Origin of the sequence: Poseidonocella sedimentorum, assembly GCF_900116005.1 — a bacterium.
GTDB classification, from domain to species: domain Bacteria; phylum Pseudomonadota; class Alphaproteobacteria; order Rhodobacterales; family Rhodobacteraceae; genus Poseidonocella; species Poseidonocella sedimentorum.
This window is the reverse complement of record NZ_FOYI01000007.1, coordinates 1-56,312: the sequence shown is the minus strand read 5'-3', so window position 1 is coordinate 56,312 and position 56,312 is coordinate 1. Positions and strand designations below refer to the sequence as shown.

55 protein-coding genes (1 of these 55 running past the window's edge) are annotated in these 56,312 nt (G+C 68.3%); 35 read left to right on the top strand and 20 right to left on the bottom strand.

The window, feature by feature from the left end; all coding sequences use genetic code 11:
• Nucleotides 1–128: the beginning of an ATP-binding protein gene (locus BM353_RS11085; protein WP_177220541.1), read on the bottom strand. It extends 2,383 nt beyond the left edge of the window; the window shows 128 of its 2,511 coding nt (coding positions 1–128); its start codon is at nt 126–128; the stop codon falls past the left edge of the window.
• Nucleotides 129–484: 356 nt separating this feature from the next.
• Here BM353_RS11085 and BM353_RS11075 point away from each other — a divergent pair, with 356 nt between their 5' ends.
• From BM353_RS11075 to BM353_RS11040, 8 genes are all read left to right on the top strand, one after another.
• On the top strand, nt 485–1,252 hold the full coding sequence (locus BM353_RS11075; protein WP_092080816.1) for an SDR family NAD(P)-dependent oxidoreductase: 768 nt from the start codon (nt 485–487) through the stop codon (nt 1,250–1,252).
• Between the two features lie 168 nt (nt 1,253–1,420).
• Entirely contained in the window at nt 1,421–2,341 is a 921-nt protein-coding gene (locus BM353_RS11070; RefSeq protein WP_218155480.1) for an AAA family ATPase, read from the top strand.
• Nucleotides 2,342–2,343: 2 nt separating this feature from the next.
• The gene (locus BM353_RS11065; RefSeq protein ID WP_092080810.1) at nt 2,344–3,222 is read left to right on the top strand and encodes a DUF58 domain-containing protein; all 879 of its coding nucleotides are present in this window, start codon (nt 2,344–2,346) and stop codon (nt 3,220–3,222) included.
• The gene (locus tag BM353_RS11060) at nt 3,219–3,605 is read left to right on the top strand and encodes a hypothetical protein (protein WP_092080807.1); all 387 of its coding nucleotides are present in this window, start codon (nt 3,219–3,221) and stop codon (nt 3,603–3,605) included. Before BM353_RS11065 ends, BM353_RS11060 begins: the two co-directional genes overlap by 4 nt.
• Nucleotides 3,602–4,558 (top strand): VWA domain-containing protein, encoded by a 957-nt coding sequence (locus BM353_RS11055; RefSeq protein ID WP_092080804.1) that lies wholly within the window; start codon nt 3,602–3,604, stop codon nt 4,556–4,558. The genes BM353_RS11060 and BM353_RS11055 overlap by 4 nt, the downstream gene beginning before the upstream one ends.
• Nucleotides 4,555–5,487: a vWA domain-containing protein gene (locus BM353_RS11050; RefSeq protein WP_092080802.1), complete on the top strand. Its 933-nt coding sequence runs from the start codon at nt 4,555–4,557 to the stop codon at nt 5,485–5,487. Before BM353_RS11055 ends, BM353_RS11050 begins: the two co-directional genes overlap by 4 nt.
• Nucleotides 5,484–6,122 (top strand): hypothetical protein, encoded by a 639-nt coding sequence (locus BM353_RS11045; protein ID WP_092080799.1) that lies wholly within the window; start codon nt 5,484–5,486, stop codon nt 6,120–6,122. The genes BM353_RS11050 and BM353_RS11045 overlap by 4 nt, the downstream gene beginning before the upstream one ends.
• Nucleotides 6,116–7,309, top strand: coding sequence for a BatD family protein (locus BM353_RS11040; protein ID WP_092080796.1), 1,194 nt, complete (start codon nt 6,116–6,118; stop codon nt 7,307–7,309). Before BM353_RS11045 ends, BM353_RS11040 begins: the two co-directional genes overlap by 7 nt.
• A 23-nt stretch (nt 7,310–7,332) precedes the next feature.
• Here BM353_RS11040 and rutA (BM353_RS11035) read toward each other — a convergent pair whose 3' ends face one another.
• The 9 genes from rutA (BM353_RS11035) to BM353_RS10995 form a co-directional block, all read right to left on the bottom strand.
• A complete protein-coding gene (gene rutA, locus BM353_RS11035; protein WP_092080793.1) occupies nt 7,333–8,415 on the bottom strand; it encodes a pyrimidine utilization protein A in 1,083 nt (360 codons plus the stop codon).
• 22 nt (nt 8,416–8,437) lie between these two features.
• Nucleotides 8,438–9,190 carry an SDR family NAD(P)-dependent oxidoreductase gene (locus tag BM353_RS11030; protein ID WP_092080790.1) on the bottom strand — a complete coding sequence of 251 codons (753 nt, stop codon included), beginning with the start codon at nt 9,188–9,190 and terminating at the stop codon, nt 8,438–8,440.
• 48 nt (nt 9,191–9,238) lie between these two features.
• Nucleotides 9,239–9,988 carry an SDR family NAD(P)-dependent oxidoreductase gene (locus tag BM353_RS11025; protein ID WP_092080787.1) on the bottom strand — a complete coding sequence of 250 codons (750 nt, stop codon included), beginning with the start codon at nt 9,986–9,988 and terminating at the stop codon, nt 9,239–9,241.
• Nucleotides 9,985–11,049, bottom strand: coding sequence for an ABC transporter ATP-binding protein (locus tag BM353_RS11020; RefSeq protein ID WP_092080784.1), 1,065 nt, complete (start codon nt 11,047–11,049; stop codon nt 9,985–9,987). The genes BM353_RS11025 and BM353_RS11020 overlap by 4 nt, the downstream gene beginning before the upstream one ends.
• 3 nt (nt 11,050–11,052) lie before the next feature.
• Nucleotides 11,053–12,054 carry an ABC transporter ATP-binding protein gene (locus BM353_RS11015; RefSeq protein WP_177220540.1) on the bottom strand — a complete coding sequence of 334 codons (1,002 nt, stop codon included), beginning with the start codon at nt 12,052–12,054 and terminating at the stop codon, nt 11,053–11,055.
• Between the two features lie 14 nt (nt 12,055–12,068).
• Nucleotides 12,069–13,079: an ABC transporter permease gene (locus tag BM353_RS11010; RefSeq protein ID WP_092080779.1), complete on the bottom strand. Its 1,011-nt coding sequence runs from the start codon at nt 13,077–13,079 to the stop codon at nt 12,069–12,071.
• Between the two features lies 1 nt (nt 13,080).
• On the bottom strand, nt 13,081–14,052 hold the full coding sequence (locus BM353_RS11005; protein ID WP_092080776.1) for an ABC transporter permease: 972 nt from the start codon (nt 14,050–14,052) through the stop codon (nt 13,081–13,083).
• 88 nt (nt 14,053–14,140) lie between these two features.
• The gene (locus BM353_RS11000) at nt 14,141–15,799 is read right to left on the bottom strand and encodes an ABC transporter substrate-binding protein (protein ID WP_092080773.1); all 1,659 of its coding nucleotides are present in this window, start codon (nt 15,797–15,799) and stop codon (nt 14,141–14,143) included.
• A 402-nt stretch (nt 15,800–16,201) separates the two neighbouring features.
• On the bottom strand, nt 16,202–17,431 hold the full coding sequence (locus BM353_RS10995; protein ID WP_177220539.1) for an MFS transporter: 1,230 nt from the start codon (nt 17,429–17,431) through the stop codon (nt 16,202–16,204).
• Nucleotides 17,432–17,734: 303 nt separating this feature from the next.
• Between BM353_RS10995 and BM353_RS10990 the strand changes: the two genes are divergently transcribed.
• The 5 genes from BM353_RS10990 to BM353_RS10970 are packed head-to-tail and all read left to right on the top strand — an operon-like array spanning nt 17,735 to nt 23,105.
• Entirely contained in the window at nt 17,735–18,856 is a 1,122-nt protein-coding gene (locus BM353_RS10990) for a sugar ABC transporter substrate-binding protein (RefSeq protein ID WP_177220538.1), read from the top strand.
• Nucleotides 18,853–20,472, top strand: coding sequence for a sugar ABC transporter ATP-binding protein (locus BM353_RS10985; protein WP_092080764.1), 1,620 nt, complete (start codon nt 18,853–18,855; stop codon nt 20,470–20,472). The genes BM353_RS10990 and BM353_RS10985 overlap by 4 nt, the downstream gene beginning before the upstream one ends.
• Entirely contained in the window at nt 20,469–21,476 is a 1,008-nt protein-coding gene (locus tag BM353_RS10980; RefSeq protein WP_092080761.1) for an ABC transporter permease, read from the top strand. Before BM353_RS10985 ends, BM353_RS10980 begins: the two co-directional genes overlap by 4 nt.
• Nucleotides 21,477–21,479: 3 nt before the next feature.
• The gene (rutA, locus tag BM353_RS10975) at nt 21,480–22,565 is read left to right on the top strand and encodes a pyrimidine utilization protein A (protein ID WP_092080758.1); all 1,086 of its coding nucleotides are present in this window, start codon (nt 21,480–21,482) and stop codon (nt 22,563–22,565) included.
• 27 nt (nt 22,566–22,592) lie between these two features.
• The gene (locus BM353_RS10970; protein WP_092080755.1) at nt 22,593–23,105 is read left to right on the top strand and encodes a flavin reductase family protein; all 513 of its coding nucleotides are present in this window, start codon (nt 22,593–22,595) and stop codon (nt 23,103–23,105) included.
• Between the two features lie 17 nt (nt 23,106–23,122).
• Here BM353_RS10970 and BM353_RS10965 read toward each other — a convergent pair whose 3' ends face one another.
• From BM353_RS10965 to BM353_RS10955, 3 genes are all read right to left on the bottom strand, one after another.
• A complete protein-coding gene (locus BM353_RS10965; protein WP_092080752.1) occupies nt 23,123–24,385 on the bottom strand; it encodes an amidase in 1,263 nt (420 codons plus the stop codon).
• A 75-nt stretch (nt 24,386–24,460) separates the two neighbouring features.
• Nucleotides 24,461–25,543, bottom strand: a complete 1,083-nt coding sequence (gene rutA, locus BM353_RS10960) for a pyrimidine utilization protein A (RefSeq protein WP_092080750.1) — start codon at nt 25,541–25,543, stop codon at nt 24,461–24,463.
• A 175-nt stretch (nt 25,544–25,718) separates the two neighbouring features.
• Nucleotides 25,719–26,477: a GntR family transcriptional regulator gene (locus BM353_RS10955; protein WP_092080747.1), complete on the bottom strand. Its 759-nt coding sequence runs from the start codon at nt 26,475–26,477 to the stop codon at nt 25,719–25,721.
• A gap of 99 nt (nt 26,478–26,576) precedes the next feature.
• Here BM353_RS10955 and BM353_RS16945 point away from each other — a divergent pair, with 99 nt between their 5' ends.
• From BM353_RS16945 to BM353_RS10900, 12 genes are all read left to right on the top strand, one after another.
• Nucleotides 26,577–26,750 (top strand): hypothetical protein, encoded by a 174-nt coding sequence (locus BM353_RS16945; RefSeq protein ID WP_177220536.1) that lies wholly within the window; start codon nt 26,577–26,579, stop codon nt 26,748–26,750.
• The gene (locus BM353_RS10950) at nt 26,747–28,105 is read left to right on the top strand and encodes an amidase (RefSeq protein WP_177220535.1); all 1,359 of its coding nucleotides are present in this window, start codon (nt 26,747–26,749) and stop codon (nt 28,103–28,105) included. Before BM353_RS16945 ends, BM353_RS10950 begins: the two co-directional genes overlap by 4 nt.
• A 69-nt stretch (nt 28,106–28,174) precedes the next feature.
• Complete coding sequence (locus tag BM353_RS10945) at nt 28,175–28,906, top strand: cysteine hydrolase family protein (RefSeq protein WP_092080741.1); 732 nt, start codon at nt 28,175–28,177, stop codon at nt 28,904–28,906.
• Between the two features lie 174 nt (nt 28,907–29,080).
• Complete coding sequence (locus tag BM353_RS10940) at nt 29,081–30,007, top strand: LysR substrate-binding domain-containing protein (protein ID WP_092080738.1); 927 nt, start codon at nt 29,081–29,083, stop codon at nt 30,005–30,007.
• Between the two features lie 113 nt (nt 30,008–30,120).
• Entirely contained in the window at nt 30,121–31,458 is a 1,338-nt protein-coding gene (locus BM353_RS10935; protein ID WP_092080735.1) for an amidase, read from the top strand.
• A 103-nt stretch (nt 31,459–31,561) separates the two neighbouring features.
• Entirely contained in the window at nt 31,562–32,095 is a 534-nt protein-coding gene (locus BM353_RS10930) for a flavin reductase (RefSeq protein ID WP_092080732.1), read from the top strand.
• 3 nt (nt 32,096–32,098) lie between these two features.
• Nucleotides 32,099–32,734 (top strand): 3,4-dihydroxy-2-butanone-4-phosphate synthase, encoded by a 636-nt coding sequence (locus BM353_RS10925; protein ID WP_092080729.1) that lies wholly within the window; start codon nt 32,099–32,101, stop codon nt 32,732–32,734.
• Nucleotides 32,735–32,869: 135 nt separating this feature from the next.
• Nucleotides 32,870–33,268, top strand: a complete 399-nt coding sequence (locus BM353_RS10920) for a DUF1428 domain-containing protein (protein ID WP_092080726.1) — start codon at nt 32,870–32,872, stop codon at nt 33,266–33,268.
• A 177-nt stretch (nt 33,269–33,445) separates the two neighbouring features.
• Nucleotides 33,446–33,967 (top strand): ATP-dependent zinc protease family protein, encoded by a 522-nt coding sequence (locus BM353_RS10915; protein ID WP_245759628.1) that lies wholly within the window; start codon nt 33,446–33,448, stop codon nt 33,965–33,967.
• Nucleotides 33,968–33,972: 5 nt separating this feature from the next.
• Entirely contained in the window at nt 33,973–34,878 is a 906-nt protein-coding gene (gene rimK, locus BM353_RS10910; protein WP_092081118.1) for a 30S ribosomal protein S6--L-glutamate ligase, read from the top strand.
• The gene (locus BM353_RS10905) at nt 34,875–35,921 is read left to right on the top strand and encodes a succinylglutamate desuccinylase/aspartoacylase family protein (protein WP_092080719.1); all 1,047 of its coding nucleotides are present in this window, start codon (nt 34,875–34,877) and stop codon (nt 35,919–35,921) included. Before rimK ends, BM353_RS10905 begins: the two co-directional genes overlap by 4 nt.
• Before the next feature lie 30 nt (nt 35,922–35,951).
• A complete protein-coding gene (locus BM353_RS10900; RefSeq protein WP_092080716.1) occupies nt 35,952–37,799 on the top strand; it encodes a cation:proton antiporter in 1,848 nt (615 codons plus the stop codon).
• On the opposite strand, the gene BM353_RS10895 is transcribed toward BM353_RS10900, so the two are convergent.
• Nucleotides 37,769–38,791: a siderophore-interacting protein gene (locus BM353_RS10895; RefSeq protein WP_177220534.1), complete on the bottom strand. Its 1,023-nt coding sequence runs from the start codon at nt 38,789–38,791 to the stop codon at nt 37,769–37,771. The genes BM353_RS10900 and BM353_RS10895 overlap by 31 nt on opposite strands.
• A gap of 251 nt (nt 38,792–39,042) precedes the next feature.
• Between BM353_RS10895 and BM353_RS10890 the strand changes: the two genes are divergently transcribed.
• Nucleotides 39,043–39,810, top strand: coding sequence for a FadR/GntR family transcriptional regulator (locus BM353_RS10890; protein WP_177220533.1), 768 nt, complete (start codon nt 39,043–39,045; stop codon nt 39,808–39,810).
• On the opposite strand, the gene BM353_RS10885 is transcribed toward BM353_RS10890, so the two are convergent.
• The gene (locus BM353_RS10885) at nt 39,811–40,482 is read right to left on the bottom strand and encodes a DUF1028 domain-containing protein (protein WP_092080710.1); all 672 of its coding nucleotides are present in this window, start codon (nt 40,480–40,482) and stop codon (nt 39,811–39,813) included.
• A 103-nt stretch (nt 40,483–40,585) separates the two neighbouring features.
• Between BM353_RS10885 and BM353_RS10880 the strand changes: the two genes are divergently transcribed.
• The 4 genes from BM353_RS10880 (at nt 40,586) to BM353_RS10865 (ending at nt 46,022) form a co-directional block, all read left to right on the top strand.
• On the top strand, nt 40,586–42,163 hold the full coding sequence (locus BM353_RS10880; protein ID WP_092080707.1) for an ABC transporter substrate-binding protein: 1,578 nt from the start codon (nt 40,586–40,588) through the stop codon (nt 42,161–42,163).
• A gap of 69 nt (nt 42,164–42,232) precedes the next feature.
• Nucleotides 42,233–43,180, top strand: a complete 948-nt coding sequence (locus tag BM353_RS10875) for an ABC transporter permease (RefSeq protein WP_092080704.1) — start codon at nt 42,233–42,235, stop codon at nt 43,178–43,180.
• Nucleotides 43,177–45,066, top strand: coding sequence for a dipeptide/oligopeptide/nickel ABC transporter permease/ATP-binding protein (locus tag BM353_RS10870; RefSeq protein WP_092080700.1), 1,890 nt, complete (start codon nt 43,177–43,179; stop codon nt 45,064–45,066). Before BM353_RS10875 ends, BM353_RS10870 begins: the two co-directional genes overlap by 4 nt.
• Nucleotides 45,063–46,022, top strand: coding sequence for an ABC transporter ATP-binding protein (locus tag BM353_RS10865; RefSeq protein WP_092080697.1), 960 nt, complete (start codon nt 45,063–45,065; stop codon nt 46,020–46,022). The genes BM353_RS10870 and BM353_RS10865 overlap by 4 nt, the downstream gene beginning before the upstream one ends.
• Before the next feature lie 4 nt (nt 46,023–46,026).
• On the opposite strand, the gene BM353_RS10860 is transcribed toward BM353_RS10865, so the two are convergent.
• Nucleotides 46,027–47,061: a LacI family DNA-binding transcriptional regulator gene (locus tag BM353_RS10860; protein WP_092081114.1), complete on the bottom strand. Its 1,035-nt coding sequence runs from the start codon at nt 47,059–47,061 to the stop codon at nt 46,027–46,029.
• A gap of 332 nt (nt 47,062–47,393) precedes the next feature.
• Here BM353_RS10860 and BM353_RS10855 point away from each other — a divergent pair, with 332 nt between their 5' ends.
• From BM353_RS10855 to BM353_RS10835, 5 genes are all read left to right on the top strand, one after another.
• Nucleotides 47,394–48,662 (top strand): ABC transporter substrate-binding protein, encoded by a 1,269-nt coding sequence (locus BM353_RS10855; protein WP_092080694.1) that lies wholly within the window; start codon nt 47,394–47,396, stop codon nt 48,660–48,662.
• A 99-nt stretch (nt 48,663–48,761) separates the two neighbouring features.
• A complete protein-coding gene (locus BM353_RS10850; protein ID WP_092080691.1) occupies nt 48,762–49,607 on the top strand; it encodes a carbohydrate ABC transporter permease in 846 nt (281 codons plus the stop codon).
• Nucleotides 49,604–50,443: a carbohydrate ABC transporter permease gene (locus BM353_RS10845; RefSeq protein WP_092080688.1), complete on the top strand. Its 840-nt coding sequence runs from the start codon at nt 49,604–49,606 to the stop codon at nt 50,441–50,443. The genes BM353_RS10850 and BM353_RS10845 overlap by 4 nt, the downstream gene beginning before the upstream one ends.
• Before the next feature lie 31 nt (nt 50,444–50,474).
• Nucleotides 50,475–51,515, top strand: coding sequence for an ABC transporter ATP-binding protein (locus BM353_RS10840; RefSeq protein ID WP_092080685.1), 1,041 nt, complete (start codon nt 50,475–50,477; stop codon nt 51,513–51,515).
• 10 nt (nt 51,516–51,525) lie between these two features.
• Nucleotides 51,526–52,806 carry an amylo-alpha-1,6-glucosidase gene (locus BM353_RS10835; RefSeq protein ID WP_092080682.1) on the top strand — a complete coding sequence of 427 codons (1,281 nt, stop codon included), beginning with the start codon at nt 51,526–51,528 and terminating at the stop codon, nt 52,804–52,806.
• Between the two features lie 45 nt (nt 52,807–52,851).
• Here the strand turns inward: BM353_RS10835 and purU are convergent, their stop codons facing one another.
• The 4 genes from purU to BM353_RS10815 all read right to left on the bottom strand — a co-directional run.
• Nucleotides 52,852–53,736, bottom strand: a complete 885-nt coding sequence (gene purU, locus BM353_RS10830; RefSeq protein WP_092080679.1) for a formyltetrahydrofolate deformylase — start codon at nt 53,734–53,736, stop codon at nt 52,852–52,854.
• Nucleotides 53,733–54,647 carry a bifunctional methylenetetrahydrofolate dehydrogenase/methenyltetrahydrofolate cyclohydrolase FolD gene (gene folD / locus BM353_RS10825; protein WP_092080676.1) on the bottom strand — a complete coding sequence of 305 codons (915 nt, stop codon included), beginning with the start codon at nt 54,645–54,647 and terminating at the stop codon, nt 53,733–53,735. Before folD ends, purU begins: the two co-directional genes overlap by 4 nt.
• Nucleotides 54,644–55,573, bottom strand: a complete 930-nt coding sequence (locus BM353_RS10820) for an electron transfer flavoprotein subunit alpha/FixB family protein (protein ID WP_092080673.1) — start codon at nt 55,571–55,573, stop codon at nt 54,644–54,646. The genes folD and BM353_RS10820 overlap by 4 nt, the downstream gene beginning before the upstream one ends.
• Nucleotides 55,573–56,312, bottom strand: a 740-nt coding sequence (locus tag BM353_RS10815; protein ID WP_143104150.1) for an electron transfer flavoprotein subunit beta/FixA family protein, incomplete at its 5' end; no start/stop codon positions are given. The genes BM353_RS10815 and BM353_RS10820, both read right to left, overlap by 1 nt.

Genomic DNA, 56,312 nt, shown 5'->3' with positions numbered 1-56,312 from the left:
GAAATCGCCGCGTGGGTGATGCTGAAGACAAGGCCGATGACCAGCCCGGTCAGGGGCGGGTTGCCCGCGAAGGTCATTTTGCTGAACACCGGGTAGAGCATCGCCCCGGCGAGCAACAGAGCGATCATGCTCTGCATGACAGACAGAAAAGTCGAACTGATCACGCCCCAACCTCACACATACTGGGAGCCGGGTCGACGACGGGTCATCTTTCGGGCGTGGCTCCGGTCAAGAAATCCCGTGGCTCGTCTTGCAGCAAACAGATGCGAGCTTTGCATGTCGAAGCGTAAAGGGAAAGCGCTTTGGGCAAGAGGACCGTACGCTGGGTAGGGCGCGGGGTGCGGCGGCGGTCGGCGCGGCGGTCGGCGCGGAGGGCGGGCAGGGGGCGGGCGGCGTGCCGGAGCGCATACGCCCGGAGGTTGACTTCGCGCCCGCGCTGTACACCCTATGCGGGATGTAACGAGTGACAAGTTGGGAGGTAGACGTGAGCAAGACCATCCTCATCACCGGCGCCACGGACGGCATCGGTCTGCGCACGGCCGAAAAGCTGGTGGCAGCGGGGCATCGCGTGCTATTGCATGGGCGGAGCGACGAGAAGCTTAGCGTGGCGGCGGAGCGGATCGGCGGCGCGACCGAGCGCTACCGCGCCGATCTTGCGCAGCCCGACGACGTCGCGGCCCTTGCCAGTGCGGTGCGCGCGGCGCATCGCCGGATCGATGCGCTGATCAACAATGCCGGCGTGCTCAAGGCCCCCGAGCCCCGCGCCGCGACCGGCCGGGATATCCGCTTCGAGGTCAACACGATCGCGCCCTACGCACTCACGCTGGCGCTTCTTCCGATCCTTCCGGCGCGCGCGCGCGTGGTCAATCTCTCCTCGGCGGCGCAAACGCCCGTCGATCCGCGCGCGCTGCGCGGCGAGATCGCTTTGGGCGACATGGCCGCCTATTCGCAGAGCAAACGCGCCCTGACCCTCTGGACCGTGGCACTCGCCCGCGCCCGTCCCGGCGGGCCGGTGTTCGTCGCCGTCAACCCCGGCTCGCTGCTTGCCACCAAGATGGTCAAGCAGGGCTTCGGCATTCCCGGCAACGATCTCGATATCGGCGCCGATATCCTCTGCCGCGCTGCCCTTTCGGAGGATTTCGACACCGCCTCGGGCCGCTACTATGACAACGACAGCGGCGGGTTCTCCGATCCAGGCGCCACCGATGCGGAAATCGCGGCGCTGATGACCGAAATGCGCGCGCTGGTCTGACGCCGCGTCCCCCGCCCGCGGGCCGGACCACCGCCTAAAGGACGACTTCGCCCGCCGCGCGATCCGTGCGACCCTGCTGCGGCCAAAAGGAGCCGGGGGCACATGGAGGACACCGCAATCGAGAGGATCGGACCGGAGGCCGCCGCCCTGAGCGCGCGGGCTCAAGAGATGCTGCGAGAGATGGAGGCCGGGCTCATCGGCCGCGCCGATCTTGTCGAGCGGCTGCTCATCGCGCGGCTTGCCGGCGGGCACGTGTTGATCGAAGGCGCGCCGGGGCTGGCCAAGACACGCGCGGTCCACCGGCTGGCCGAGGCGCTGCCGGGGCGGTTCGCGCGGATCCAGTGCACGCCGGATCTCATGCCGACCGACATCACCGGAACCGAGGTCTTCAAACCCGCCGAGGCGACGATGGATTTCCTCCCCGGCCCGGTCTTCAGCAGCCTGGTGCTCGTCGATGAGATCAACCGCGCGCCGCCCAAGGTGCAATCCGCGCTGCTCGAAGCCATGGCCGAGGAGCAGGTCACAGCCGGCGGCCAAAGCCGCGCGCTGCCGCCGGGCTTCATGGTCGTCGCGACGCAGAACTCGCTGGAACACGAAGGCACCTTTCCGCTGCCCGAGGCCCAGCTGGACCGGTTCCTGTTCCATGTGGACGTGGCCATGCCCGACGCGGAGACCGAGCGCGCGATCCTCGATCTGGTCGAGGGCGAGCGGACCGGCCAGCCCGCCCCGCACATCGGGCCGCTCAGCGCCGAGGCGCTGGAGCAGATGCGCGCGGCGGTCGGGGCGGTGCACCTGTCGCGCGCGCTCAAGCATTTCATCGTGAGCCTCGTGATGAGCACGCGGGAGGGCGGGGCGCTGGAGGGCCGGATCGAGCATCCCGTCTCCCCGCGCGGGACGCTCTCGCTCGCCGCCGCCGCGCGGGCCCGCGCCTTTCTCTCCGGGCGCGGCTTTGCCCTGCCCGAAGACGTGACCGCCCTTGCGCCCGACGTGCTGGCGCACCGGCTCGTGCCGACCTGGCGCGCCCGCGCCGAGGGCGACAGCGCCCGCCGCATCATCGCCGATGCGCTCGCTGCCGTCGCGCCGCTCTGAACATGGCCGCGCGGCAGGGGATCGATCTGACGGCCGAGGCGCTGATCGCGCTGCGCGGGGCGAGCGCGTCGCCCCTCGGCGCTCCCAACCCGGGCCGGAGCGGCGCGCGCTCTGGGCGCCGGCGCGGGCCCGGCTTTGACATCCACGACTTGCGCCCCTTCGTTTCGGGCGACGATCCGCGCCATATCGACCCCGGCGCCTCGGCCCGCAGCGGCCGGCTCCAACTGCGCACCTTTCTCGAAGAGGTGGACCACTCCGCGCTGCTCATCGCCGATTTCCGCGCGTCGATGCTCTGGGGCAGCCGCGCGCGCCTGCGCTCGGTGGCGGCGGCCGAAGCGCTCGCCGTTGTGGGCTGGCAGGTTGTGGGCGCGGGCGGGGCCGTGGGGCTCATGATCCTCCGGGATGGCGGCCCGGAGTTTCACCCGCCCAGAGCGCGCGACGCGGCCATGCTGCGGGTCGCCGCCGCGCTGGACGCCGCCCATCGCGCGGCGCTGAACGACGCGCCGCCACAAGAGCCGCTCACCCTCGACCGTGCCATGCACGGCGCCGCGCGCCTTATCCGTCCGGGCACGACCGTGATCCTCGCCACGGGGCTGGACGATCCGGGACGGGGGCTGGAGCCCGCGCTCGGCCGGCTGGCGCGCCGCGCCGATCTGATGCTTCTGGCGGTTACCGATCCGCTTCAAGCCGACCCGCCGGCGCTGGATCTGCCCTTCGCCGATCCCGGCGGCCGCGTGCTCTGGGGCCGTCTGCCCGCCGCGCGGCCCGGCGGCGCGGACCTCTTCGACCGAATCGGCGCCCAGGTCGTTGACGTCCGGACCGACCAGCCGTTTCACCTCCCCAAGGGGGGCACGATGCGGGCGCCGGAGCCGGCCCGATGACCCCGGAGGAGCTCGTCGAGGCCCTCGCGCCGATCCGACTGCCGCCGGAGGTCGCGCGGTTCGGCCCGATGGATGCGCTGATCGCCTTTGCGCTCGGCCTGCTGCTGGCTCTCCTGCTGCGTGCGGTTCTGCCGTCCCTGACCGCGCGCAAGGCCTCGCCGGAGGCGCAGGCCCGCCGCGCGCTCGCCGCGGCCTCGCAGCTCCCCGCTGACGAGCGCCTGTTCCGCCTCGCACACCTCCTCCGCCAACTGGACCCCGACGACCAAATCCCGCGCCCCGCCGGCCTCTCGGCCCAGCTCTACGACCCGGCACACGCCCCGGACACCGCCCCGTTGGAAGCGGCCATCCTCGCCGCCGCCCGCCGCAAGGAGCGCGGCGCATGAGCCTTGAGCACCCGCTGATCCTCGGCCTTCTGCTGCTTCCGCTGTTCGCCCGCCGCCTCCTGCCGCCGGTCGCGGCACCCACCGGCGCGCTGCACGTGCCGCCCGCCATCGCGGCTGGGCTCCGTCCCGGGCGCGCCGCGCGCCACCGCTCGCGCCTGCTCCAGCTCCTCGGCTGGCTGGTCTGGGCCTGCCTGCTGCTCGCGCTCGCCGGCCCGCGCGCGATGGAAACCCACGATCTGCGCCTCGCCTCGGGCCGCGACATCATCCTCGCGCTTGACCTCTCGGGCTCGATGGAGACCGAGGATTTCGACCTCGACGGCCAGCGCGTCTCGCGGCTCGACGCGGTGAAACAGGTCGCCGCGGGCTTCATCGAAGGCCGCGAGGGCGACCGCGTCGGGCTCGTCGTTTTCGGCGATCGCGCTTTCGTCGCGGCCCCGCTCACCCACGATACCGCCTCGGTCGCGCGCGCCGTCCTCGGGGCGACGATCGGGATTTCGGGCAAGTCCACCGCGATCAGCGATGGACTCGGCCTTGCGCTCCGGCGGCTGCGCGGCTCCGAGGCGACCAGCCGGGTTGTCATCCTGCTCTCCGACGGGGTCGACACCACCGGGACCGTCGCGCCGCGCGATGTGGCCACGATGGCGCAGGAGCTCGGCATCCGCGTCCACACCATCGCCCTCGGGCCCGACGATCTGGAGAGCCGACCAGCGGCGCGCGACGCGGTCGACGCGGCCACCCTGCGCGAGGTCGCCGAGCTCAGCGGCGGCGAGATGTTTCGCGTGCGCGGTATGGACGCCTTGCGGCAGGTCACGCGCGCGATCGACGCGCTGGAGCCGAGCCCGGCCTCCGCCCCGCCGCTTCAGGTCTGGCGCGACTACTGGACCTGGCCCGCGGGCGCCGCGCTGGCGCTCTCGCTGCTGGCGCTTGGGCTGACGCGGCGGGGGGCGCAATGACCGGGCTGGAGGGTCTGGTGCTGCTGCGGCCCGAATGGCTCGCCGCGCTGCCGCTCGTCGCGCTTCTGGCGTGGCTGGCCATGCGCGGGCGGCGGGCGCTCTCGGGTTGGGGCGCGGTGATCGCGCCGGAGTTCCTGCGGTTTCTGGAGGGGCGTGGGCAGGTCCTGCGGCCGCGCGGCCTTGGGATCGCTTTGCCCTTCGCGGCGGTCGCGGGGCTTGCCGCGCTGGCGCTCACCGGCCCCGCCACGCGACAGCACGACGCCCCCGCGCTGCGCAATCTCGACGTGGTCTTCCTGCTCGTCGATCTGTCGCGTTCGATGACCGAAGGCGGAAGTCTGGACGACGTCAAGGCCGCGGCGGCGCAGCTACTGGGCGAGGTCGGAACGCGGCCCGTCGCCCTCGGGCTCTATGGCTCCGAGGCCTACCTCGTGAGCCCGCCCACAAGCGATCCGGCCCTGCTCGCGCCAACCCTGGCGGTTCTGGACGGCGAGACGCTGCCGGGCGCGGGCAGCCGGACGGACCGGGCGCTTGCGCTCGCGCAAGAGGTGCTCGGCGCGGCGAACGCACAGGCGGGGGATGTGATCGTCCTCACCGACGGGGCGGGGCTCGGCCCGGAGGCCACGCATCTGGCGCGCGCCCTCGACGCCGGGGGCACGCGGGTCTCCGCGGTTTACATCGCGCCCAGAGCCGCGCCCTACGGAATGCCCGGGCCGGATCGCGCGGCGCTGCTGGCGCTCACCGAGGCGGGGGGCGGACGGCTCGCCGATGCCGAGGACAGCGCGGCGCTCTCGCGGCTCATCCGGGGCGGCGGGCGGCCGGCGGCGAGCGGGGCTGCGGCCTCGCTCCTCTTTGCCGATCATGGCCGCTGGCTTCTCTGGCCCGCGCTCCTGCCCGCCTTGATGCTCTTCCGCCGGAGGGCGCGCGGATGAGCCGCCGGGTCTCCCTTGTCCTCGCCGCCCTCGCGCTGGCCGTCATCACGCTCTTCGGCAGCCCGACGCTGGCGCGTCTCGCCTGGCTCGCGGGGATGCCCCGCGCTGTGCTGCTGCTGAGCGACGACGCGGGCCTGCGCGGCGCGGCGCTCTACCGGCTCGGCCGCTATGCCGAGGCCGACGCGCTCTTTGCCAGCGTGCCGCGCGGGGCGACCTACAACCGCGCCGCGAGCCTCGCCGCCACCGGCGCCCATGCGCTTTCGGTCGCCTATTACGACGCGGTGCTCTTCGCGGATCGCTGGGATGGCGAGGCGCGGGCCAACCGTGCGGTCGTGCAGCGGCTTGTCCCGCCGGTGATCGGCGAGGCGAGGGGCCATGGGCGGATCGGGGTGATCGTCGCCGAAGCGGGGACCGAGGTCGCCGCCTTCGACACCGAGGACCCGGACGCGCCGACCGTCATCTCCGGCGTCAACCACCGCCGCCCGGTCGATGCCCAGGCCGTGCGCGCCGATGCGGGCTGGCTCGACGCGCTCGAAGACGCGCCGGGCACCTATCTCCAACGCCGGATCGCGGCCGAATATGACGCGCGCGTTGAGGCGGGCGTCTCGCACCCGCCGGAGCCGGTGCCATGGTGAGAGTGCTCGCCCTGTGGCTCGCCCTTCTGGCCGCCCCCGCGCTGGCCCAGACGCCCTTGCCCGCAGAGGCGGCGCGGCTGGAGCTGATCCTCGATCCGGTAGAGGGCCCGCTGCGCGAGGGGCAGATGCTGCTTGCGACCCTGCGCGGCGAGTATCGGGTGCGCATCGCGCTCGAAGATCTGCCGATCCCCCACAGCGCCGATTTCGACTGGATTCAGCTAGCCCGCGACGACTGGACGCTTGAACAGGTGGACGGCCTGCCGACGCAGGTCATGCGCCGCCGCCTCGCGCTCTTTCCGCAATCGGCCGGGGCGCTGTCCTTCCCCGCGCTCACCCATCAGCTGACGATATTCACACCGGACGGCGGGCGGAGCACGCACCCGGTCACCTCCGCCCCTGTCACGATCCAGGTGAGCCCGGCGCTTGGCGAGCCGTGGTGGCCGGTCCGCGCGGTGGAGTTTTCCGAAAGCTGGAGCCGCGATCCGGCGGGCCTGCCGCTGGGGGAGACGGTCCGGCGGCGCGTCATCCTGCGCGCGCTCGGCGCGACCGACCAGATGATGCCGCCGCAGCCCGCGCTCCGGGCGCCTTGGCTCATTTCCTTCTCACGCCCGCCCGAGCGCAGCACCGAGCTTACGCCCGCGGGCCCGGTCACGACGGTGGTCTGGGAATGGTCACTGCGGCCCAAGACCGGGGAGCGCGGCGTGCTGCCGGCGATCCGCATCCCCTACTACGACACGGGCGCGCAGCGCGCGGGTGAGGTCGTCCTGCCCGCCGTGCCGCTGGCCTATGCCGCCGCAGCGGGGGAGGGGGCGCAAGAGCCGTGGCGCGCGGCGTTTACCGGCTGGGCCTACCCGCTGGCGGGCGGGGCCGCGGGGCTGGTTGCGGGGGCTGTCCTGCCGATGCTGCTCTTTGGCCGAAACCGGCGGCTCAAGTCCCGGGCGGAGCTTCGAGCCCAGCTCGCGCGCCTCCTGCCGGACCCGGCCAAACGGCGACTGTCCCGGGCCGCGCGGCGCGGGGACGGGCACGCCCTCCGCTGGGCCGCGCGGTCCCTGGCGCAGGAGATGCCGCCGGGCCGCCGTGACCGGGTCCTGGCTGAAATCGACGCGCTGGACCGGGCACTTTTCGCCGAAGAGCCCGGCCCGAAACCCGACCTCCGCCGCCTTGCCCGCAAGCTCAGAAAGCTCTGAGCCTGAGGGTCGCGCGATGCCGGTCAGGCCACGACCGCGAGGTGGTCTTGGCGGCAGCGCATGAGCGGCTGGATCTTCTCGGCGAAGATGTCGATCCCGGTGTCGTAGTCGTCAAACGACAGCATGATCCCGCGCGTGCCGGGCACCGCGGCCATTTCGTCGAGCATCCGCGCCACGGTCTCATAGCTGCCGATCAACGCGCCGGTGTTCATGTTCACCGCCCCCTCGGGCAAATTGATGCGCTTGGCCGAGGCAGTCTCATCGGCGCCCGCATCCCGCCCCGACTGGTCGGCCATCCATTCCACCGCCGCGACATCCACGTTGTCGGCATAGTACTGCCACTTCTTCTCGGCGAGCGCGTCGGTCTCGTCGGCGATCACCATCACCAGCACATAGGCCCCCACGTCCCGCCCCGATGCGGCCTTGGCCTCGGCGAGCCGCTGGTTGGAGGCGGCGAAGGCGGTGGGCGTGTTGAGGCCGGTGCAGAAGGTGAAGGCATAATCGGCGTGTTCGGCGGCAAAGCGCAGCCCGCGCGGGCTCTGGCCCGCGGCGACGATGTCGATCTTGCCCTCGGGCCGGGGCGAGAGCTTGCAGTTTTCAAGCTGGTAGTGGTCGCCCTTAAAATTGGACAGGCCGGTCGACCAGAGTTCGCGCATCACATCGACGTATTCGCTGGCCATGTCATAGCGGTAGCCGAAATACTCATCGCCCGGCCACATGCCCATCTGGTGGTATTCCGCCGGTTGCCAGCCGGTCACGATATTGACCCCGAACCGCCCCGGCGCGACGCTGTCGCAGGTGGCGGCCATGCGCGCGACGAGCGGCGGCGGCATCAAGATCGTGGCGGCCGAGCCGAAGAGCTTGATCCGATCGGTGGCGCCGAGAAGTGCCGAGCATAGCGTGAAGCCTTCGAGGCACCCCTCCCAGAATTGGGTTTCGCCACCGAAGCCGGAAAACTTGATCATGGCGAGCCCGAAATCCATGCCGCAGGCTTCCATTTTCTTTACGATCTCAAGATGATGGCGATAGCTTGGGTCGAACTGCGGGCCGGCCTTGGAGATCAGATACCCGTTGCGCCCGTTGGGCAGGAAAACACCGATGTCCATGAGGGAGATCCTTGCTGGGGGGTCAGGCGAAGAAGACGCCGCCGTTGACGTGGATTGTCTGACCGTTGACGAAGCTGGAAGCGCTTGAGAGCAGCGCCACGGCGACGTCGGCGACCTCCGAGGGCGCGCCCAAGCGGCCCGCGAGCGAGCCGGCGACGAGGGTCTGGAGCTGCTCTTCGGTGTAGCCGCCGCGCGGCTGGGCGGTGTCGATCACGCCCGGCGCGATGGCGTTGACGCGGATGCCCAAGGGGGCGAGCTCGATCGCCATGTTCTTGGTCAGGGAATTGATCCCGCCCTTGGAGGCGGCGTAATGCGCGGAGTTCTCCCAGCCCTGACACGCCAGCGAGGACATGCTGACGATGGCGGCGTTTTTCGCGCCGGTGGCTTTGACGTGCCGCGCGAAGGCCTGCGACATGAAGGCCGTGCCCTTGAGGTTGATCCCGAGCGTGGTGTCCCAGGTCTCTTCGGTGAGTTCGAGGAAGGGCTGGCGCGGGTAGACCCCGGCGTTGTTGCACAGCGTGTCGAGCCCGCCGAGCGCCTCGGCGGCAGTGGAGACGATATCGCTTATGCTGTCGATGACGGAGACGTCGCCCTGAACGAGCACGGCGGTGCGGCCGAGTGCTTCGATCTTGTCCGCGAGGACGCGGGTGGCGGCTTCGTCGTCGAGATAGTTGAGCGCCACATCGGCGCCGGCGTTGGCGCCGGCAAGCGCCACCGCGGCGCCGATACCCTGCTGGGCGCCGGTCACGAGGAGTTTGTGTCCGCTGAGATCCATGGTCTTTTTCCTTGTCGTGCTTGAAGAATGAGATCCGGGCGCGCCGGGTCAGAGCATCACGTGCCCGCCGTTCATGTTGAGCGAGGCGCCGGTGTAGAAAGCGCCCTCGGGCGAGGCCAGAAGCAGTGCCGAGCCGGCGACCTCCGCCACCGTGCCGAGCCGCCCGAGCGGCAGTTCAGAGACGATCGCGCCGACCACCTCTTGCGGGAGGGAGGCCACGAGCGGCGTGTCGATCGGGCCGGGGTTGAGGGTGTTGGCGGTGATCCCGTCGGGGGCGACCTCGTAGGCGAGCGCCTTGGTGAAGCCCATGACCCCCGCCTTGGCCGCGCAATAGGGCACCATGCCCGGCGCGCCGCGGTGGCCGAGCTGGGACGAGAGGTTGATCACCCGGCCCCAGCCCATGTCCCGCATCGCGGGCAGGCAAGCTTGCGTGACGAGGAAAGTCCCGGTGAGGTGGACCGCGAGCATCCGGTTCCAGAGCGCGAGATCGACCTCTTCGAGCGGCGCGATCACGTCGATCCCGGCGCAGTTGACCACGATCCCGGCTGGCCCGAGCGCGCCGGCGAGGGTTGTGGTGGCCTCTGTCACCGCCTCGGCGTCACTCACGTCACAGGACGCGTAGGCCCAGTGCCCGCCGGTGGCGTTGAGCTCGGATGCGGCCGTGTCCGGCATATTCGGGGCGAGATCGAGTACGCCGACCTTGGCGCCTTCGCGGGCGAAGAGCGTGGCGATGGCCAGCCCGATCCCGCTTGCGCCGCCGGTGATGAGGGCGGTGCGCCCATCGAGTTTGCGCGTCATGTTGTGGCTCCATTGTAGATGGGATCGGTGGGCAGGCCCCGGGCCAGCATCGCGTCCGAGAGGGCGCGAAACTCGGCGAACTGGTCGGCGCCGGTGGTGACGTTGGCGGCGACGGTCTCGTGGCGGATGCAATGCACCAGATGGCCCGGCGCGGGATACTCCGACATCGGTTTCGCCGCCCGGCAGGCGGGCTCCACGAAAGGACAGCGCGAGGCGAGGGGGCACCCGGGCGGCAGATCGACCGGCGAGGGGATTTCGCCCTCCAGCTTGAGCCGCTCGGGCGCCTTGAGGCCGGGATGCGGCAGCAGCACCGAGGCCATGAGCCCGACCGAGTAGGGGTGGCGCGGATTGGCGAAGACATCGCGCGCCGGGCCGTTTTCCATCACCGAGCCGAGGTAGAGCACGGCGATGCGGTCCGAGAGGGCGCGCACGGTCGAGAGGTCATGCGAGATGAAGAGATAGGCGGTTTCCATCTCGCGCTGGAGCCGCATCAGCAGGTCGACGATCTCGGCCCGTGAGGTCGGATCGAGCGCAGAGGTCGGCTCGTCGAGGACGACCAGATCGGGCCGGGACATGATCGCCCGCCCGACGGCGGCGCGTTGCAGCATTCCCGGCGAGAGGTCCGACGGCAAGGCGCGGGCCGCGCTCTCGGGCATCCCGATCAGCTGCAGCACCTCGCCCAGGCGGCGGGCGCGGTCATGGGCATTCACGCGCAGGTATTTGAGCGGCTCCATCATCGCAAGGCCCACCGCCTCGCGCGGGTTGAAGCTTTCGGCCGGTTCCTGAAACACGAACTGGATGCGCCCGCGCACGTCGCGCGAGCGGATGTCGCGTTTGCCGCCCATCCGCATCCCGTCGAAGACGATCGCGCCGGATGTGACGTCGAGAAGGCCCACCACGGCGCGGCCCACCGTGGTCTTGCCCGAGCCGCTTTCGCCCACCAGCGAAACGGTCTCGCCCCGTTCGATTTCCAGTGTCACGCCGTTGAGCGCCTGCACCACCTTGGACGAGCCGGAGATGGGGAAATGCTTGACCACGTCCTGAACCGAGAGCAGCGCCATGTTTCAGCCCTCCACCGGAAAGTGGCAGCGCACGCGGCGGCCAGCGCCGGTCGGGCGCAGGGCGGGCGCCTCGGCGAAGCAGCGCGGCTGGCGGCGCACGCAGCGGCCCGCGAAGCGGCAGGCGGGGCGCGCACCGGCGTCAAGCGGCGGGGCGGACCATCCGTCGCGCAGGGCGGCGGAATGGGCAAAGGCGGCCATGAGCAGGATGGAGTAGGGATGCTGCGGGCGATCGAAGAAGGCGGCGGTCGGCGCCTCTTCCACCACCTCGCCCTTGTAGAGGATCACGAGCCGGTCGCAGTAGTGCGCGGTGAGTGCAATGTCGCGGGTGATGAAGAGCGCGGCGACGCCCTTGTCCTCGACCAGCGCTTTGAGCAACTCCAGCACCTGAAGTTGCACCGTCACGTCGAGCGCGGAGGTCGCGTCGTCGGAGATCACCAGACCGGGATCGCAGGCCAGCGCGATGGCGATCACCACCCGCTGCGCCATCCCGCCCGAGAGCTCATGCGGCCAGGCGTCCATGCGCCGCTCCGGGTCCGGGATCGACACCGCGCGCAGCATCTCAAGCGCCCGGGCGCGCGCAGCCTCTCGGCCCAGCCCGAGATGATGGCGGATCACGTTGGTGATCTGTTGGCCCACGGTCAGGACCGGGTTGAGCTCCTTGCGCGGGTTGGAGACGATCATCGCGATGTCGCGGCCGGGGCGCACGGGGCTCTGATCCTCGCCGATGTCCGCGATGGGCTGGCCGTTGTAGCGCATCTCGCCCGCCGCGAGTGCGCCGCCGCCTGGGATCGCCCCCATGACCGCGCGGGCCAGCAGGGTCTTGCCCGCCCCGGTCTCCCCCACGAGCCCAACCATTTCGCCCGGCGCAATGGAGAGGTCGACGCCCGTGAGGACGGCCTCCGGTGCGCCGTCGCGGCGCGGGTAGGTGACGGTCATGCCGCGCAGGTCGATCACCGGGGCGGCGGCCTCGCTTTGTGCGGTGAGGGGGGAGGGGCTGAGTTTCATGCTGGCTCCGGGTGTCATCCGCGCGTCCGCGGATCGAGGGCGAAGTAGAGCAGGTCGACGATCAGGTAGACGACGAGCGAGAGGATCGCGGCGAAGATCACGAAGCCGAGCACCGGGTTGATGTCGGCATTGAGCACCCCCGCGACCGCGTATTGCCCCGCGCCGCCCCAGCCGAAGACGATCTCGACCAGCACGGCGCCGCCGATGAGGAAGCTGAAGAGGATCGAGACGATGGTGATGATGTTGGGCAGCGAGGCGCGGATCGCTTGCCGCCGCACGGTCCGGCGCGGCAGGCCCGACATCCGGGCATAGGCCATGTAATCGGAGGCCAGCGCGCGATCCATGGTCGACTGGGTGATCTTGAGGATCGGCCCGGCGTTGACGAGGCCGAGCGTCGCCACGGGCAGGATGAGCTGCGCGAGGGCGGATGTGAACACGTCGAACCGGCGTTGGAGCAGGCTGTCGATCAGGATCGAGCCGGTGATCGGCTGGGGCGGGATCAGCATGATCGAATAGCGCCCGAGCGGGGCGGGCACCCATTGCAGGATCGAGTAGAAGACGAAGATCAGCACCAGCGCCAACCAGAAGTCTGGGATCGCCCCGGCCAGAAGCCCGTAGTAATCGGCGATTTTTCGGATCGGGCCGGACTTGCGCATCGAGGAGGCGACCCCAAGCGGGATGCCGATGGCGAGCGCCAGCAGCAGCGACAGGATCACCAGCTCCAGCGTCGCCGGGAAGCGTTCCAGCAGGTCCGACAGCACGGGTTTGGCCGTCTGCCAGGACATGCCGAGATCGCCCTGCACCACGTTGCCGAGATAGATCAGGAACTGGGTCATCACCGGCTTGTCGAGCCCCATCTCGGCGCGCAGGCGCAGGACGGCCTCCTCGGTGGCGTTGGGGCCGAGCATCAGCACCGCCGGGTCACCGGGGATGAGCTTGATCATGAAAAAGCTGATGAAGAGGATGCCCAGAAGCTGGGGGATCACGAAAAGCAGGCGTTTGCCGATGTAGCGGGCGATCTGCATGTCAGGCTCCTTTCCGGCCGCGCTGGCCTGCGTCCTTGAGGAGCCGTCCGCGTTCGACCGGATCGGCCAGAACTTCGATCGACGCGCCGATGAGGGCGAAGCCGAAGACCGTGAGCCCGAGCGCGATGCCGGGGAAGACCGAGGGCCACCACTGGCCGGTCATGACCGACTGGAACCCCGAGGCGATCATCGAGCCCCATTCCGGGGTCGGGGCCTCGACGCCCGCGCCGACGAAGGAGAGCGCGGCGGTGATGAGGATGGCCATGCCGACGTTGATCGACAGCTGGCTCAGCGCCGGGGCCATGGCGTTGGGGATCACGTGGCGGCGCAGGATGGTGATGTCTGACGCGCCGGCCACATAGGCCGCCTCGACAAAGCGCATACCGCGCAGGGTCAGCACCTGGGTCCGCATCAGGCGCAGGTAGATGGGGATGTTGACGAAGGCGATGGCGGCGACGATGGAGCCGATCGACTGGCCGAAGACGGCAACGAGGCAGATGGCGAAGACGAAGACGGGGAAGGCCTGGAGTACGTCGGCGATGCGCATCACACCCGTGGCGATGGCGGCCTGCGCTGGGCGGCGGCCGTCGTAGTAGCCCACGAGCGCCCCGAGCGGCGCGCCGATGGCGGCGGAGACGAAGGTCCCCAAGAGCGCGATGACGAGGTCGATCCGGGGGGCGTAGATGATGCGGGTGGCCACATCCATGCCGGTGTTGTCGGTGCCCAGCCAATGCTGCGGCGAGGGCGGTAGGAGGTATTGCGTCGGGTCCGCGCGGACCGGGTCGTAGGGGGAGAGCCAGGGCGCGAAGAGGGTCAGCAGCAGCACGGTCCCCACGATCACGTAGCCGGCGGCGAAGCCGGGCCGGAGACGGGCCACGGTCGCCACGAAGCTCAGGCTGGGGCGGAGCCGGGCGCGCGCCGTGACGAGGAACCCGCTTTTGCGCGTGGTCAGGGGCATTTCGTGTACCGCCATGATGTCTACCTCTGCGTTCGGTGGCTCATTGGGGAAGGGGCGGGCCGCCCGGGGTCTGGGGGCGGCCCACCGTTGCGCGGGGGGGAGATCAGCCGTAGCTGAAATCCTGAAAGCGCAGGTTGTTGGAGGTGTAGTAGGTGAAGCCCTTGAGGCTCTCGCGGCGCGCGAGCGTGTAGCCGGGGTAGGCGATGAAGATCCACGGCGCCTCGGCCCCGATCAGCTCCTGCGCCTCGGCCATCATCGCGAAGCGCTCGGCATTGTCGGCGGACAGCGCGGCCTGCCCCAGAAGCTCATCCACCCGGGGATTGGCGTAGTTGGAGTAGTTCGAGAAGGTCTCGCTGTCGAAATAGAGCTGCATCGCGTAGCCGGGATCGGGGCACCACGGCGTGTCGGAGAAGAAGATCATCGGCTGGGTGCGGCCCGACACCTCGTTGAAGAAGGTGCCCGCGGGGATCTTCTTGAGCGAGATCTCCACCCCGATTTCCCGCAGGGAGGTCTGGAACAGGATTGCCATCGGCTCCTGAATGGGATCGCCCGCGTTATAGGCCAGCACGCTGGAGAACCCGTCGCCGAGGCCCACGGAGGCGAGAAGCTCGCGCGCCTTGCCGAGATCATCGGTGAACTCTGCGGTTGGCTTGAAACCGGGATAGATGTCGGGCATCGCGCCGGTCATCGGCTTGGCGTTGCCGCGATAGATCGCCTCCAGCACCTGCGTGCGGGGGAAGGCATAGTTCATCGCCTGGCGCACCTCGGGCTTGTCGAAAGGCTCGAAGGCGGTGTTGAGCTCGATCCAGAACATCGGCGAGGCATCGACCGTTTCGGTCACCACGCCGGGCGCGGAGGCGAGCCGTTCGATCTCCAGCGGCTGGAGCGTCAGCGCGATGTCGACCGCGCCGCCCTGCAGCAGCGAGACCCGCGTCGCCGAAGTCGGCACCTCCTTGTAGATGATCTGCCGGATCGCCGGGGCGCCCGCGTAGTAATCCTCGCGCCCCTCCAGCACGGCCTGCTGCCCGCGCGCCAGCGCCGCCAGCCGGTAGGGGCCGAAGCCTGCGCTCTCGTTTGCCAGGAAATCGCGCGCCCAGGGGTCGTCCTCGGTGGCCATCTCCTTGCATTTCGTGGAATCGAGGATGTTGTTGTAGAGGTTGAGCTGCAGCTTCATCAGCAGCGGGTTGGGCTGGGGCAGCTCAAAGCGCACGGTGTATGTGTCCACCGCCGTGATGTTCTCGGGCCCACTCATCGACAGCAGCGAGGTAAAGAACCCGCCGATTGCGCCGAGCGCGAACTTGCGCTCCCAGGTCCAGACCACATCCGCCGCCGTGAGCTCGTTGCCCCAGTTCGACAGCACCCCCTCGCGCAGCTTGAACTCCGCCCAGGAGCCGTCCTCGCCCACGGTCCAGCTCTCGGCGAGCTTGCCGACAATGTTCACATTGCCGGGCAGCTCGGGGTAGTCGGCCACGTCCTCGCGCCGGACGGTGTCAAAGGCCGGATCGGGGACGGTCTCGAAGGCGATGAGGCTGTCATAGAGGCAGCCGATCATGTCGATCGTGCCGAGCGAGCCGTCGAATTCGGTGTCGAGCGATTGCGGCGTCGCGAGGGCGGCCACCACGAGCGGTTTGCTCTGGGCCGCCACCGGGGCCGCGCCCATCAACTCAAAGCCGAGGGCGGAAAACCCGCTGGCGGCAAAAGTCCCGGCCGAGCCCTTCAGGAAGCTGCGGCGCGAGAAATCAGGCGTCTGTTTCAATGTCATCAGGCAAGGGTCCCCTGTTGCGGTGCAGGCAGGGCCTGACCGGTCAAATCGCTTGCGAGCGATCGGTTTGGATATCGGGTTGGGGCGCGGATCTTGTGTGCTGCCCGCTTGGCCAACCTGAGGTCGCGGCGCGGATCCGGGCGTGGAGCCGGCGCCTCATGGGGTAAGGATGAGTGATCGCTTCCGCCGCTGTCAACGCGCGGTTCCGGACGTTTCCATGAGGAAATCTTCAGGCGCGCCGCAGAAAAAATGCGCGCGGAGTTATTGCGCCGGGAGGGCTGAGAAATAGTTGGCCCCCGGCGCGAAGACGGGGGCCAACAGGGCGCTCAATGGAGGAGAGAAAAGGAGCGCCGGACACTCGGAGCCGGGGGCGCGGATGCGGCGGCGGGCGTTTTGCACCGGTCAGGGGCGGCATTTCCAGTAGCGCAGGAAGGCGAGTGCGCCGCCGAGGAAGGCGAGGGTCGAGAACAGGCTGAAGGTCAGGGTGAAGCTGCCCAGAAGCGCGTAGACCGTGGCGAAGGCGGCGGGCCCGACCATCACGCCCACGAAGGTGTAGGTCAGGACCTCGCCGGTGAGCGTGCCCGCGCCGGGGCTGGCGCTCGCGGTTTCGGCCAGAAGGACGCCGTTCCAGCCCGACCCGGCGAGGCCGGAGATCACCACGACCCCGAGCCCGAGGGCGGGCAGCCAGCCGAAGACCGCAAAGCTCACCGCGCAGAGCCCGGTCAGCCCGCCGATGATGGCGAGCACGAGAAAGCCCGAGTTGAGCCAGTCGGCCATGAAGCCCCAGAAGACCCGCCCCACCGCGCCGAACCCCTGCAGCACCGCCGCGACCGAGGCCGCCGTCAGGGGGGACCAGCCGAATTGCTGGATCAGCATGGTGACAACGAAGGTCGAGATCGATAGCTGCACCCCCGAAAACAGGAAGCCGATGACCGCCAGCGCGCGCAGGTTGGGATCGCGCCAGACCGCGCGCTGGCCGGCCCAGATGCCGCGCGTGACGGGCACGCCGCGCACCCGTTCGCGGTTCCACGCGGCCCCGACCCATTGGTACATGGCCGCGAGGGCGAGCGGGAAGAGCGCGAAGAGCATCAGCGTCACCTGCCAGCCGAACCGCTGGGCCAGCGGCGGGATCGCCAGCGCGGCCATCATCCCCCCGAGCGGGACCCCGGCCTGCTTGATCGAGAAGATCAGGTTGCGCCGCGCGCGGGGGGCGAGCTTGGTCAGAATATGCGAGGACGACGGGTTGTTGAGCGCATAGCCGACGCCGATGAGCACCGAGCCCGCCGCGATGCCCGCGAGCGTGCCGGTGGCCATGAGCAGGAAACCGACACCGGCGGCCACGATGGCGAGCTGTCCCACGCGCCCCGCGCCGAGCCGCTTGACCATCCCGGAGGCCAGCATCGAGAAGAAGACCCCCGACGCGTAGATCAGCGAGACTTGATAGCCGATGAGATAGGGCGCGATGCCCAAAGCGTCGGCAACGATGGTCGGAATCGTCGTGAGCGCGAGGACGGAAGACGTCGCCGCGATCTGCGACAGCGTGGTCAGCGAGAGCGCGCCATAGAGCCCCGGACCGTCGGGTTTGCGCTTGGGTGTGGTCGTCGCGTGGAGGGAAGGGTCGACTGTTGTCACTTTGATAAATCCGGACTTTTTTGCACTGCATCGCTGCAATGCGCCGGTCTGACCCCTCTCGCGGCACATCGCCTGACATGCATCATCCGAGCGGCGGCGCGAGTCAATTCGCCCGCCCGTTAGTTTTTCTCAGCCTGCATATGTACGAACTTAACATTGACCGCAGAGCGCACGCCGTCCTCTCATCATCCCATGCCGCAACCCGATCCCGGGGCCCCTAAACCGGGCCGCACAGAGGGGAGAGATCGGGCAGGCGCGGGGCCCTCCGGCCCCGGCAGACAGACGTTCAACAAGGGTAGCTCAATGACCAAATACCACCTCACATCCGCCGCGCGACTGGGTCTCGGGACCGCCCTCGCGACGGCGTGCCTGACCGGCGCAGCATGGGCCGAGGCCGATCTCGAAGCGGCGCGCGCCATCGTCGAGGCGCACTCCGTCCTGCCCAGCTTCGAGGCGCCGGGCGCGCCGTTCGACGCGGCCTCCTGCATGGCGGGCAAACGCATCCTGTCGATCCCCACCTCCTCGGCCATCCCGTTCGTGTCGGGCATCGAGGAAGGCATGGTGGCCGCGGCCGAAGAGGTGGGCTTCGAGGTTCGCACCTGGCAGAACCAGGGCCAGCCGACGCAGTGGGTCCAGGGCATCGAATACGCCATCTCCAACGGCTACGACGCGGTCGACCTGATGGCCGGGATCGACCCCAACGCGCTCGCGCCTCAGGTTGCGGCGGCCAAGGACGCGGGCCTCAAGGTCTTCGCCAGCCACCACCGCGACGTGACCGATGAGACGGCCGAGCCCAATGTGGATGTCTCTCTGCCGCTGTCCTTCTCGCGGGTGGGCGAAATCATCGCCGCCTGGATCGTGACCAAGACCGAGGGCGACGCCAACGTGCTGGTCATCGGCTCCGATGACGTGCCGCCCTCGCAGCCCTACTGGAAGAGCTTCGAGGCCAAGTTGGCCGAGCTCTGTCCGGACTGCAAGGCGACCTACTACAACGTGCCCGTCGCGGAATGGGCGACCAAGATCCAGACCACGACGCAATCGGCGCTGCTGCAGGATCCGTCGATCAACTACCTCTTCCCGATCTACGATTCGATGTCGCAATTCATGCTTCCCGCCCGCGCCATCACCGGCCGGATGGACCTGCCCATCGCCTCGTTCAACGGCACGCCCTTCATCATCGACATGATCCGGAACGGCGATGTGGAGATGGACGTGGGCGAGAGCCTTGGCTGGATCGCGCGCTCCTCGCTGGATGCCTATATGCGCGATCTGTGCGAGGTGGGCGATGTGCCGGATGAGCTCTACATCCCGTTCTACATCTTCGACGCCGCCAATGCCGAGACCGCGGGCGTGCCCGCCGAGCTCGACAAGGGCTATGGCGATGCGCATGTGGGCGGGTTCCGCGCGCTCTGGGGCCTCGAATGATGACATCGGCGAAAGACCCCTTCGCCGATCTCAAGGACGGTCTTCCCCGGCGCAAGCCGGGGGAGGCCCCCGCGCTGCTGGCGCGCAAGGTCTCCAAGATTTTCGGCACGACCAAGGTGCTCGACGACGTCTCGCTCGCGGTCATGCCCGGCGAGGTCCACGGGCTGCTCGGCGCCAACGGCTCTGGCAAGTCGACCTTCATCAAGACCCTCGCCGGGCTGCATGATCCTGAGCCCGGCGCGGAGCTGATCATGTACGGCGAGGCCGCGCCCCTGCCAATGCCGGCCGGCGGCGCGCGGCGGCGGGGCATCTCCTTCGTCCACCAGAACCTCGCGCTGATGCCGTCGCTCACGGTGCTGGAAAACATGCTGCTCAACGATCTCGCGGTGACGCAACAGTGGAACATCCGCTGGGGCAAGGCGCGGCGCCAGGTGGCGGAGATCTTCGAGCGTTTCGACATTCACATCGACCCGATGACCCTGGTGTCCGATCTGCCCCAGGCCGACCGCGCGCTGATCGCGATCTGCCGCGCCTTCGAGGAGGTGCGCGTCACTGCGGGCGAGGGGCGCGGGCTGCTCATTCTCGACGAGCCGACGCCCTTCTTGCCGAAATCCGGCGTGGATCAGCTCTTCACGCTGGTGCGCGCCGTGGTGGCCGGCGGCGCGAGCGTCATCTTCGTGGCCCACGACATCGACGAGATCCGCGAGATCACCGACCGCGCGACGATCCTGCGTGATGGCAGGCTGGCCGGGACGGTGGTTTCCGCCGAGGCCGATCACGAGCGCTTCATCGAGCTGATCGTCGGCGAGCGCGTGACCATGTTTCAGACCGCGCGGGGCCAGGCGCCCGACCGGCCCGTCACCGCCTCGGTCCGCAAGCTGAGCGCCGATGTGGCGCGCGACGTGACCTTCGACATCCGCGAGGGCGAGGTGCTCGGCCTCACCGGGCTTATCGGGTCGGGGTTCGACCGGGTGCCCGAAGCGATCTTCGGCGCGCTGCCGGGCAGCGAGGGGTCGGTGGAAATCGGCGGCAAGAGCCTCGCGGTCGAGGCCATCACCCCGGCCCGCGCCATGGCGCAATCCATCGCCTACCTGCCCGCCGATCGGCTCGGCAAGGCCGGTGTCGGCTCGCTCTCGATCGCCGAGAACATGGCGCTGCCGGTGATGGGCGAGTTCCGGTCCCTGCTCGGTATGAATTGGCCCAAGATCAATGCGCATGTCTCTGATCTGGGGCGGAAATACGACATCCGCCCCAATAGGCCAGCGCAGGCGCTCTCCTCGCTCTCGGGGGGCAATGCGCAGAAGGTACTCATGGCCAAATGGCTCCAGACCGCGCCGCGGCTCCTGATGCTAGACGAGCCGACCCAGGGCGTCGACGTGGGCGCGCGCCAGAAGCTCTTTCACGCCATCGACGAAGCCAGCCGCAAGGGCACGGCCGTGCTCGTGGCCTCCACCGATGCCGAACAGCTGGCCCAGATCTGCCACCGCGTTCTGGTCTTCTCCAAGGGTCGGATCGTCTCCGAACTGACCGGCGCGGCGATCACCAAGGACAGCATTTCCGAAGAAACCCTGCGGGCCCACGCGCCCGCCACAGACCAAACACAGGAGGTGGCATGACCGCGCCCGACATCACTCCCCCCGCCGCCGCGCCGCGCTGGCGCGAGATCAACTGGGCCGGGCTCGCCGAAAGCTACGCGCTGGTCGCGGCGCTCGTCGTGCTCTTCTGTATCTTTGCGATGCTCCTGCCGACCACCTTCTTCACATGGGCCAACGTCTCGACAATGCTCGGCTCGCAGGCGGTGCTGGTGTTCCTCACCCTTGCGCTCATCATCCCGCTGACCACCGGCGACTTCGACCTCTCCGTCGCGGCCATTCTCACCATCTCGGCCATGACCATCGCGGTGTTGAACGCGCGCATGGGCGTGGCGCTGCCCGTGGCGATCCTCGCGGCGCTCTGTGTCGGCGCCATCGCCGGCGCGGCCAACGCCTTCTTCATCCTCTACTTCCGCATCCCGAGCCTCATCGTCACGCTCGGCATGGGCACCTTCATCAACGGGTTGACGCTCTGGATGTCCAACTCCGCGACCATCGGCGGCATCGATTTCGCCCTCGTCATGGCCGTGGTGGGCACGCGGTTTCTCGGCATTCCGCTCGCGTTTTACTACGCCATCCTCATGGCCGCCGCGATCTGGTACGTCTTCGGCTTCACCGCCATGGGCCGTCGGCTGCTCTTCGTGGGGCGGGGCCGCGAGGTCGCCCGGCTCTCGGGCATCCAGGTGGACCGGGTGCGCTTTGCCTCGCTCATGGCCTCGGCGATGATCGCGGCGCTCGCCGGTGTGCTCTATGCCGGGACGATCGGCGCGGCGGACCCGAACTCGGGCAACACCTTCCTGCTGCCCGCCTTCGCCGCGGCCTTCCTCGGGGCCACCGCGATCACGCCGGGCCGGTTCAACCCGGTGGGCTCGGTCGTCGCGGTCTATTTCATCGTCATCGGCATCACCGGGCTCACCATGCTCGGCATCCAGAGCTTCGTTCAGAACCTGTTCTACGGCGGCGCGCTGGTCTCGGCGGTGGCGCTCTCGCAACTCGTGCGCAAGCGCGAAGAACAACAGGTCGGCTGACCCATGGAGATCGGTGTCTTTCTGCCCATCGGCAACAACGGCTGGCTGCTGTCGCGCAACGCGCCGCAGTACAAGCCCAGCTATGAGCTCAACAAATCCGTAGTGCTGCGGGCCGAGGCGATGGGGATGGAATTTGCCCTGTCAATGATCAAGCTGCACGGGTTCGACGGCGAGACGGAGTTCTGGAACTACAACCTCGAGAGCTTCACGATGATCGCCACCATCGCGCCCTCGACAAGCCGGATCAAGCTCTTTGCCTCCACCGCCGTTCTGACCCTGCCGCCCGCCGTGGTGGCGCGGATGGCGGTCACGATCGACAATTGCATCCCGGGGCGGTTCGGCGTCAATATCGTCTCAGGCTGGCAGGCGATGGAGTATTCCCAGATGGGCCTCTGGCCGGGAAATGACTACTTCGGCTATCGCTACGATTACGCCACCGAATATGTCGAGGTGATGCGCCGGCTCTGGTCCGAAGGACGGATCGACTACGCGGGCGAGCATTTCACGATGGAGGATTGCATGGTCCTGCCCAAGCCTTCGGGCGGCCAGATCCCCATCGTCTGCGCCGGCCAGTCGGATCGTGGCATGGAGTTTGCCGCCCAGTGGGGCGATTACAACTTCTGCCTCGGCGACGGGATCAACACGCCGACCGCCCATGCCGACAAGAACTACAAGCTGCTCGAAGCCACGCGCAAGACCGGCCGCGATGTGGGGGCCTATGTGCTCTTCATGATCATCGCCGACGAGACAGACGAGGCGGCGTTCGCCCGGTGGGAGAGCTATCAGGCGGGGCTCGACGTTGAGGCCGCCGCCAATGTCATGGGCCGCGCGGCCGAGGACGTGGCGGGTGACGGGGTCAACAAGGCGATGCAGCGCGAGGACCGGACCGTCAACATGAACGTGGGCGCGCTGATCGGCTCTTTTGAAAACGTGGCGCGGATGCTGGATGAGGCGGCGGAGGTTGCGGGGACCAAGGGCATCATGCTCGTCTTCGACGACTACTACGACGCGATGGATACCTTTGCCGAACGGGTCCAGCCGCTGATGGCCTGCCGCGCCGACCGGCTCGCGGCGATCGCGGCGGAATGAAACACAAGACGAAAAGCAGGATGAATCATGAAAGACGATAGCAGCGCGCCGGGACTGGAAAAGACCGGCGATGAGATCGGGATGGGGGATTTCTGGCGCACCCTCGGCGAGCGGCCCATCGGCGCGACGCTGGTCACGACCGACAGCGCGGATGGCCCGAACGGCTTTCTGGGGCTTTCAGCCGCCCATGTGACGGCGAGTCCGCCGACCATGCTTGTCTCGATCGACAAGAAGACCTCGGCGCTTGCGGGCGTTCTCGAGAAGGGCCACTTCGCGGTGAACTTCCTGCCCGAGGGCCATGCCGAGATGGCCAATGCCTTTGGCGGCAAGGGCGAGAAGGTTTTCGAGGCGGAAAAATGGGGCGTGCTGGCAACCGGGGCGCCGGTCCTGAAGGACGCGCTCGGGGTCTTTGACTGTGAGGTGAGCCAGGTGGTCGAGGAGGGCGATATCTCCATCGTCATCGGGCTCGTGAAGGGCGTCCGGGCCGCCGGGACCGGCGCGCCGCTGATCTTTCACCGCGGCAAGTTCCTCTCGGAATGAAGCCGTCGGCCTCGGCGTCAGAGCGCCGGGGCCAGCCGCGCGGCGATCTCAAGAAGCCGCCGGTCCGCGCCCCGCGGCGCGATGAGCGAGAGCCCGAGCGGCAGGTCCGTCCCGGACACCGGCAGCCCCAGAACCGGCACTTGCACCGCCGTCCAGAGCGCGTTGAACTTCGGGTTGCCCGGCGCGCGGCCCAGGGGCGCAAAGCCGGGCGCCGACGGCGCGATGATCGCGTCGACCGGTTGGAGCGCCCGTTCAAGCGCCATGCGCAGCGCGGCCAGCCGATCGCGCGCCGCGAATTGATCCTGCGGTGCGAAGCCCATCTTCATCTCAACCCGGTCGTGAAAATCCCGGTGCAGCAGCGCGCGGCGGCTCCGCGCGAGGTGGAGAAACGCATTCGCCCCCTCGCACATCTGCACGCAGCGGTGCAGATCGTCGGCCTCCTCGAACCCGTCTGGCAAGGCAAAAGGCGCCACCTCGGCCACGGGCGCGAGCCGCTCCGGGAGCGCATCGAAGAGGGCCCGGGTTTCCGGCTCCAGCAGCGCGGCGAAGGGCGTCCGGGTGATCCCGAGGCGCAACCGGCGGCCGGGCAGGGACGGAGACGCAGGCAGCGCATAGACCTCCGCCAGCAGCGCAAGATCCTCCACCGCGCGGGCGATGAGCCCGACCGTATCGAAGCTGACCGCATAACGGCCGACCCCCTCGGTGCTGATGAGCCCCCAGCTCGGTTTGAGCGCCACATCGCCGCAAAAGCTTGCCGGGCGGATGGTCGAGCCGCCGGTCTGCGTGCCCAGGGCGAGAGGGACGTGGAAATCCGCCACTGCCGCCGCGCTCCCCGCGCTGGAGCCGCCCGGGGTCCGGTCCGGATCTGCGGGGTTGCCCGTCGCCGCATCGCGTCCGCAGGCGGCGAACTCGGTCGTGTCGGTCTTGCCAAGGATGATCGCGCCCGCCGCGCGGAGCGTCGCGACGCAGGCCGCGTCGGCCCCCGTGTGATGCCCGCCGAACAGGGGTGAATTGTAGCTCGTCGGCAGATCGCGCGTGGCGATCATGTCCTTGATGGCGATGGGAATTCCGGCAAGCGGGCGCGGATCATCGGCGCTTATCGCCGCCGCCTCGGCCTCCGCCTCGGGGTTGAGGCTGATCCAGGCGCGTACCTCCTTGTCCCGCTCGGCAATCCGCCCGAGACAGGCCCGCACCAGCGCCAGCGCCGTGATCTCGCCCGACCGGATCGCCGCCCGCGCCGCGCGCGCGCTCAGCCGGCAAAGCGCCGCATCATCCATCATGGGATCCCTCCTTCAGACAGGAAAGCGGGCCGCACCGAAACCGGAACGGCCCGTCCTTCCCCCAAGCCCGCGGGCTTATTCCGCCGCGACGGCGATGCTTTGGCGCGAGGCCATCAGCGGCTGAATCTTGGTGCCGAACTCGTCAAGCCCGATGAGGAAATCGTCAAACACCATCATGATACCCTTGACCCCGTGCACCGCGGCGGCCTCGTCAAGCATCGCGGCAATGCTCTCGTAGGAGCCGACCAGCGTGCCCATGTTGAAGTTGACGGCCCCCTCGGGGAGGTTGATCGCCCGCGCGGTGGCATTGTCGCCGGCCTGATCATCCTGCGCGCCCTGCACACCCATGTAGGAGAGCGCCTCCAGATCGGCCCCTTCGCGGTAGCTTTGCCATTTCGCCTGCGCCGCCTCGTCGGTCTCGCCGGCGATGATCATGAAGAGCACATACGCCCCCACATCGCGGCCCGTCTTCTCCGCCGCCGCGAGAAGCTGCTCGCAGACCGGGGTGAACTTGGTCGGCGTGTTGACGCCCTGGCCCATGACAAAGGAATAGTTGGCGTATTCGGCCGAGAACTGCATCCCCCGCTCGGACTGGCCCGCGGCCACGAGCTCGATCTGTTTCTCCGGCTGCGGCTTGAGCATACAGTCTTCCATCTCGAAGTGCTCGCCCTTGAAATCCGAGCTGCCGGTGCCCCAGAGGTCCTGCATCACGGTGCAGTATTCGGTCGCGTAGTCGTAGCGGTATCCGAAATACTCATTGCCGGGCCAGACGCCCATCTGCGTGTATTCGTTCGGCGCCCAGCCGGTCACGATGTTGACGCCGAAGCGCCCGGGGGCGACGGAATCGATGGTCGAGGCCATGCGCGCCACCACGGCGGGCGGCAGTGTGAGGATCGCTGTGGAGGCGAAGAGCTTGATCTTGGACGTCACGGCCGCCAGCGCGGACATGAGCGTGAAGCTCTCAAGGTTGTAGTCCCAGAACTCGGTCTCGCCGCCAAAGCCGCGGTACTTGATCATCGAGAGCGCGAAGTCGAGCCCGTAGCCCTCGGCCTTCTGCACGATCTGCTTGTTGAGCTCGAAACTCGGCTTGTACTGCGGCGCGGTCTTGGAAATCAGCCAGCCATTGTTCCCGATCGGGATGAATACGCCCATGTCCATCTGTTGTCTCCTGAATGGTCCGTCGTTTGTACGGACCTTGACAGGTCGTTTGCGTCGATACGATGGAGGAAAACTCCGCTCCTGGCTCAAAAAAACTCATCTGCGCGCCAAGGCGGCGGCGCGGGCAGGACTGGCGCAGCATCTGCCCGGAATTTACGCGCGGCGCAAACCCGGCTCAGATGGAGGAGAGCGTGGTGTGGTAGGCGAAGTTGTCGCCGGGGTGGTACTGGACCGCGTATTCCAGCAGCCGCGCGCCCGATCCCAGATAGCGGCGCGTCATCTTGAGCGCGAGGTCGCCGGGCTCACGATCGAGCCAATGGGCCACGTGGTCGGGCATGTAGGCGGCGCGCACGTCCTGCTGGATTTCCATGACCCGGTCGCCGGTCGCCTCCTCGACGAGATTGAAGAGCGCAACGCGCAGGATCGGGATGTCATCGACCACGTGGCGCAGGCGCGGATCGAGATAAACTTCGTTGACGCAGAAGGGCTTGGCATCCCCCGCGTAATAGCGAGGCCCGCTGAGATAGTGAAATTTCCGTCCCGGCCGGACGCCCATCTCGGCCGCGATTTGGCCCCGTGCCTCGACGGTCTTGCGGGTCTTGAAGTGAAGCTCGGTGGCGCGGGCGAAATCGAAGAGCCCGCCGCGCGAATTGGCCGAGAACCGGGAGCGCCAGTCATCCTGCGGCGCTTCGACGCGGGTCCCGACCCCCTTGCGCGCGGTGAGCAATCCGCGCTGGCGCAATTGACTGATCGCTTGCCGGATCGTGTGGCGCGAAACGCCAAGGGCTTCGGCCAGATCGGACTCGCGCGGCAGGAGCGACCCCACCGGATAGGTCCCGTCATCGATCAATTTCTGGACATGTTGCGCCACCTGGAGATAGAGCGGGGTCCCGTCTGCAAAGGCGACGGTCAAATCAGCCGCTTGACCTGACATGGGTCTGACCTCTTAGTAAGTCCGCACATATCACGATGATTGCACAGCATCGCCGCCCTGTCACGCGCGGCGTACTGGCTCGGAAAACAAAGAAGACCCATGCAGAAACTCACCGACATTCTCGCAGGCCGCGCGCTTTCGCCGGCCGAAGAGGCGATTCTCCCCGATCAGGCCAAACGGACGATGGAGGGGATCATGGATCATCCGCTGTTGCGCAGCGATGCCCGGCTTCCGGCGCTGGTCGCCATCGATCCGCGCGAGGGCCAGGTATGAGTGCGACACTTGCACAGATCGCCGCCGCGCGGCTTGCGGGCAAGGACGCGGCAGCCCGGATGGAGCCGGCGCTCAAGGCCTTGGCGGCGGAGCCCACCATCGTCTCCAGCGTCGAGGCTGCGACCGCGCGGGCACAGGCGCGCACGCTCGATCAGCTGGCGGCGCGCGGCCAGTCGGCGGGGCCGCTGCATGGGGTGCCGCTCGCGCACAAGGACATGTACGACCGCGCGGGACAGGTGACCGGGTTCGGGGCCAAGACCGGCGCCGGCATGAAAGCAAGCGAGACAAGCACCGTCCTCGCCCGGCTCGACGCGGCGGGGCAGATCGACATGGGCCGGCTGCGCATGTCGGAATTCGCGATGGGCCCCACGGGCCACAACCATCACTGGGGCATCCCGCGCAACTCTGCGAGGGCAGGCGCGATCTCCGGCGGTTCGTCCTCGGGTTCCGGGGCGGCGGTCGGTGCGGGGTTGGTGCGCGCGGCGCTCGGCTCCGACACCGGCGGCTCGATCCGGCTGCCCGCGGCCTGCAACGGTGTCGTCGGGTTCAAACCGACGCAGGGGCGCGTGCCGATGACCGGCGTGATGCCGCTGTCCTTCAGCCAGGATACCGTCGGCCCGCTCGCGGCGACTGTGGCCGAGGCGCGGCTCGTGCTCTCGATCATCGCCGGGCCGGACGGGCGCGATCCGATCTGCCGCTACGCGCCGGCGATGCGGCCGCGGGGGGAAGCGCTCGGCAAGGGCCTTCGGATCGGCTTCGCTTCGGGCGCGGTCATGGCGCCCGCGAGCCGGGCGATGACGGCGGCGATGGGCGCGGTGCGCGAGCGCGTCAGCGCCGTGGCGCGGACCCGCGAGGTCGGGCTCGACCTGCTCACAACGCTGGGCGAGGCGGCCAATGCCATCGCCATGAGCGAGGCCGCGGCGGTCCATGCGGACCGGCTCGCGCGGGCGCCCGAGAGCTACGGCGACCAGCTCCGCTCCCGGCTCGCGCAGGCGGTGGCGATCCCCGGCTTTGCCTATGTGCGCGCCCTGCAACTGCGCAGCCGCGCGCGCGCCGAAATGATGCGCCGCGTGTTCGATGAGGTCGATCTCTTCGTCATGCCGACGCTGCATGATGTCCCGCCCCTTGCGGCGGAGCACGACGTCGGCGGCGGGCAGGGGGTGGCCGCGATGATCGGAAAGATGGTGCATTTCACCCGGCCGATCAGCTTCCTCGGTTTTCCCGCCCTTTCGTTGCCCGTGGCCCGGACGGCGGACGGCCCGCTCTCGGTCCAGATCGTCGGGCCGGACTGGTCCGAAGACCTGATCGCGGATCTCGGCGAATGGCTCGAAGCGGAGTGTTCATCGGGCGGGTGAGCAAAACTCATGCCCGCAGCCGAGGCGGCTGGTCTAGACTATGTCCAGACATGAAAACGGAGGCTTCGGATGGAAGAGCAAGGCGCGCGGGTTTGGGACAGGTTCCTCACCGAGGATGACACAAAGGTGCTTGCAGGCGGCAATCTGCGCAAGGCGCAGGGGCCCGGCCGCAAGACCGCGCTTTTGTCGATCGACATGCAGATCACCGCGATTGGCGATGACATGCCGATTTACGAGCAGCGCGACCGCTACCCCGGTGCCTGCGGGCCGCATGCCTGGGCGGCGATCCCGGTGCAGCAGCGCTTGCTGGCGGCCGCGCGCGGGTCCGGGATGCCGGTGATCTATTCGAAACACGTGTTTCACAGCTACACCGGGCTGGAAAAATCCGCCGGCGGCGTCTTTGCCGCGAGCGATCCGCGCTCCGAAATCGCGCCCGAAGTCGCGATGGCACCGAGCGATATATTGCTGGAAAAACAGACACCTTCTTGTTTTGCCTTCACCAACCTCCACCTCATCCTCCAAGAGCTGGGCGTCGACAGCCTGCTGCTGATCGGCAACTCCACCTCTGGCTGCGTGCGCGCGACGGCGGTGGATGGATCGGCCATGGGCTACCGGGTCATGGTGATCGAGGACGGCGTCTTCGACCGGATCGAAATGAGCCACGCCGCCGCGCTCTTCGACATGCAGTTCAAGATCTGCGATGTGATCACGGAATCGGCCGCGATGGCCGTCATCGCCGGTGATTCCGGCGCCTATGCCAAGGCGGCGCCCGAAGCCGAATCATCCTTGGCCATGGTCTGAACGCTGCGCGCCAAGTGCCGCGTTTGAGGTCGATTGCCAGGAAATGCGCCCAAAACGAAGGCAAAGCGGGCGGCTGAGTAAGTCCGTACCTAATAGACACAAGGGAGGTTTTGACCGCGAACCGCGGCGCATGGCCAGATCGGAGTGGGGAGAGCCAAGTGGAGTTTAAGTACCATGCGCAAACGCGTCCCACTCAACGCAATCCGGGCCTTCGAGGCCGTGGCGCGCAACAATTCGGTCGCCAAGGCGGCCAATGAGCTTTGCGTGACCCCGACCGCGGTGAGCCATCAGATCCGCCTTCTGGAAGATTTCCTTCAGGTCGAACTTTTCGAGCGCAAGAACAGCCGCGTCTACCCGACACCGGAAGCGACGCTGCATGTCCGCCAGATCACCCAGGCGCTCGATCTGATCGACGATTCGGTCAAATCGCTCGCCGCGGTACGCGATCATGAGCACCGCAAGCTCTCGGTCTCCGCGCCCGCCTCGCTGGCCTCGCTCTGGCTCGTGCCGCGGCTCGGCCGGTTCATCGAGGCGCAGCCGGATGTCGATCTCAGCTTGCGCACCTATCTCAACCGGCGCGACGCAGAGCAGCATGACAGCGACATCAAGATCTGCCCGTGGTCGCAAGGCGTGTCGGGGTTCCAGTCCGAGCCGCTGGTCGAGGAGGCCTCGACGCCGGTCTGCGCGGTCGAGCTGGCCGAGCGCTTCGACGGCGATCCGGAGCGGATCCTGCGCGAGGCCCCGCTGATCCACGTGGATCGCGCGCCCGGCGGCTACGAGGGCGATCTGCCCGACTGGGCCCGCTACATGTCCGAGTTCGGCATCGACCGGCGCGACCATTCCCACGGGCTACGCTTCAACCAGTCGGGCCAGGCGGTCGAGGCCGCGCTCTCGGGGGTCGGTGTCCTGCTGGGCCGGTCACTGCTGGTGCAGAAGGCGCTGGAAGACGGGCGGCTGGTTGCGGTGGCCGAGTGCTACCCGGTCCGCACGCCCTATTACGTCCAGTGTCCGAGCAAGCCCAAGAGCGACGAGACGCTCCAGAAATTCAAGAACTGGCTTCAGGAGGCTGTCCGGCCCGAGGCCGCCCTCGCGATGGCGTGACCAAGCTGAGAAAAGCTCAGCCCGGCACCGCAGAAACTTGCGCTGCCCCTCGCCGCGCGGGCGGTGTTTGATGGGGGCAAGCCGTTGATGGGGACAAGCCCCGGGGGAGCACCATGCCAGACAGATTGACCGCCACCGCCATCGCCCGCGATCTCGCCGCCGGACGCCGCAGCGCCGAAGACGTTTTCGACGCAACGCTTGACGTGATCCAAAGGCGCGAGCCCGCGCTCCGGGCCTTTGCGTTTTTCGATCCCGAACTCGCCCGCGCGCAGGCCTGGGCCATCGACGCGTCGGCGGATAGGGGCACGCGCGGTGCGCTGGCCGGGGTGCCGGTGACGGTCAAGGACGTGATCGCGACGAAGGACATGCCCACGGGCCACAACACCGCGCGCTACGCAGGCGCAATGACGGGGGTCGATGCGGCCTGCGTCGACACGCTGCGCCAGTCGGGGGCGGTTATCCTGTCGAAATCCGTGACCACCGAATTCGCCGCCACGCAACGCGGCGCGATGACCCGCAATCCCCACGATGCGGCCCGCACGCCGGGGGGCTCCTCCTCTGGATCCGCGGCTGCCGTCGCGGCCGGGATGGCGACGATCGGGCTGGGGACACAGACCGGCGGCTCGACGATCCGCCCGGCCAGCTTCAACGGCGTCTGGGGGTGGAAGCCGAGTTGGGGCGCGATCTCGCGCGAGGGGCTCAAGCTCTATTCGCTGACCTGTGACACCATCGGATTCTACGCCCGCGATCCGGCGGATTTCACCCTTCTGGCCGATGTCTTCGACCTCGATCCCGCGCCCGAGCCGGCACAGGTCCGGGGCCTGCGGATCGGGGTGGTGCGCCCGCCGCTCTGGGGCCAGGTGGCGCCCGCGATGCGCACTGCACTGGCGCGGTCGGCGGAGCAGCTGCGCGCCGCCGGGGCGGAGGTTTCGGACGTGACCTTGCCGGAGATCTTCGACGGGATCGATGCGGCACATGCGGCGATCCTGCTGCGCGAGGGGCGGGCGGCCTTTCTCAACGAGGATCGGGCGCAGGGCGCGGCGCTGCATCCGGAATTTCGCGCCATGGTGGCCAACACGGCGGGGCAGACGCCTCAGGAGGCGCGGGCGGCCTATCGGTGCGCCGATGCCTGCCGCGCGGCGATGGATGAGCTGCTCGCGGGCTATGACGCGGTGATCGCGCCCTCGGCCTGCGGCGAGGCGCCCGTGGGGCTCGATTCGACCGGCGATCCGTCGATGAACGGGCTCTGGACGCTGATGTCCGTCCCGGTGGTGTCGATCCCCGGCTTTACCGGTCCGGCTGGAATGCCGATGGGGATCAGCGTGATCACCCGGCGGTTCACCGACCGGACCGCGCTTGCCGCAGCGCGGCTCATCGCGGGCGAAATCGGCGGGGCGATCGCCGCCGAAGAGAGCGCCGAAGACAGCGCCGAGGCGAGCAGCGCGGCATGACAAAATCTCAGGCCCCCCTGCGCGCGAATTCATGCGAATTGCGCGGGCTGCGCGGCTAGGCTCGGGGCAACGATACCGACGGCCCTGACCTGGAGGACCACTGATGGCAGACGACGCAACGCTCTTGAAAGACCCCGCCGAAATCGACGCGCCCCAGAGCGTGTCGCTTGAGGCGTTCAAGTCGGGCATGGCCCTGCTTGCGGGCGCGGTCAACATCGTCACCACAGATGGTCCCGCCGGGCGCGCGGGGCTGACGGCTTCGGCGGTCTGTTCGGTGACCGCCGATCCGCCCACGCTTCTGGTCTGCGTCAACCGCGCTTCCTCCGCCGCGCCGGCCTTCCTCGAAAACGACGCGGTCTGCATCAACACCGCCGGGCCCGGCCACCGGGATCTGGCGATGCTGTTCGGCGGCAAGACCCCGATGGAGGCGCGGTTTGCCGAGGCGAGCTGGACGACCGGCGCCTCCGGGGCGCCGATCCTGACCGGCGCGGTGGTGAGCTTCGATTGCCGGGTGAGCAGCCGCGCCGTAGTGGGCAGCCACGAGGTCCTCTTCTGCCGGATCATCGGAATCACCGAGGCACCTCAGACCCCCGCGTTGGCCTATTTCGCCCGCAAGTTCCACGAATTGGAGGCCTGATCCATGCCGCTCGCGCTCGTTGCCACCGATACCCCACACGATTACACCGCCGCCCCGGACGGGGCCTTGAGTGAGGCGGTCCGGGCCCTGAGCGCGGGTGCGCCCGTGGTCATTACCGGCAGCGCCGAGGGGCCCTTTGTCCTTGCGCGCGCCGAATGCATCACGCCGGACCAGATCACCCTCATGGCGGCCCATGCGCGCGGGCTGGTGGGCATGGTCATCACCCATCGCCGCGCCGCCGAGCTTGGCCTGGGGCTCCAGCCGCGCCAGGGCCGCCGCGACGCGCCGCTCTACACCAGCTCGATCGAGGCCGCCGCCGGCACCTCGACGGGCATTTCCGCCGAGGACCGGGCCCTGACGATCCGCGCCGCCGCCACTGGCGGGCCGCGGGACATCATCACGCCGGGCCATATCTTTCCGCAGGTGAGCGACGCGCGGCCGAGCGGGCAGGCGGGGCTTGCCTTGCGCCTTCTGGCGGCGGCGGGGCTGCCCCCGGTGGCCGCGATCTGCACCATGCTCGACAGTGAGGGCGAGGTGGCGGGCCGTGCCGACGCGGCGCGCACCGCGGAGGCGCTCGGCCTCGTCGCGGTAGGTGGCGCGGATATCGCCGCGATGCTCAGCCCCGATTGCTTTTCCTGAGCGCGCTCTCGCGCGAGCGGATCTGAGAAACTTCCTGTTCCGCGCGCCGCCCGCTGGTGTAGACTGCCAACCGTGCCCACCGGCCACAGAGCCGGGCTCGGGCACAGGGAGCAGCGCAGGGAGGCGCGCGAGATCATGAGCTATATTGACGGATTCGTCATTGCGGTGCCCACCGCCAACAAACAGGCCTTCATCGACCATGCCCTCAATGCCGACGGCGTGTTTGCCGATCTCGGCGCGCTGCGCGTGGTAGAATGTTGGGGCGACGATGTGCCCGATGGCAAGATCACCGATTTTGCCCGCGCGGTGCAGGCCACGGCGGAGGAGACGGTGGTCCTGTCCTGGGTTGAATGGCCGGACAAGGCCACGCGCGATGCCGCGCAGAAGACGATGATGGGCTGGATGGAAAACCCCGAGACCGCCGATCCCCGGTGGGACAACGAGCGCCACCCGATGCCGTTTGACGGGGCGCGGATGATCTTTGGCGGGTTTGCCCCGCTGGTCGATCTCCGGCCGGGAGAGGCGACGGGCTGACGGGGCCCCCGGCGTCGGGCCACGAGCATTTCGCAATTCCCACGGGCAGAGTTTCGCGCTAGGGCGAGCCTCGCGACGCGCTTGATTGCTGCCGGGATTCTGGCAGGGTGATCGCATCCGCCCGATCCCGGGCGCCACCGCCCCGCCCAACCGTCACAGCCCCGAGGGAGAGAGACAGTGACCGGATCCGCCTCTGATCGCGCGCCCGGTCGCGCGCCCGAGCCCGCACGCAAGTCCAAGAGACGGGCCGGCCCCGCGCGGGCGCCGCGCGTCATCGGCTGGATGGAGCGGATCGATCTGCCCGATCTCGGGCTCGGCGGGCTCAAGGTCAAGATCGACACCGGCGCGCGGACCTCGGCGCTGCACGCGACCGATATCCAACAGTTCGAGCGCGATGGCGCCCCATGGGTCTCTTTCATGGCCGATAGCGGTCACGGGCTCTGCGACCGGCCGCTCGAGGCACCGATCCACGCCGAGCGCGCGATCAAGAACACCTCCGGCGCGCCCGAGGACCGCTTCGTCATCCGCACGCATCTGCGCATGGGCGCGCGGCTCTGGATCATCGATGTCTCGCTCAGCGACCGCACCAACATGCTGTTTCCAATGATCGTCGGGCGCACCGCGCTGCGCCGCCACAACATCGCCGTCCACACGGGGCGGTCCTTTCTCGCCACGGCCAAGACCCCTCCAGAGGAGTGATCCCCATGAAAATCGCCATGCTCGCCCGCAACCCCGAGCTCTATACTCACCGGCGGCTCAAGGAGGCGGCGGAGGAACGGGGCCACGAGCTCGACATCATCGACACGCTGCGCTGTTACATGAACATCGCCTCGCGCCGCCCGTCGATCTACTACAAGGGCGAAAAGCTCACCGGGTATGACGCGGTCATCCCGCGCATCGGCGCTTCGGTAACATTTTACGGCACGGCGGTGCTGCGCCAGTTCGAGATGATGGGGGTCTTTCCGCTCAACGAAAGCGTCGCCATCGGGCGCAGCCGCGACAAGCTTCGCTCGATGCAGCTTCTGGCGCGGGACGGGATCGGCCTGCCGGTCACCACCTTCGCCCATGATGCCAAGCAGACCGAGGAGGTGCTCAAGCTTGCCGGCGGCGCGCCGCTGGTGATCAAGCTGCTGGAGGGGACACAAGGGCTCGGCGTGGTGCTGGCCGATACCGACCGCTCGGCAAAATCGGTGATCGAGGCGTTTCGCGCCACCAACACGAACATTCTCATCCAGGAATTCATCAAGGAAGCCGGCGGGACGGACATCCGCGCCATCGTCATCGGCGGCAAGGTGGTCGCGGCGATGAAACGCACCGGGGCGGAGGGGGAGTTCCGCTCCAACCTGCACCGGGGCGGCTCGGCCGAGCTGATCCGGCTTTCGGCCGAGGAGCGCGCCACGGCGGTGCGCGCGGCCAAATCCATGGGGCTCAATGCCTGCGGGGTCGACATGCTGCGCGCCAATCACGGGCCGGTGGTGATGGAGGTCAACTCATCGCCCGGGCTCGAAGGGGTCGAGAAGGCGACGGGCAAGGACATCGCCGGAATGATGATCGCCTATCTGGAGAAGGCCATCGCCAAGGGCACGACCAAGACGCGGGGCAAGGGGTGAGCGCGCCGCGCGGCGCCTTCGAAATCGGCGGCGCGGCGATCGCCCCGGGGGCGCGCCAGACGGTCGATCTGCCGGTGAGTGTCTTGTCGGACCACACGCCGGTGAGCCTCTCGGTCCATGTGCGCCACGGCAAACGGGCGGGGCCGGTGGTCTTTCTCAGCGCGGGTGTGCATGGCGATGAGGTCATCGGGGTGGAGATCATCCGGCGCGTGCTCAATACGCCGGGGCTCGCGGGGCTGCGGGGCACGCTGCTGGCCGTCCCGATCGTCAACACCTTCGGCTTTCTCAACCATTCGCGCTACCTGCCCGACCGTCGCGATCTCAACCGCGTCTTTCCGGGCAGCGCCGGCGGCTCGCTCGCGGCGCGGCTGGCGCATCAGTTCATGACCCAGATCGTCGCCCGGGCCGATCTCGGGATCGACCTGCACTCCGCCGCGATTCACCGGACCAACTACCCCCAGGTCCGGATCTCGCCCGATGACGCGCGGATGCAGGAGCTGGCCGAGGTGTTCGGCGCGCCCATCGTCATGCGCTCGGCCCTGCGCGAGGGCTCGCTCCGGGCGGCCGCCCGCGAGATCGGGCGCGACGTGCTGCTCTTCGAGGCGGGCGAGGGGCTGCGCTTTGACGAGCTGTCGATCCGCGCCGGCGTCGCCGGGATCCTGCGGGTGCTGCGGCATCTGGGCATGGTGCCGGCCAAGGGCATCTCGCGCCCCAAGGCCGAGCCGCAGTTCTGCCCGTCGAGCAAATGGCTCCGCGCGCCGATGGGCGGGCTGCTGCGTATCTACAAATCCGATGGCGCGCTGGTGCGCCGCGGCACGGTGCTGGCCACCGTCTCCGATCCCTTCGGCGAGCAGGAGGAGGACATCGAGGCGCCCTTCAGCGGCATCATCGTCGGGCGCGCGGTCATGCCGGTGGTCAACGAGGGCGACGCGGTCTTCCACCTGGGCCGGGTCAAATCGGTGGGCGATGCGGAGGATGCGGTGGAGGATCTCAACGCGCAGTTGACCGATGATCCCATGTTCTACGAAGATGAGATCATATGACCCGAGGTAAAACGAGCAGACCCGGCACCCATGGCCCTTGAGACCACATCGACCCTGATCGGCACGGTGCCCGCCGTCGCGCTTGTCGGCATTGCCGGCGTCGCGGCGCAATGGGCGGCCTGGCGCTTCCAGCTTCCGGCCATCGTGTTGCTGCTGGTTTTCGGCATCCTCGTCGGGCCGGTGACCGGCATCCTCGACCCCGCCGCCCAGTTCGGCAGCTTGCTGCAACCGCTCATCGCGCTGGCCGTCGCGATCATCCTCTTCGAAGGCGGGCTCACGCTCGATTTCAAGAAACTCGCCGGGGCCGGGGCCGGGGTCTTCCGGCTGGTGGTGATCGGTGCGCCGCTCGGTTGGCTGCTCTCGGCGCTGGCCCTGCGCTTCGGCGCGGGGGTGAGCTGGGAGGTTTCCTGCGTCTTCGGCGGCATCATGATCGTCACCGGGCCGACCGTGATCGCCCCGCTCCTGCGCCACGCGCGGCTGCGCAAACGCCCCGCCGCGCTGCTGCAATGGGAGGCGATCGTCAACGATCCCATCGGCGCTCTCGCCGCCGTCCTCGCCTTCCAGGTGGTCATCGCCGCCCGCGGCGCAGACGAGCCGGGCTTCGGCGCGCTGGTGGTCGGAGTGCTCTTTGCCGGGGCGCTCGGCTGGGCGATCGGTTGGGCCATCGTCAAGGCCTTCCGCGACGCGCTGGTGCCGGAATTCATGAAGGTTCCGGTGCTCTTCACCGCCGTCATCGCCGGGTTCGCGCTCTCCGACATGGTCCTGCATGAGAGCGGCCTGCTCGCCGTGACCGTCGCCGGGATCGTCATCGCCAACGCGGGTCTGCCCTCCTACACCGAACTGCGCCGCTTCAAGGAACACGCCACCGTGCTCCTCGTCTCGGGCCTCTTCATCCTGCTTGCCGCCTCGCTCGATGTCGCCGAACTGGGCCAGCTCACCTGGCGCGCGGTGCTGTTCCTCGCGCTGATCATCCTCATCGCGCGCCCGATCACCGTGCTCGCCGCCCTGCTGGGCACAGACATCCCGTGGCGCGAGCGGCTGCTCGTCGGCTTCACCGGGCCGCGCGGGGTTGTGCTCGTCGCCGTGGCGGGGCTTTTCGGTGAGCGCATGGCGGCGGTGGGTATCGCCGATGGTGGGCTGGTGGGGCCGCTCGCCTTCGTCCTCGTGGCCGGCACGGTCGTGCTGCATGGCTTTACCCTCGCGCCCATGGCCCGCGCCATGGGGCTTTCGGGCGGGGATATTCCGGGGGTGCTGCTGGTGGGCGGCTCGCGCTTCACCACCGCGCTCGGCGAGGCGCTGGCGGGGGCCGGGCTCACCGTGCTCGTGACCGACGCCAACCACGGCGCGCTGCGGCGCGCGCGCGCCGCCGGTCTGCCCAGCTACTACGGCGATATCCTCGGAGAGGCCGCCGAACACTCGGTTGAATTCCTTGAGTTCTCCACCATCCTCGCCGCCTCGGCCAATGATGCCTACAACACGCTCGTCGTCTCCGACCTCGGCCCCGAATTCGGGCGCGACCGGGTCTGGCGGCTGGAGCGCTCCAAGGAACACCGCGAGCGCCATGCGCTGCCCTCGGGCCTGTCGGGCCGTTCGCTCGGAGAGGGGCGCAACTTCGACGCGCTGGAGCAAAGCCTGCGTGCGGGGGCGAGCGTCAAGGTCTCGGGCTTGACCGAGCAGTTCACCGCCGCGGATTTCAATGCCCGCTGGCCAAATGCCCTGCCGATCGCCGAGCTGCGCGCCGATGGCCGGCTCATCTTCACGCAGGCGTTCGATCCCGAGACCGTCGCCCCCGACGCCCGGCTCATCGCCCTCGTTTTCGAGGAGCGCGCGTCCGGATCCCCCGTGGATCAGCCCTCCGACCAGAACCCCGCGAGGTAGCTCCGGCCCTTGCCGAGTTCCAGCGGCGCAACGCCCGCGCGCAGCGCCGCCACCTCGCGTTTGGGCCCGCCGAACCACAGATAACTCCCGGGCGCGTCCGTGATCCGCGCCTCCAACGCGCCCACGAGATCCTCGCCCGGCGCGAACCAGCGCAGGTCAAGGCCCGGATGCGAGGGCATCGGGTAATCCCGCGCCCCGCTGCGATTGCGCAAAAACACCGTCGCGCGCGCGCCCTCGGGCAGGGCCTCGACGATCCGCGCCACCGCCGGATAGCCCGTCTCATCGGCCCCCATGATCAGTTCCTGCGCCGCGACGAGCCCCGCACCGCCGGGCCCGATCAACGCCACGCGCGCGCCCGGGCGCGCACCCGCCGCCCAATCGCTCATCCGCCCGCCGGGGTGGCGATAGATGTCCACGATCATCGCGCCGCCCGCTATCGCCCGCGTGGTATAGACCGGGCGGTGCAGCGCCTTGTCCCCCTCCGGCCAGCGCAGGGCCCCGGTTTCCGACAGGCGCGGCCACTCCGGAGCGTCATTGTCCGGCGCGGGCAGGGCGAAGCGGAAATGGATCGCCTCGGGCCCAAAGGCCTCGGGCCGGTCGGGCCGCAGGGTCAGGCGCCAGAAATCCGCCCCGAGGGGGGCGCTCTCGCTGAGGGTCGCGAACTGGAAATTCGTCGGCAGCGCACCGGCCTCGGCCCCCGCCACCGGCTCCGCCCACCGCAGCGCCGCGCCAAGCTCCGGGCTCAGCGCCGCAACCTGCACCGCCAGCCCCTCACGCAGCGAGACGAGATGATCGCGCCGCGCGCTCTCCAGCTCGATCCGCAGCCCCGCGCCGCGCGCGCGGATCCCGAACCGGCCATGGGGCCCCTCGAGCCGCAGCGCCGCATCCCCGTCCTCCAGCACCGTCGCACCGGTTTCCTGCGCCAGCCCCCGCAACGCTCGGGCCAAAGTCTCGAAAGGGAGCTGCGTCAGCTCGGCATGGGTCTTGAACATGGGTCGCATCCAGGGCTTGAGGGGGGGGCGGAGCCGCGCGCTTTTTGCGGCCATAGCAGCCCGCAATGGCGATGTCATGCCCGCGCCGAATACCGGGGCAGGGGCGCGGACTCTCGGACCGCCCGCACCGGCCAGCGCACCGGGGCGCGCAACTTGGCCTTGAATTCCCCCCGCCGTCCGGGCTTCCTTGGCGGACCGCCCGAGCGCGAGTGCCCCAAGGGGGCGACACAGGAGCCGAAGACCGAAAGCCGATGACCGCACGCGAGCCCCCCGACCTCAAGACCCGCGCCCGCCAGTCGCGCCCGCTGCGCGTGGCCGAGGCGATCAAGGACTGGGTCGTGGAACACGGGCTCCAGCCGGGGGACCGGCTCCCGGGCGAGGCCGCGTTGATCGAACAGTTCGGCATGTCCAAGGGGACGATCCGCGAGGCCATGCGGCTCTTGCAGGCGCAAGGGCTGGTCGAGACGAAAACCGGCCCCGGGGGCGGCAGTTTCGTCGGCGCGGTGTCGCGCGAGCGGGCCACGGCGCTGCTGGCCAACTACTTCTATTTCCGCGACGTGAGCATCGACGACATCTATCAGGTCCGGATCGCGCTGGAGCCGGAGCTTGCCGCGAGCCTTGCAGGGCAGCTCACCGAGGCGCAGCTGGCCGAGCTCGAAGCCATCATGGAAAGCTATGCCGAGGCCGCCACGAGCGCCGAGGAAGAGCGCCGCCAACACGTGGCCTCGCTGAGGTTTCACGCCCGGCTCTCGGATTTCGGGGGCAACGCGCTCTTGGGCTTTTTCATCGGGTTCATGGCGCAGATCCTCACCGATCTGACGGTCTACAAGCGGCTCTATGCGGCGCCCAACCACGACCTTTGGGCCAAGGGGCGGCGGCATCAGATCGAGCTGATCGAGGCCCTGCGGCGAGGCGATGGCGCCGGCGCGCGCGCGGTGATGCGTAGCCATATGGAGATGGCGCGCGGGCTCATGGAGGCGCAGGAGGCGCAGGTCCTCAAGCGGTTCATCGCCGAGTGATCAGCCGGGAAACGGCGTCGCGGCCTGCGGATCGTCCAGGGTCGGGACATGGGCGGCCCAGCGGGCATAATCGCCCGTGGTCGCGTGGCGATGGAGCGTGGTGAGGGCCTCAAGCGGGGTGTCCGAATGGTCGATGCGAAGGCTCAGGGGCGCACTGTCGCGCGCCACCATGAGCAGCGCGGCGGAGAGAAGTCCGCGGCTGTCGCCCCCCGCGCGGTCCGCGGCATCAAGCGCCGCAAGAAGGCGCAGATCGAGCGGGCCCGCGGCGGCGGCGAACCCGTCGATGCAGGCATCGAGCACGGCCTCCGAGGCCAGCAGATTTCCCGCGACCACCACGTGCCGCGCCTGCCGGGTGCCCGCCGTGGGCAGGCTGTTGTCTCCGGTGAAAGTGGCTGTCTGGCCGCCGGGATCGAGGGCCGAAAGCTGACGTTCGGCGCGCCCGGTATCGGCCATGACGACCGCCTGCACCGCCGACTCCGCCGCCATCCCGCCGTGCATCAGCTCAAGCACATCGCCCCCCCACATCGTGCTCGGGAGCGAGCCTTGCGACGCCGTAAGCCCCGCCCGCGCATCGCCCCGCAACACCCAGCCCCCGACGCAAAGACTGCCCGTTGTGGCCGCCCCGCCGTAAGCGCCGGTTTTTTCGTCGAATGCGAGGATCGAAATCGTCATCTGGGGCTCCAGCCATCGTCAGGCTTGAATTTATCATGACAATTTGGCCTGATGCAATTTATCATGATAAATAAATGACGAAACAACAGGAGAGGAAAACGACATGTCACTCTTTTATGCCACCCGCCGGGGCCTTCTGGCGGCCGGCACTGCGCTCGCCCTCACGCTGGGGGCCTCTGGCGGCGCATTGGCGCAGACGCCGCCGGGCGTCCTGATCGTTGGCCAGATCGCCGAGCCCAAGGCGCTCGACCCGGCGGCGGTCACCGCGGTCAACGATTTCCGCATCCTGATGAACGTCTATGACGGGCTGGTGCGCTACAAGGACGGGACGCTGGAGGTAGAGCCGGCGCTCGCGACCGATTGGGACATCAGCGAGGACGGCACGGTCTATACCTTCAGCCTGCGCGAAGGGGTGAGCTTCCACGACGGCACGCCCTTCAACGCCGAGGCGGTCAAGTTCAACTTCGACCGGATGCTGAGCGAGGATCACCCGTTTCACGACACCGGCCCCTTCCCGCTCTCCTTCTTCTTCTCCTCGGTGGTCTCGACCGAGGTGGTGGACGAGATGACCGTGCAATTCACGCTCAATGGCCCTTACGCGCCGTTCCTGTCCAACCTCGCCTATCCCACTGGGCTCATCGTCTCGCCCGCGGCCGTGGCCGAGCATGGCGCGGAGTTTGGGCGCAACCCCTCGGGCACGGGGCCCTTCACCTTCGCGGAATGGCGCTCGAATGAGGCGGTCGTGATCGAGGCCAACCCCGATTACTGGGACGGCGCGCCGGAGCTTCAGGCCGTGGTCTTCCGCCCGATCACCGATGCCAACACCCGCACCGCCGAGATGCTCGCGGGCGGGATCGACCTCATGGTCGAGGTGCCCCCCGTGGCGCTGTCGGAGTTTCAGGGCGATGCCTACACCCTGCATGAACAGGCCGGCCCGCATGTCTGGTTCCTGATCCTCAACGCCAAGGAGGGGCCCTTCGCCGATGTGCGCGTCCGGCAAGCGGCGAATTACGCGGTCAACAAGGAAGCGCTGGTGAACGAGGTGCTGGAAGGCACCGCCGAGGTCGCCGCCGGGCCGACGCCGCCCGCCTTCGCCTGGGCCTACAACCCCGATCTGGAGCCCTATCCCTTCGATCCGGACAAGGCGCGCGCGCTCTTGGCCGAGGCCGGGGCCGAGGGCGCGGAGCTGACGTTCTACGTGACCGAAGGCGGCTCGGGCATGCTCGATCCGATCGCCATGGGCACGGCGATTCAGGCCGATCTGGAGGCCGTGGGCTTCGACGTGACGATCGAGACCTACGAGTGGAACACTTTCCTCGGCGAGGTGAACCCCGGGCTGGAGGGCAAGGCGGACATGGCCGAAATGGCCTGGATGACCAATGACCCCGACACGCTCCCCTTCCTCGCGCTGCGCACCGAAGCCTGGCCCGACAAGGGCGGGTTCAACTCGGGCTATTACTCCAACCCCGAGGTTGACGCGCTGCTCGAAGCGGCCCGCGTGGCGACGGATCAAGACGAGCGCGCGCGGCTCTACCGCGAGATGCAGACCATCGTTCAGGAAGACGCGCCTTGGGTCTTCGTGGCCAACTGGAAGCAGAACGCCGTCACGAGCGACCGGGTGGAGGGCTTTGCGCTGCAGCCGTCCTTCTTCCTGCTGCTCGACGAGGTGGTGAAGAACTGAAGCAATGGCGGCGGGGCGGCCAGCACGGCGCGCCCCGCCGCCCAGACCGAGCAGCGAAAGGAGCGCAAGGTGACCGGCTACATCCTCAAGCGGCTTCTCTCGGCGATCCCGGTGCTCTTGGGCATCTCCGTCATCGTCTTCCTGATCATGGCGCTCATCCCCGGCGATCCGGCGACGGCGATCCTCGGCAGCTATGCGACGCCGGAAAACGTCGAGAAGCTCAACCGCGATCTCGGCCTCGATAAATCCTTGGTCCAGCAATATTTCATCTGGCTCGGCAACATGCTCACCGGCGATTTCGGCACCTCTTTCGCGCTCAACCGCCCGGTGCTCGACGAGGTGCTGGAGCGCTTCAACGCAACGCTCGTGCTCGCCGGGGTGGCCTTCTTGGTCTGCGCGGTGCTTGGCGTCGCGGCGGGGGTGGTATCGGCCGCCAATCAATACGGGCTGGCCGACAAGGCGATCACCTTCGCGGTGCTGCTCGGCATCTCGATCCCGTCGTTTTTCCTCGGGATGATGATGATCCTCTTCTTCGCCGTGAACCTGCGCTGGTTCCCGGTGTCGGGCATGTGGCCGATCTATGGCGACCGGACGCTTGGCGTCCTGCTGTCCCATCTGGCGATGCCGGCCACCGCGCTCGCGGTGGTGGCGACGGGGGTCATCGCGCGGCTTTCGCGCTCGGCGATGCTAGAGGTCCTGCGACAGGATTTCATCCGCACCGCGCGGGCCAAGGGCGTGCATGAGCGCGGCGTCATCTGGCGCCACGCGCTCAAGGCGGCGATGGTGGCGATCATCCCGGTGCTCGGCATTCAGGCCGGCTTCGTCCTCTCCGGCGCGGTCTACATCGAGATGGTCTTCCAATGGCCCGGCGTGGGCCGGATGCTGGTCGACGCGATCCTCAAGCGCGATCTTCTGCTGGTGCAGGGGGGCGTCGTTTTTGTCGCCGCCTGCTACGTGCTCTTCAACATCGCCGTCGACGTGGCCCAGAGCCTGCTCGATCCGAGGATCAAGACGTGACGGCCTTCTTTCGCCTGCTGGCCCGCAACCGGCTGGCGCTCGCGGGCGGGATCGTGCTGTCGCTCGTCGTCCTGCTCGCGCTCGTCACGCCGCTCCTGCCGCTGGCTGACCCGGACGTGACCGACACCTCGAACCGCTTCCGCCCGGCGCTCTCGGACGGCGCGCTGCTGGGCACGGACCACTTGGGCCGCGATCTGCTCTCCCGGCTCCTCTGGGGCACGCGGCTGTCGCTCGCGGTGGGTATCGCCGCGGCGCTCATCGCGGCCACCATCGGCGCGGCCATCGGCATCATCGCGGGGTTCTACGGCGGGCGCATCGACAATGTCATCATGCGCGGCGTCGACATGCTCATGGCCTTTCCCTACATCCTGCTCGCGCTCGCCATCGTCGCCGCCCTCGGGCCGGGGCTCCTCAATGCGCTCATCGCTGTCGCGGCGGTCAACGTGCCCTTTTTCGCGCGCAACATCCGCGGCATCACCGTCGGCATCGCCAACACCGAATTCGTTCAGGCCGCCCGCCTGGCGGGGCTCTCCAACCCGCGCATCATCCTGTCGGAAATCCTGCCCAATGTGGTCCCGGTCATCGTCATCGCCATGTCGACGACCATCGGCTGGATGATCCTCGAGACCGCGGGGCTCTCCTTCCTCGGACTCGGCTCGCAGCCGCCGCAAGCCGATCTCGGCTCCATGCTGGGCGAGGCGCGCTCGGCGCTCATCACCCATCCCCATACCTCCGTGGTGCCGGGGCTCATGATCCTCGTGATCGTCATGGCGATCAACCTGCTGGGCGACGGGGTGCGCGATGCGCTCGACCCGCGGCTAAAGAGCGGCGCCCTGTCGAGACCCATGGCGACGACCCGCGTGGATCGTCAAAGCATCCCCGACCATGGTGAAAAGTCCGGGGACAGCCTTTTGAATGTTCGTGCACTTGAGACCCAGTTTCACGTGCGGGGCCGGGTCTACCGCGCAGTCGGCGGGGTGGATCTGCACGTAGAGCCCGGCGAATGCCTCGGCATCATCGGCGAGAGCGGCTCGGGCAAGTCGGTCACGGCGCTGTCGATCATGGGGCTCGTCGCCTCGCCGCCCGGGGTGATCACCGGCGGCGCGGCCTATCTGGACGGCGAAGACCTCATCGGCGCGCCTTACCGGCGCCTGCGCGACATGCGCGGCCGCCGCGTGGCCTATATCTTCCAGGATCCGCTCTCGACCCTGCACCCGCTCTACCGGGTCGGCGACCAACTCATCGAGGCGATCCGCGCCCACCGCCCGATCTCCCGCACCGAGGGCCGCGTCCGCGCCATCGAGTTGCTCGATGCGGTACGCATCCCCAATCCCGAACAGCGGATTTCCGACTACCCCCACGAGATGTCCGGCGGGATGCGCCAGCGGGTCGGCATCGCCATGGCGCTGGCCAACGATCCCGACATCATCATTGCTGATGAGCCCACCACCGCGCTCGATGTGACCGTGCAGGCGCAGGTGCTCTCCATCCTCGACGATCTGCGCCGCTCGCGCGGGCTTGCCATCGTCTTCATCACCCATGATTTCGGCGTTGTCGCCCAGCTTTGTGACCGGGTGGCGGTCATGTATGCGGGGCGCATCGTAGAGGAGGGGCCGATGCGCGCGATCCTGTCGGCGCCGCGCCACCCCTACACCGCGCGGCTCATGGCCTGCGTGCCCGAGCTCGGCGGCGGCAAGCGGCGGCTGGAGGCGATCCCGGGCCTGCCGCCGGTGGTCGACGCTCTGCCCGAGGGCTGCGCCTTCGCGGACCGCTGCGACCGCACCCGCCCCGATTGCCGCGCGGGCGACATCCCGCTCGCGCCCCTCGCTGCGCAATCCGTCCGCTGTCTGCACCCGGTCGGCACCGAGCAGGAGCACGCCTCATGACCACGGCCCTCAGGATCACCGACCTGTCGAAGACCTTCCCCGTGGGCCGCTCGCTGTTTGGCCGCCCCAAAGCTTCGGTCAAGGCCGTCCACCCGCTCTCGCTCACCGTCGCGCAGGGTGAAACGCTCGGCATCGTCGGCGAATCCGGGTGCGGCAAGTCGACATTGGCGCGGATGCTGGTCGGGCTGCTGGAGCCGACAACGGGCCGCATCGAGATCGAGGGGGCCGCGCTCGATACCGCTGACCCGGCGGTCTTCGGTCGGCGCATCCAATACGTCTTTCAGGATCCGATCTCCTCGCTCAACCCGCGCAAGACCATCCGCCAGATCATGGACGCCCCCCTGCGCCACCTCCACCACATGCCCGCCCGCGACCGCGAGGCGCGCATTCTGGAGATCTTCGACAGCGTCAACCTGCGGGCGGAATTCCTGAGCCGCTACCCGCACGAGTTCTCCGGCGGGCAGGCGCAGCGCATTGGGATCGCCCGGGCGCTCGCGGCAGAGGCGCGCATCCTCATCCTCGACGAGCCCGTCTCCGCCCTCGATGTCTCGGTGCAGGCGCAGGTGCTCAACCTGCTGGCGGACCTGCGCGCCCAATTCGGCCTCACCTATCTCTTCATCAGCCACGACCTCGCCGTGGTCGAAGCCGTGAGTGACCGGATCGCGGTGCTCTATTTCGGCGCGGTGGTGGAAATCGGCCCGGCGGAGGAGGTGTTTTCCGCCCCCAAACACCCCTACACGGAGCTGCTGGCGCAGAGCGCGCCGCAGGTCGGCCGCCCCCTCGCGGCGCCCGAGGCCAAGGGCACCGAACTGCCCGATCCGCTCAAGCCGCCGCCGGGATGCGCCTTTGCCAATCGCTGCACCCGGGCAAGCGCGCGATGCCGGACGGAAACGCCCCGGCTCACGCCGCTCGGCACGGCGTCGCAGGCGGCCTGCTTTCATCCGCTGAACGTCTGAGCGGTCAGGCGCCGTCTTGCTTCGCCGGTACGCGCGGGATCATCGGCCCCGTGGTTTCGCGGATCAGAAGCTCGGCCGAGAGCTCCGAGACCGTGGGCGGCATGTCCGGATCCTCGATCCGATCCAGCAGGGTGCGCGCCAATTTGCGGCCGATCTTGCGCGGCGAGACGCTCAGCGTGGTGAGCGGCGGCGTTGCGACGGCTGCGTCCTGAATGTCGTCAAACCCGACGACCGACACCTCCCGGCCCGGCCGAATCCCCAGTTTCGCCAGCGCGAGACAGGCGCCAAGCGCGACCATGTCGCCATTGCAGACCACCGCCGTCAGATCGGGCGCCTCGTCCAGCAGCGCGATCATCGCTTCGAGCCCGGCAAGCTTGTTGTCGAGCGAATCCCAAACCAACGGAGGCTCCAGCCCGCGCCCGGAGATCACGCTCTCATAGCCCGCGATCCGCTCCTTGCGCACGAAGGTCATGTCCGTCCCGCCGAGGTAGGCGATCCGCCGATGGCCCAGATCGGCGAGATGGGTGGTGGCCAGCGCCGTCGCCTCGGCGTTGCGGATCCCCACGTGGTCGAGCTTGCGCTGAACGTGGCGCAGGAAGGTCACGGTCGGGATGCCATGGGTGGCCAGCAGGTCAAACGTGCTCTCGGGCGTGTCGAAGGCGGGGACCCAGAGCAACCCGCCGCGCCCATGGCGGATGAAGGCCTGAAGCTGGCGGTCCTGCCGGTCGGCATCGTCGCGGGTGTCGACGATCGAGACGAGGTAGCCATGATCTTCGAGCAGATCGACCACCCCGCTGACCACCTCGGCGTTGAACGGGTTCAGCAACTGGTTGATGACGACGCCGATCTCGCGATTCTCGCCCGAGCGCATCGCCGCCGCGCGCTGGTTCGGCACATAGTGCAACTGCCGCGCGGCATCGAGCACCTTGGCCCGCGTCTCCTCGGAGATGCGCCCGGTCCCGCGCAGGACCTGGCTCACGGTCGGGATCGACACGCCGGTCACTTTCGCAACCGTGCTCAGGGTCGGCTTGCCGCTCACTTTCCTCCCCATGACGCGACCACTTCCCCTCCTGCGCGATAAAACGTTTAGGCAAACTCTGCGCTGAGGCGGCTCAAATATCAAGATACCTGCTTGGATAGGGGCGGATTATGCGATTTTTCCGCGCTGCAGCATCGAAAAAGCCGTTGACAGGTGCCATAACGTTATACCAACTTTCCGTCAGTCAGGGAGGATTCGGCGGGGTGCGATCAACGCGCCATCGCGGCCGAGCTGAGGATCAGCCGCGCCGGGTGCCGCAAGGTACGCGCGCGGCGATCAGGCAAAACGCCGGCAGGGAGCCCGGCCGCTTTCGTCATCAAAGGGAGGAACCGATGACATTTCATACCAAGCTTGCCGGTGTGGCCGCAGGTCTCGCCATCCAATGCGCGGCCGTGGCCGCTCAGGCCGATGTGCTGTTCTGGTCGACACAGGCCCGTCCGGTCGAGGAGGCCCAGGCCATGCGCGAAACCGTGCTGTCGGGCTTTGACGGCGGCGTCGATTACCAGCCCAACGAGGACGGCCCATGGCTCACGCGGCTCCAGGCCGAGCTACAGGCCGGGCAGGGGACGATTCAGGTTCTCGGCGCGCTGCATGGCAACTTCTCGGCGATGAACCCCGACGATCTGGTCGATTTGGGCGATCTCGGCATTGCCTCGGCGAGCGGCACGTTCAATTCGCTGGCCCAGCTCGGCACCGATCAGCTCCAGTACATCCCGTGGATGCAGGCCAGCTACATCATGGCCGCGAGCAAAGAGGCGCTGGAGTACCTGCCCGAGGGAGCCGATATCGACGCGCTCACCTATGATGAGCTCATCGCCTGGACGGCCAATGTCGAAGAGGCCACCGGCGAGAAGAAATTCGGCTTTCCGGCGGGCCCCAAGGGGCTGAAGCACCGCTTCTTCCAGGGCTATCTCTACCCGTCCTACACCGATGGCGTCGTGCGCACCTTCGCCTCGCCCGAAGCGGTCACCGCCTGGGAGAAATTCCGCGAGCTCTGGTCCCACACCAACCCGGCCTCGACCAACTTCTCCTTCATGCAGGAGCAGCTCCTGTCGGGCGATGCGTGGATCGTCTTCGACCACACCTCGCGACTTGCGCAGGCCTTCAACGAGCGCCCTGACGATTTCGTCGCCTTCCCGGCGCCCGCGGGCCCGACCGGACGCGGGTTCATGCCCGTGCTCGCCGGCGTCGCCATCCCGCGCACCGCGCCGGACATGGATGCCGCCAAGGCGCTCATCGCCTACATGATGGAGCCCGAAACCCAGATCGCTACGCTGCGCGCCACCAACTTCTTCCCGGTGGTCGATGTGGAGCTTCCCGATGACCTGCCGCCCTCGGTCAAGGCATCGGGCGATGCGGTCGCCAAGATGAGCGGCGCGGCGGATGCCAACCCGGGGCTGCTGCCCGCGGGGCTGGGCGACAAGGGCGGCGATTTCAACCGCGTCTTCGTCGACACTTTCGAGCGCATCATCCTCGCCGGCCAGCCGATCGAGCGTGTCCTTGAGGACCAGAAAGAGACGCTGGCGGAGATCATGGAAGAGACCGGCGCGCCCTGCTGGGCCCCCGATGCGCCGTCCGAAGGCGCCTGCCCGGTCGAGTAACCTCACCGATTGAAACCCGCTCCGGGCCGCTGCGGCCCGGACGCCCCGCCGCAAGGCGCCACCCTCCGGCCTGACCCCCGTGCCCGCAGGAGCACCGTGATGAACGCTCGATTGTTGCCCTATCTGCTGATCCTGCCGGTGACGCTGTTTCTGTGTGTGTTTTTCCTCTACCCCTTTCTGCTTGTCTCCAAGCAGGCCTTCACCCAAGGGGCGGGCTTCACGCTTGAAAATTTCCGGGATGTCGCCAGCCACTGGAAATTCCCGATTTCGCTGAAAAACACCCTGCTGCTCGCGGCGGTGGTTGTCCCCGTCCAGCTCGCCCTCGCGCTCCTGATGGCGACGATGGTGAACCGGATGGAGAAGGGGCGCGATCTGGTGCTCTACGTCTGGACGATCCCGCTGGGCATCTCGGACCTTGCCGCCGGGATCATCTGGCTCGCGATCTTCGAGCAATCGGGCTTCCTCAACTCGATGATGACCGGCCTTGGCCTCGCCGAGCAGCCGATGAATTTCCTCAGCTACCAAAGCCCGTTGATGGTCTTCACCGCGATCGCGCTGGCCGAAATCTGGCGCGCGACGGCGATCATGCTGGTGATTCTCGTGGCGGGCATCGGGCTCATTCCCAAGGAATACTATGAGGCCGCCGAGGTCTTCGGCGCCTCCCCGTGGCAGCGGTTCCTGCGGGTGACGCTGCCGCTCCTGCGCCCCTCGCTCCAGACCGCTCTGATCCTGCGCGTGGTCCTTGCCTTCGAGGTCTTCGCGGTGGTGGCCGCGCTCGGCGGCACGCTCTTCCCGGTCCTGATGGGCGAGATCTATTCCTATCAGTTCGACCTGCAAAACTCCAACGGCGCGGCGGCCCTGGCGCTTGTGGTGCTCGGCATCTCCATCGCCTTCACCCTCGTCATCCTGCGCGTCCTGCGCGTCCCGAAAGGAGCCACGATATGACCGATGTCACCGCCGATGCCGTGGCCCCCGACGCGCGCCGGGCCGGCCGCATCGTCTATGGCGCGACCGTGGTGTTTCTCTGCGCCTGGGTGCTGGTCCCGCTCTACTTCCTGCTGATCAACACGCTGTCCTCGCCGCAGGCGGTGAACGCCTTCCCGAAATCCTTCATCCCGGCCTTCGACCTGGGAAGCCTGACCTTCTTCGCCAACTTCTCCGGGATGCTGAACGCGCTGAAGAATTCGGTGATCGTCGCGGCGATGACCATGGTCATGTCCATCGTCATCGGGGCGCCAGCGGGCTACGCGCTCTCGCGGTTCGATTTTCGCGGCAAGGAGCTGTTCCGGCTGCTCATTCTGCTCACGCGGGCCTTCCCGCTGCCGCTTCTGGCCCTGCCGCTGGCGGTGCTCTTCATCCGCACCGGGCTCGACGATACCGCCTTCGGCCTCGCGCTGGTACACACCACGCTCGCGATCCCCTTCGCCGTGCTGATCACCTACTCGCTTTTCTCGGGCATCCCGATCGAGCTTGAAGAGGCCGCATGGACGCTGGGCTGCACCCGGCTCACCGCCTTCACCAAGGTGGTCCTGCCGCTGATCCTGCCCGGCATCACCGCCAGCGCGATCTTCGCCTTCGTGATCTCCTGGAACGAGGTCTTCGCCGCGGCCGTGCTCACCATCGAGAACCGCACGCTCACCGCCTTCCTGCTACAGACTTTGGGCGAAGCGCCGCTGCACCTGAAATTCGCGGGCGGGTTCATCCTCGTCGTGCCGGCGCTGATCTTCATCTTCGCCGTGCGCAAATATCTCTTCGCCATGTGGGGCATCGCCAACCGCTGAGGCGGGGGGCGAGAGACAAGGAACCGGGACAATGGCTGTCATTGAAATCAAGAACGTCGCCAAGACCTTCGGCGCTTACACCGCGTTGCATGACATCAACCTGACGATTGCCGATCAGGAGTTCATGGTGCTGCTCGGCGCCTCGGGCTGCGGCAAGACCACGCTGTTGCGGATCATCGCCGGGCTGGAGACGGCCAGCACCGGCGAGGTCTGGATCGGCGGGCGGCGGGTCGATCACCTCGCGCCCAAGGACCGGGGCATCGCGATGGTTTTTCAGAACTACGCGGTCTTTCCGCACCTGACCGTGTTCGAGAACATCGGTTTCGGCCTCAGGATGCAGAAGCTGCCCAATGACGAGGTGCGCCGCCGGGTCGAGCGCACCGCCGGGCTCATGCAGATCGACCAGCTTCTGAAGCGCTACTCGGGCGAGCTTTCGGGCGGCCAGCGCCAGCGGGTGGCCGTGGCGCGGGCGCTCGCGATGGAGCCCGACGTGATCCTGATGGACGAGCCCCTGTCGAACCTCGATGCGCTTCTCAGGATGGAGATGCGGGCAGAGCTCAAGGGCGTTCTGGCCGAGAGCAACACCACCGCGATCTATGTGACCCACGATCAGGTTGAGGCGATGTCCATGGCCGACCGGATCAGCGTCATGCACAAGGGCGAGATCGTGCAGGCGGCGACGCCGCTGGAGGTCTATCGCAACCCGGCGGCGGAGTTTGTCGCGGGCTTCATCGGCAACCCGCCGATGAACTTCCTGCCCGCCACGTCGCAGGGTGGGGGCAAATGGGCCGTCGCCGGCGAGCTGTTCGACGGGCCCGACCGCAGCGCGCCGCTCAAGTTTGCGATCCGCCCCGAAGATCTGCGCCCCGCCGAGCAGGGGCTCACCGCGACGGCCAAGGTCATCGAGCCCTTGGGCGCGCATCTTCTGGTGACCTGCGAAATCGACGGCGAGATCTTCCGCGCGATCCTCGACAGCGACATGACCGTCCGCCCCGGCGACCGGATCACGCTCGCCCCCCAGCCCGACCGCATCCGCTGGTTCGACCCCGAAACCACCCTTTCCGCCGTCTGAGACACCCCCCATGCAAAAACACGAGATGATCGCTCATGCCCGTCAGGTCATGGCCGACAACGATCGCGGCACCTACACCGTGCCGACCCATGGCCTCTATCCGTTCCAGTGGAACTGGGATTCCGCGCTGAGCGCGCTTGGCTTCGCGCAGTTCGACGAGCCCCGCGCCTGGACCGAGATCGAGACCCTGCTGGCGCATCAGTGGGAGGATGGCATGGTCCCGCATATCATCTTCCACACGCCCGATGACGGCTATTTCCCGGGCCCCGAGGTCTGGGGCACGGAGCGCCCGGTGCCGACCACCGGCATCACCCAGCCCCCCGTGGCCGGCTTTGCGGTGGCGCGGATCCACGCCCGCGCGCGCGACAAAGCCCTCGCGGATACGCAGGCGCGGGCGCTGCTGCCCAGGATCCATGCCTGGCACCAATGGTTCTATCGGGCGCGCGATCCGAAGGGCACCGGGCTCGTCGCGCTGCTGCATCCCTGGGAATCGGGGCGCGACAATTCGGTGGATTGGGATGCGGCCTTCACCCGCGTGCCGACCGAGGGGGTGGGCGAGTTCACCCGGCGCGACACGACCCACGCCAACCCGGCCCATCGCCCGACCGATGAGCAGTACAAACGCTATATCTGGCTGGTGAAGAAGTTCCGCAGCCTCGGTTGGGACAACAGCAAACTGCACGACGCCTCGCCGTTTCAGGTCGTCGATCCGGGGTTCAACGCGATCCTGATCCGCGCCTGTCAGGAGGTCGCCGAGCTTGCCGAGCGGCTCGACATGCCCCAGATCGCGGCCGAGTCCCGCGTCATGGCCGAGGCGGGCGTGGCCGCGATGGAGACGCTCTGGAACGAGGATCTGGGCCAATACCTCTGCCTCGACCGGACCACCGGCGCGCAGATCGACAGCCCTTCCATCGGCGGAATCCTCGCGGTCTTCGCGCCGATTCCGAAACACCGCGCCGCCGGGATCAGTGCGCGGCTCAAGGTTCTGGCGGAAAGCTGCGAGTATCTCATCCCCAGCCACGATCCGACCGCGCCGGAGTTCGAGGGCCTGCGCTACTGGCGCGGGCCGGTCTGGCTCATCGTCAACTACATGGTCGCGGACGGGCTCGCGCGCGCGGGCGAGCCGGAGATGATCGGGCGGATCATGGGCGATTGCCTGCGGCTCATCGAGACCAGCGGCTTTGCCGAGTATCACGACCCGATCACCGCCGATCCCTGCGGCGGTGCGCACTTCACCTGGACCGCCGCGATGATCATCGAGATCCTGCACAGCTACGATTTCGCCGCCTGACGCGGCGCCCCCGGCGCGGGCCGGGGGCGCGCGCGTGGCCGGGGCCTAGCCCATCCGCTCGGAGGAAAAGCTCCCGGGGGAGGCGGGGAAGACCACCGTCTTGTTGCCGTTGAGAAAGGCGCGGTGATGCGCGTGGGCGTGGATCGCGCGGGCAAGCACCGAGGCCTCCACATCGCGCCCGAGGCTCACATAGTCCGAGGCGCTCTGCGCATGGGTGATGCGCACGATGTCCTGCTCGATGATCGGCCCCTCGTCGAGATCGGCGGTCACGTAATGCGAGGTCGCCCCGATCAGCTTCACCCCACGCTCATAGGCTTGTTTGTAGGGGTTCGCGCCCTTGAAGCTCGGCAGGAAGGAGTGGTGAATGTTGATGATCCGCCCGGACATCGTCCGGCACATCTCGTCCGACAGGATCTGCATGTAACGCGCCAGCACCACCAGCTCCGCGCCGGTCTCGGCCACAACCTTCATGATCGCCGCCTCGGCCTCGGGCTTGTTGTCCTTGGTGACCTTGATGCAATGGAAGGGGATGTCGGCGTTCACCACCTGCTTTTGATAGTCCATGTGGTTGGAAATCACCGCCGAGATTTCGATCGGCAGCGCGCCGATCTTCACGCGGTAGAGCAGGTCATTGAGGCAATGACCGAAGCGCGAGACCATGATGATGACCTTCATCTTCACCGCCTCGTCGTGAAAGGCCCAAGCCATGTCGAGCGGCTCGGCGACCGCGGCAAACCCGGCGCGCAGGGCGTCAAGCGTCGCGCCCTCTTCGGGGCTGAAGCTGATGCGCATGAAGAACCGGCCGGTCTGTTCGTCGTCGAACTGGGCGCTGTCGGTGATGTTGCAGGCGTGCTCGGCGAGGAAGCCGGAGATCGCAGAGACGATCCCGCGCCGGGTGGGGCAGGTGACGGTGAGGCAGTAGCGGGTCATTCCGGGTCCTTGGTATCGGAGAGGAGGGGCGCGTCGGGCAGGCCGAGCTGAAGGCAATAGGCGCGCAGGGTGTTGGCCAGAAGGCAGGCGATCGTCATCGGCCCCACGCCGCCAGGCACGGGGGTTATGGCGCCGGCCACCGCGCGGGCGCGGTCGAAATCCACATCGCCCACGAGCCGGGCCCGGCCGTCGGGGGCGTTGCCGTCCACGCGGTTGATGCCGACGTCGATCACCACCGCGCCGGGTTTGATCCAGTCCGCCTTGACCAGCCCGGGCACGCCCGCGGCCACCACGAGGATATCGGCCATCCGCGCCAATTCGGGGATGTTGGTGGAGGATTTATGCGCGACCATCACGGTGCAATCCGCGTTGAGCAGGAGCCGCGCCATCGGTTTGCCGACCACGTTGGAATGGCCGATCACGAGGGCGGTCTTGCCGCGGAAATCATCGACGAGGCTGCGCAGCATCATCATGACGCCAAGCGGCGTGCAGGGCACGATCGCGTCCTGCCCGGTGCCAACCATCCCGACATTGGAAATGTGGAACCCGTCCACATCCTTTTGCGGCGCGATGGCGTGGATGACGGCGCGCGGATCGAGATGCGCGGGCAGGGGAAGCTGGACGAGGATCCCGTGGACCTGATCATCGGCGTTGAGCCGCGCAATCAGCGCGAGCAGCTCATCTTCGCCGGTTGTCTCGGGCAAGCGGTGCTCGAAGGACTTCATGCCCGCCTCGAGCGCCTGCCGGCCCTTGGAGCGGACATAGACCTCCGAGGCCGGATCATGCCCGACGAGCACGACCGCAAGCCCCGGCGCGCGCCCCGCTTCCGGGGCCAGCGCCGCGACGCGCTCCCGGACCCGGGCGCGCAGCGTGGCGGCGAAGGCCCGGCCATCGATGAGCTGGGCGGTCATCCGAGCTTCTCGGTGAGTTCCGGGATTGCGTCGAAGAGGTCTGCGACGAGGCCGAAGTCTGCGACCTGGAAGATGGGGGCCTCTTCGTCCTTGTTGATTGCGACGATGATCTTGCTGTCCTTCATGCCGGCGAGGTGCTGGATCGCGCCGGAGATGCCGACGGCGACGTAGAGCTCGGGCGCGACGACCTTGCCGGTCTGGCCCACTTGCCAGTCGTTGGGGGCGTAGCCGGAATCGACCGCCGCGCGGGAGGCGCCCACGGCCGCGCCGAGTTTGTCGGCCAGCTTTTCGATCAGCGCGAAATCCGCTTCCGAGCCGACGCCGCGCCCGCCCGAGACCACAACGCCCGCCGAGGTCAGCTCCGGCCGGTCGCTCGCGGCGACCTTGTCTTCGACCCAGGACGAGAGGCCGGGATCTTCGCCCGCGCCGATGGTCTCGACCGGGGCGCTGCCGCCCGCGGGGGCCGCGTCGAAGGTCGAGGTCCGCACCGAGATGACCTTCTTGGCGTCCGAGGATTTGACCGTCTGGATCGCGTTGCCCGCGTAGATCGGGCGCTCGAAGGTGTCCGCATCGACCACGCCGGTGATGTCGGTGATGACCATCACGTCAAGCAGGGCCGCCACGCGGGGCAGGATGTTTTTCGCATCCGTCGTCGCGGGGGCGAGGATGTGCTCATACGCCCCCGCCAGCGAGACGATCAGCGCCGCCGTCGGCTCGGCCAGACGGTGGCCATAAAGCGGATCCTCGGCGCAGAGCACCTTGCTCACGCCCTCGATCGTCGCGGCCTCGGCCGCCGCCTCTGCGCAGGTCGCGCCCGCCGCCAGAACCACCACATCGCCAAGCGCTTTCGCCGCCGTCACGGCCTTGGCGGTGGCATCCATCGCCAGCGCGCCGTTGTTGATTTCCGCCAGAAGAAGAACAGCCATCAGATCGCCCCCGCGTCTTTGAGTTTGCCAATCAGCTCGTCGACCGAGCCGACCTTGATCCCCGCGGCGCGCGCCGCCGGCTCCGATGTCCCGACCACCTCAAGGCGCGGGCTCACGTCGACGCCGAGATCGGCGGCGGTCTTCTCGTCGAGCGGTTTTTTCTTGGCTTTCATGATGTTGGGCAGCGAGGCGTAGCGCGGCTCGTTGAGGCGCAGATCCACCGAGACGATCGCCGGAAGGGTCACCTTGATCGTCTGCAAGCCGCCATCGACCTCGCGGGTCACAAGCGCCGCGCCGTCCTCGATCGACAGCTCCGAGGCGAAGGTCGCCTGCGACCAGCCCAGCAGCGCCGAGAGCATCTGGCCGGTGGCGTTCATGTCGTTGTCGATCGCCTGCTTTCCGCAAAGCACCAGCTCGGGCGCCTCCTCATCGACGATCGCCTTGAGGATCTTGGCCACCGCGAGCGGCTCGATATCGCTGTGCACATCCTCGGCCGCAACCACCAGAATCGCCCGGTCCGCCCCCATCGCCAGCGCCGTGCGCAGCGTCTCCTGCGCCTGCTTGACCCCGATGGACACGGCGACAACCTCGCTCGCCACACCCTTCTCCTTGAGCCGGATCGCCTCCTCGACGGCAATCTCGTCGAACGGGTTCATCGACATCTTCACATTCGCCAGATCAACACCGCTCCCGTCCGCTTTCACACGCACCTTGACGTTGTAGTCGATCACTCGCTTGA

Bases quoted from the DNA above. Each gene is read 5' to 3' on its own strand.
- BM353_RS11070 (WP_218155480.1), top strand. From the start codon at position 1,421: ATGCTGCGAGAGATGGAGGCCGGGCTCATCGGCCGCGCCGATCTTGTC.
- BM353_RS11065 (WP_092080810.1), top strand. From the start codon at position 2,344: ATGGCCGCGCGGCAGGGGATCGATCTGACGGCCGAGGCGCTGATCGCG.
- BM353_RS11060 (WP_092080807.1), top strand. From the start codon at position 3,219: ATGACCCCGGAGGAGCTCGTCGAGGCCCTCGCGCCGATCCGACTGCCG.
- BM353_RS11055 (WP_092080804.1), top strand. From the start codon at position 3,602: ATGAGCCTTGAGCACCCGCTGATCCTCGGCCTTCTGCTGCTTCCGCTG.
- BM353_RS11050 (WP_092080802.1), top strand. From the start codon at position 4,555: ATGACCGGGCTGGAGGGTCTGGTGCTGCTGCGGCCCGAATGGCTCGCC.
- BM353_RS11045 (WP_092080799.1), top strand. From the start codon at position 5,484: ATGAGCCGCCGGGTCTCCCTTGTCCTCGCCGCCCTCGCGCTGGCCGTC.
- BM353_RS11040 (WP_092080796.1), top strand. From the start codon at position 6,116: ATGGTGAGAGTGCTCGCCCTGTGGCTCGCCCTTCTGGCCGCCCCCGCG.
- rutA (WP_092080793.1), bottom strand. From the start codon at position 8,415: ATGGACATCGGTGTTTTCCTGCCCAACGGGCGCAACGGGTATCTGATC.
- BM353_RS11030 (WP_092080790.1), bottom strand. From the start codon at position 9,190: ATGGATCTCAGCGGACACAAACTCCTCGTGACCGGCGCCCAGCAGGGT.
- BM353_RS11025 (WP_092080787.1), bottom strand. From the start codon at position 9,988: ATGACGCGCAAACTCGATGGGCGCACCGCCCTCATCACCGGCGGCGCA.
- BM353_RS11020 (WP_092080784.1), bottom strand. From the start codon at position 11,049: ATGGCGCTGCTCTCGGTTCAGGACGTGGTCAAGCATTTCCCCATCTCC.
- BM353_RS11015 (WP_177220540.1), bottom strand. From the start codon at position 12,054: ATGAAACTCAGCCCCTCCCCCCTCACCGCACAAAGCGAGGCCGCCGCC.
- BM353_RS11010 (WP_092080779.1), bottom strand. From the start codon at position 13,079: ATGCAGATCGCCCGCTACATCGGCAAACGCCTGCTTTTCGTGATCCCC.
- BM353_RS11005 (WP_092080776.1), bottom strand. From the start codon at position 14,052: ATGGCGGTACACGAAATGCCCCTGACCACGCGCAAAAGCGGGTTCCTC.
- BM353_RS11000 (WP_092080773.1), bottom strand. From the start codon at position 15,799: ATGACATTGAAACAGACGCCTGATTTCTCGCGCCGCAGCTTCCTGAAG.
- BM353_RS10990 (WP_177220538.1), top strand. From the start codon at position 17,735: ATGACCAAATACCACCTCACATCCGCCGCGCGACTGGGTCTCGGGACC.
- BM353_RS10985 (WP_092080764.1), top strand. From the start codon at position 18,853: ATGATGACATCGGCGAAAGACCCCTTCGCCGATCTCAAGGACGGTCTT.
- BM353_RS10980 (WP_092080761.1), top strand. From the start codon at position 20,469: ATGACCGCGCCCGACATCACTCCCCCCGCCGCCGCGCCGCGCTGGCGC.
- rutA (WP_092080758.1), top strand. From the start codon at position 21,480: ATGGAGATCGGTGTCTTTCTGCCCATCGGCAACAACGGCTGGCTGCTG.
- BM353_RS10970 (WP_092080755.1), top strand. From the start codon at position 22,593: ATGAAAGACGATAGCAGCGCGCCGGGACTGGAAAAGACCGGCGATGAG.
- BM353_RS10965 (WP_092080752.1), bottom strand. From the start codon at position 24,385: ATGATGGATGATGCGGCGCTTTGCCGGCTGAGCGCGCGCGCGGCGCGG.
- rutA (WP_092080750.1), bottom strand. From the start codon at position 25,543: ATGGACATGGGCGTATTCATCCCGATCGGGAACAATGGCTGGCTGATT.
- BM353_RS10955 (WP_092080747.1), bottom strand. From the start codon at position 26,477: ATGTCAGGTCAAGCGGCTGATTTGACCGTCGCCTTTGCAGACGGGACC.
- BM353_RS16945 (WP_177220536.1), top strand. From the start codon at position 26,577: ATGCAGAAACTCACCGACATTCTCGCAGGCCGCGCGCTTTCGCCGGCC.
- BM353_RS10950 (WP_177220535.1), top strand. From the start codon at position 26,747: ATGAGTGCGACACTTGCACAGATCGCCGCCGCGCGGCTTGCGGGCAAG.
- BM353_RS10945 (WP_092080741.1), top strand. From the start codon at position 28,175: ATGGAAGAGCAAGGCGCGCGGGTTTGGGACAGGTTCCTCACCGAGGAT.
- BM353_RS10940 (WP_092080738.1), top strand. From the start codon at position 29,081: ATGCGCAAACGCGTCCCACTCAACGCAATCCGGGCCTTCGAGGCCGTG.
- BM353_RS10935 (WP_092080735.1), top strand. From the start codon at position 30,121: ATGCCAGACAGATTGACCGCCACCGCCATCGCCCGCGATCTCGCCGCC.
- BM353_RS10930 (WP_092080732.1), top strand. From the start codon at position 31,562: ATGGCAGACGACGCAACGCTCTTGAAAGACCCCGCCGAAATCGACGCG.
- BM353_RS10925 (WP_092080729.1), top strand. From the start codon at position 32,099: ATGCCGCTCGCGCTCGTTGCCACCGATACCCCACACGATTACACCGCC.
- BM353_RS10920 (WP_092080726.1), top strand. From the start codon at position 32,870: ATGAGCTATATTGACGGATTCGTCATTGCGGTGCCCACCGCCAACAAA.
- rimK (WP_092081118.1), top strand. From the start codon at position 33,973: ATGAAAATCGCCATGCTCGCCCGCAACCCCGAGCTCTATACTCACCGG.
- BM353_RS10900 (WP_092080716.1), top strand. From the start codon at position 35,952: ATGGCCCTTGAGACCACATCGACCCTGATCGGCACGGTGCCCGCCGTC.
- BM353_RS10895 (WP_177220534.1), bottom strand. From the start codon at position 38,791: ATGTTCAAGACCCATGCCGAGCTGACGCAGCTCCCTTTCGAGACTTTG.
- BM353_RS10890 (WP_177220533.1), top strand. From the start codon at position 39,043: ATGACCGCACGCGAGCCCCCCGACCTCAAGACCCGCGCCCGCCAGTCG.
- BM353_RS10885 (WP_092080710.1), bottom strand. From the start codon at position 40,482: ATGACGATTTCGATCCTCGCATTCGACGAAAAAACCGGCGCTTACGGC.
- BM353_RS10880 (WP_092080707.1), top strand. From the start codon at position 40,586: ATGTCACTCTTTTATGCCACCCGCCGGGGCCTTCTGGCGGCCGGCACT.
- BM353_RS10865 (WP_092080697.1), top strand. From the start codon at position 45,063: ATGACCACGGCCCTCAGGATCACCGACCTGTCGAAGACCTTCCCCGTG.
- BM353_RS10855 (WP_092080694.1), top strand. From the start codon at position 47,394: ATGACATTTCATACCAAGCTTGCCGGTGTGGCCGCAGGTCTCGCCATC.
- BM353_RS10850 (WP_092080691.1), top strand. From the start codon at position 48,762: ATGAACGCTCGATTGTTGCCCTATCTGCTGATCCTGCCGGTGACGCTG.
- BM353_RS10845 (WP_092080688.1), top strand. From the start codon at position 49,604: ATGACCGATGTCACCGCCGATGCCGTGGCCCCCGACGCGCGCCGGGCC.
- BM353_RS10840 (WP_092080685.1), top strand. From the start codon at position 50,475: ATGGCTGTCATTGAAATCAAGAACGTCGCCAAGACCTTCGGCGCTTAC.
- BM353_RS10835 (WP_092080682.1), top strand. From the start codon at position 51,526: ATGCAAAAACACGAGATGATCGCTCATGCCCGTCAGGTCATGGCCGAC.
- purU (WP_092080679.1), bottom strand. From the start codon at position 53,736: ATGACCCGCTACTGCCTCACCGTCACCTGCCCCACCCGGCGCGGGATC.
- folD (WP_092080676.1), bottom strand. From the start codon at position 54,647: ATGACCGCCCAGCTCATCGATGGCCGGGCCTTCGCCGCCACGCTGCGC.
- BM353_RS10820 (WP_092080673.1), bottom strand. From the start codon at position 55,573: ATGGCTGTTCTTCTTCTGGCGGAAATCAACAACGGCGCGCTGGCGATG.